The following is a 54,201-nucleotide window of genomic DNA, read 5'->3' as shown; positions in this document are numbered from 1 at the left end:
TTCCTTGTCCTTATATCTTTTTAATATATTGTAAAAAGCAAGGGATAGTTTTTCCACATTGGATTCCTTTAAAAAATCTATTTCACTCATTGAAAATATTTCTGTTTTTAACTTGTAAAAGGATTTTGACTCGTATTCTTCTTGAGTTTTTAAAATTTCAGAAGCCTCCTTATACTTTTTATACTCCAAAAGGCTTTCTACTAGATCAAGTCTAGGGTCCTCTTCTACTTCTTCTTCATTATCTGTACTTTCTTTTTTGGGAAGGAGCATTTTTGATTTTATCTCCAAAAGGGTTGACGCCATTAAAATAAAATCTGAAGTAAGGTTTAGGTTTAACTTCTTCATATTTTCAATATATTTTAAAAATTCTTCTGTGATTGTGAAAATTGGTATGTCGTAAATATCTATTTCCTTTTCTTTTATTAAATCTAAAAGAAGATCCATTGGACCTTCATAAGTTTTTAAAACAATATTGTATTCCATAGATTAATTCCCAGATAAATAATTCCCTTTAAAATACTTTCGATGATCGGCGCAATAAATTTGTCCACTACTCCTGAAAAAATCATTATAACTAGCACAAAATAAAAGTATTTTTCATTTTTATAAAATTTATATTCCAAATCTTCTGGTAAAAGTGTGGCCAATACCTTTGATCCGTCAAGAGGTGGCAATGGCACTAAATTAAATACGCCAAGCATAATATTGTACCAAAAAATTGATGTGAAAAGAGGAACTAAAAAAGAAGATCTATAGTTTAAATAAACTAAAATAATCCCAGAAATAAATCCAAGAATAAAATTAGTGAAAACTCCTGCAAGTGAAACTAAAAGAGATGCAACTTTCCTATTTCCCTTAAATCTATAGGGGTTAATTGGCACAGCCTTTGCCCATCCAAATCTAAAAACAAGCATAGAAATTAAACCAATAGGGTCTATATGGTGAAGTGGATTTAAGCTAAGTCTTCCATCGTCCTTTGCAGTTGTATCTCCACACAGATATGCAACATATCCATGTGCTATTTCGTGTGGAATTATGGCAATCATAAGTGCAATAATATTTATTAAAATTGATGCTATATCAAAATTTCTCATCTCAATCAATCTCTTCTATTATTAATTTATAATCTTCTCTTTTGTCAGAAAAAGCGTAGGCACCTTTAATCTTTTCTATTGCTCCTACTACTTCGCTTTCCCTTTCTGTATAGATTGTAGCTATTTTTTCGCCCTTTTCTACATAGTCGCCAACTTTTTTATGAAGGTAAATTCCTGCACTCAAATCGAGTACATCTCCCTTTTTATGCCTTCCCGCTCCAAGGTCTCTTGACACAATTCCAATTTCAATTGCTTCAATTGATTTTACATATCCCGATTCATCGCTATAAATGTCCTTTATTATTGATGACTTTTTAAATTTATCTACATCGTCAATGTATGTTGGATCTCCACCTTGAAGTTCAACCATTTCCTTGAATTTTTCTATTGCAGATCCATCCTTGATTTTTCCTTCAAGAATTTTTATTGCTTCGTCCTCAGTTTTTACAATTCCTTCTATTATCATTAGCTTTGAACCAATTTTTAGAGAAATTTCTTTTAAATGTTTTGATCCACGGCCCTTTAAGACATTTATAGCTTCTATTACCTCTAGGCTATTTCCAATTGCATCGCCGAGAGGTTCGTTCATACTAGTGATAATTGCCTTTGTATTTCTACCAAATTTTTTCCCAAGGCTCACCATTAGTTTTGACAACTCAACTGCCGATGGCACATCTTTCATAAAAGCGCCGTTTCCAACTTTTACATCAAGGACTAAGGCATCTGTTCCTAATGCAATTTTTTTTGAAAGGATTGATGATGCAATTAAACTTACATTATCAACTGTTGCCGTCGCATCTCTTAATGCATATAAAAGTTTATCAGCAGGTACAATATTTTCTGTTTGACCAATTACTGCAATATTTGATTTTTTTAAAATTTCAACAAAGTTTTTTCCACTAATATTTATATTAAATCCAGGGATGGATTCAAGCTTATCAAGAGTTCCACCAGTATGGCCTAGACCTCTGCCACTCATTTTTGCAAAAACAAGACCAACTGAAGCAATTAATGGCCCAAGCACAAGGGTAACAGTATCTCCCACGCCACCTGTGGAATGTTTGTCTACTTTTAATCCAGGCACCTCAGATAGATCAACTCTATCTCCTGAATCTATCATTGCCTTTGTTAAATAATAGGTTTCATCTAAATTTAGTTTGTTAAAATAAACTGCCATCAAAAAAGCGGAAACTTGATAATCTGGGATTTCACCTTTGACATAATTTTCTATAAAATAATTTATTTCATATTCAGTTAAAATTTTATTTTCTTTTTTCTTTTGAATAATGTCTAAAAAATTCATCAAATCTCCTCAATTATTTCTTTTAAAAGCTCTTTAAATTTGCCTGCAACTTCTTTTCCAACTTCTACAACTTCTGCATGGTCAAGTGGTGTATCTAAAATTCCCGTACTCATATTTGTAATTGTTGAAATTCCTAAAATTTTAAGTCCTCTATGCCTTGCAATAATTGCTTCAGGAACAGTACTCATTCCAACAGCATCCGCTCCAAGTGTCCTTGCCATTTTTACTTCAGCAGCTGTCTCATAAGTTGGCCCTGTAAAATACATATAAACGCCTTTTCTTATATTAATGCCAAGTTTCTTTGCAGAATTTTCAGCTATATTGACAAGTTCCGGAGTGTATAAATCAGTCATGTCAGGAAATCTCGGTCCAATAGCATCGTCATTAGGTCCAATTAATGGATTTTTGCCCATTAAATTTATGTGATCTGTAATAATCATAAGGTCTGCTGGTTTAAAATCCATATTAACTCCACCCGCAGCATTAGTGAGGATCAATGTCTTAATCCCTAAATCTGCAAGAACCTTTATTGGATATACTACATCGGAAATTTCGTAGCCTTCGTAAAAATGAATCCTTCCCTTCATTACGCAGACATTTTTTGATTTTATTTTTCCAAAAATTAATTTTCCGTCATGCCCTTTAACTGTAGAAACTGGAAAACCTGGAATATCCTTATAAGGTATTTCAATTTTATTCTCGATTGAATCTGCAAAATCTCCAAGACCTGAACCTAGTACAATTCCAATTTCAGGCTCTAGGCTTATTCTTTCTTTTATATATTTAATAGAATTATCCATTTTTCCTCCTAAAATTATTGTAATACAAAATTCCTGCAACAGTTTTTGAATCTATTATCTCGCCTAAGTTTATTAATTTTAAGGCTTCTTTAAATTTTACTTTTTCTACTGTCAAATGTTCAAACTCGTCGAGATCTTGATCTCCTGCAATAAGTCCTTCTGCGTAAAAAATAAATAATTTTTCATTTGTAAATCCTGGAGATGAATAAATTTCAAGCAAATAATCAGATTTTTTTGCATCATAACCAGTTTCTTCTTTTAACTCTCGAAGAGCTGCCTTTTGTGGTTCTTCTCCAAAATCCACCATTCCTGCTGGAAGTTCGTAAATTTCTTTATCAATGGCCTTTCGATATTGTCTTATTAAAATAATTTCGTCATCCTCAGTAATTGCAACTATGCCAACAGCAGGTTGTCTCTCCACAATTTCTCTTTTAGTATACTTTTGACCTTCCATCTCAACTGTATCCACTCTAAGTTGTAAGACCTTACCGTCAAAAATCTTCGTGGATTTCATAGTTCTCTCTTCATTGTTTGAATTTGCCATTTAATCACCAATCATTTCCTTTGCAGTTTCTATTGCAACTTCACTTATATTCATACCACCAATTAATCTTGCAACTTCTTGTACTCTTTCCTCATAATCTAATTTATCAATTGTTGAAATTGTACTGTTGTTTACCACATCTTTTTTAATTGCAAAATGTGTATCTGCTAGTGCAACAATTTGTGGCAAGTGAGAAATTACTATGACCTGTCTTTTTTTTGCAACTTCCTTTATTTTATTGCCAACAATTTGTGCAGTCTTTCCACTTATTCCCGTATCAATTTCGTCAAAAACAAGAGTAGGAATGTTATCTTTTTCAGCGATGATGCTCTTAAAGCCAAGCATAATTCTGCTCATTTCACCGCCAGATGCAACCTTTGCTAGAGGCATTAAATCTTGACCCAAGTTTGGTGCAATTAAAAATTCTATTTTGTCAATTCCATCACTTGACAAGTCTTTTTCTTTCAAATCAATTTTGAATTTTGCATCTTTTATATTTAATTTATTAATTTCTTCTTCCACTTTTTTCTCTAAAACTTTGGCAGTCTTCTTTCTATTGTCGCTAATTTTTTTTGCAACTTTTAAAGCTTCACCTTCAAGGTTTTTTATTTTGCTTAAAAGTTTTTGCAAATTGTCTTCAAAGTTCTGCAAAAAAACAAGTCTTTCATTTATTTCTTCATAAAAAGAATTAATCTTTTTAACATTATTCCCATACTTTAATTTTAAATTATTTACTAAATCAATTCTTTCTCTTAAGTACTGGAGTTTTTCCTCGTCCACTTCTCTAGAATTAATATATCTGTCGAGCTCCTTTGCGATATCAGACAACCTATATCTAATGTCTTCAAGTTCTTCTTCAGTTGCCTTTAAATCCTTGTTGAATTTTGTAACATCGACTATATTTACAATTATTTTATCTAAAATATCTTCAGCAGATACATTTTCATAACCGTCATTAATAAGTGCCTTTGCTTCTGATAGTTTTATTAAAGTGTCAGTCATATTGTTTAAAACATTGAAGTCGTCGTAGAGTTCTTGGTCGTCATAATCTGTTAAAGCCGCATCTTCAATTTCTTTGATTTGATACTCTAATAGATCCATTTCTCTATCCTTGTTTTTTTCTAAACTTGACTTTTCTTGATATTCACTTCTCAAATCATTTATTTCTTGAACAATTTGCCTTATCTTTAAAAGCAAATCTCTTTGCTCTTTGCCAGAAAAATCGTCAATTAATCTTAACTGATTTTTATTGTCCATAAGTGAAATAGACTCATGTTGTGCAAAAATATCAATTAAATGAGTTGAAATTTTTGATAAAATTTGAGAAGTTACCGTCCTATTATTCACTCTAGTAATAGAAGGACCCTTATCTCTAATTTCCTTTGAAATTACAATTAAATCCCCTGAATCAATTCCATATTCAGATAAAAGTTTTTTTGTCTCGTCATCATAAGAAGAAAAAACAGCTTCTATAAAAGCTCTGTCTTTTCCCTTTTTTATAATATCCTTATTCGCTCTTTGACCAAGGACAAGTCCCAGAGAATCTATGATAATTGATTTACCTGAACCAGTTTCTCCAGTTAATACGTTTAAACCAGTTTCAAACTCAATTTTCATATTTTCAATTATTGCAAAATTTTCGATATTTAACTCTAAAAGCATTTTTCACCTAATCATTTAAATTTTTATAAGCATTATTTACAATTTCACTTGCATCAAAATTTTCATTATTTTTATCAGAATTTGATAGATATATTAAAAATTCAATATTGCCGCTTGTACCCTTTATTGGAGAATTTGTCAAAGCTAAAATATTTAAGTTCAATTTTTTTGCAAGTTCAATTATTTTTTCAATAACTTCGATATGTACCCTTTTATCCTTTACAATTCCGCCCTTGCCAACCTTTCCCTTTCCTGCTTCAAATTGTGGCTTTATTAATGCGACAATTTCGCCCTTTTCTCCGCAAATTTCCTTTGCAATGGGTAACACAAGTTCAAGGGAAATAAAGGAAACGTCTATGGAAATAAAATCTACTTCTTCAGAAATTAATTCTGTGTCAAAATATCTAATATTAGTTCGTTCAAGAGATACAACTCTATCGTCCATTCTAAGTTTATAATCAAGTTGATTGTAACCAACGTCAATGGCATAAACTTTTTTTGCACCATGCTTTAACATACAATGTGTAAAACCACCAGTTGATGCACCAATATCAACACACACAGAATTTTTTAGGTCTATTTCATAATCGTCAATCATCTTCTCTAGCTTATAACCTCCTCTTGAGACGAAGGTATCTTCTAAGCCCTTAATATATATTTTTACATCATCTTTTAATTGTGTTCCTGGCTTTTCCACTCTTTCAGTGCCAATAAAAACCTTGCCTTCCATTATTAATCTCTTGGCTTTTTCTCGTGAATCGATTAAACCCTTTTCAACTAATAATACATCTGCACGCGTTTTTGCCATTATCTGCTCCTGTTTATTAACTTCGCAACAAAACTTTTTAGCAAGTTGTCTTTAAGTTCAAGGTCTTCTAAGGCATCATAAGAAATCTTCGTTAATTCAATAATTTCACTCTTTAGTTCCTCTTTACTCTTGAAGTAAAGCATATTTATTTCACCACTATCTGGATCCTTGTCTTCATCAAGAAGGTCATCTTCAAATTGATATGCAATACCAATGGATTCGCCAAACTTAGAAAGCTTTGTGATATTATCTGCTTCTACACCTGCGATTATGCCTCCAACTACAATAGAAGCCCTTATAAGAGCAGCTGTCTTTAGCTTGTACATATTTTCACAAATTTCTTCTGTATAATCTGAAACATTAAAATCTATATCAATAGTTTGTCCGCCAATCATTCCATTTACGCCAGTTGCATTGTAAATATATTTCATTGCCCTTATTGCAAGTTTTAGATCTTTGCTATCTTCAATATTTTCAATATGTCTTAAAAGAGTTTCCATGGACATATTTAAAAGTCCATCTCCCGCTAAAATTGCAATTCCTTCAGTGTAAACTTTGTGATTCGTTGGCTTTTCTCTTCTAAAATCATCATTATCCATTGCTGGAAGATCGTCATGAATTAGAGAATAAGTATGTATCATTTCAATTGCAGCAGCAAAAGGAAGAATTTTATCTAAACTATCATCTGAAAATTCGCAAAAAGTCAAAAGAGTTAACATCGGTCTAATTCTCTTTCCGCCAGAAAATAGTGAATATTTCATGGAATCAATGACTTTATGTTGTGAGCTTTCGTCGTATTCAAGCAAAGAACTCAAATAATTATTAAATTTTTCAAGTAAACTATCTATATCTGTCATCTTTATTGTCCTCAATATATTTAGAATTTTCTTCTGCAATAGTTTTAATCTTTCCTTCGTAGGCCTTTAATGTATTGTTCAAATACTTATATAGTTCAATGCCTTCTTCGTATTTTTTTATGGAATCTTCGAGACTAATGTCCTCAGACTCAAGTTCCTTTATAATTTTTTCAAGTTCCCTAAAAGAACTTTCATAATCCCTTTGCATTTAATCCCTCATTTTCACTTTTTGAACCTTTGATTTCACACTACCGTCCTTAAATTTTAGAGAAATAATTTCTCCAATCTTAACATTTTTAGCAGAATTTAGCTCTAAACCATCTTCTGTCAAAATCTCAACTTTATTAATCTTCTCATAGACTGAATTTAGTCTTATATTCAAAAAATTTAGCCTTTCTTTTTCTTTTTTTAATCTCTCTTCTAAATCGTAATCTAAAATAAATTTTCCATAATCATTAAATTTGTCAATTTTATCCTTTATTTGTGATTTAAAATAATAATTTAAAAGTTTTTTGTTAAAGTTTAAATTTTCTCTATCTTTACCGAGCTTAGAATTTAATTTTACAGAAATATTTTTAAGTTTATAAGAGTAATTTTCTATTTTCTTTGACTTGTTGAGCTTGAAGTTTTGCAAATAAAATCTTTTATTTTGAAGACCGTAGTAATAATTTTGTAAAATCTTTTTTATAGAATTGTTTAGTAAAGTTTCTCTATACAAAAGATTTCGAGTCATGAAATTTATCTTGTGAACTTGATTTTCTAGAGAAATATTTTTGTATAAATTAATAAGTTTTATATGACTGTAACTAATTCTTCTCTCCATTAAATTATTTAAATCAGATAGTTTTTTAGATAGTTGCGATAAAATTTCATCTTCACTAATTGTCGCAAGTTCAGCTGCATTCGTAGGCGTAGCTGCCCTAAGATCCGATACAAAATCACATATAGTGTAGTCAATTTCGTGTCCTACCGCAGAAATAACTGGAATTTTTGACGCAAAAATTTCTCTCGCAAGACTTTCGTCATTAAAAGCAAATAAGTCTTCAAAACTTCCTCCACCACGAGCAATTATTATAGTGTCTACTTTATTAACTTCATTAAAATATTTTACACCACGAATTAAATTACAACTAGCTACATCACCTTGAACAAGACTTGGAAAAACATAAATATCACAGGTTTTATTCCTTTTTCTAAAAAGATTTACAACATCTTTTATAGCTGCACCACTTGTAGAAGTAATTATCCCAATAGAAGACGGATACTTCTTGATTTTTTTCTTGTGAGAAGCATCAAAAAGTCCCTCATCCTTTAATTTTTCCTTTAGTTTCAAATATTTTTGATAGAGATTTCCCTCTCCATCTAACTCGATTTCAGTTGCATACAAAAAAATCCTGCCACTTCTCTCGTAATAAGTAACAGTCCCCTTTGCCATTACCTTAACACCGTCGAAGAATTCAATGTTTACATCATCTTGACTTGTCATTGCATCAATTCGTGCAAACTTATCTTTTAAAGAAAAGTAAATATTCCCATTGTTATGAATGTTTAAATTAGTAACCTCGCCAGTAATTGTAATATCTCTTAGAATATAATCCATTGAAATCAGCTTTTTGATGTAATTATTCAGTTCGCTTACATTAAAAGCAACTTTTGCCAAATTAAAAACTCCTGTAAATAGTTCCCAAAATTCCATTAATAAATTTAGGTGAATCGTCAGAACTATATAGCCTTGCAATTTCAACAGCTTCATTAATAGAAACCTCTGGTGGAATGTCCTCTTTATATAAAAATTCATAAACAGCAATCCTTAAAATTTGCCTATCCACCTTTGCAAGCCTAGCCATAGTCCAACCCTTTAAATTCTTTTCAATTGTTTCATCAACAATATCAAGTTTTTCTAAAATATCTGGTATAACTCTATTGATGTAGTCAGATTCATCACCTAAGAAGTGATTGTTTTCCATAAATAAATTTAAATTTTCTAGAGAAAAATCATTATTTATATCCATGGAAAACAATGCCTGCATTGCACCTATTCTCGCTTTTTTTCTGCTCATTTTACATTCGTCTTTTCAGAATTTTTAACAGCGATGCCTGATATATGAACATTTACCTCAACAACATCAAAGTCAGTCATGTTTTCAATGGCTTCCTTAACTTGCGCTTGCACCCTTTCAGAAACCTCAACAATTTTTATTCCGTACTCAATAGTAATATATACATCTACAATAGTTTCTCTTTCACCAATATTAACCTTGACTCCTCTATTGAAGTTTTTTGTATTTAAAATGTCCGTAACTTGAGACTTAAAATTAGATCCAACTTTTACAACACCATCAACACTTTCAGCTGCAACAGACGCAACTGTAGCAATGACATCTTCAGAAATTTTAACTTTGCCTTCAGCCTCATTACCATTAACAAGATATTTATTATCCACTATTACACCTCCAAATTAACTAAAATAATTATACCAAATACTTTTTATATTATCAATTTATTGCACTTTCCCACAATTTTTTAAATTTGTAAAATTTTCCCCTTTATAAAATAAAAGATGGTTCAAAAAATTTTTACAATAAAAAGCCTGTGGGCTAATATTTTACATCTACTAAATATAGTCCACAGGCTGGTGCTGTTGGTCCAGCTGCCTTTCTTTTTTTCATTTTCAAGGCTTCCTTCATATATTCAATTTCTCTTTGACCTCTTCCAATTTCAAGAGCTGTACCAGTAACTATGCGTATCATATTTTTTAGAAAGCTCTTAGCGACAAAATCTAAATACAAAAAATCTCCCTCTTCAATTACGTCAATTTTATCAATAGTCCTTATCGAGTCCTTGACCACTGCACCCTTTCCCATAAAAGAATTGAAATCATGTTCTCCTATAAGATAAGATAGAGCCTTTCTCATTCTATCTGGATCAACTTTATAGGGGTACTCATAGGCTTTATTTAAAAGTAGAGCATTTCTGTATCTAGATAAATGTACAACATAGCGATATTTTTTTAACCTCGCATCGTATCTTGCATGAAAATCTTCAGGGACATATTTTGCATCAACAACAGAAACATCTTCTGGTAAATTAAAATTTATAACCTTTGGAAGATTTCCAATGTCAATTGTCGTGTCTGAATAAAAATTTGCATACTGTCCAAGAGCATGAACTCCTCTGTCAGTTCTTCCTGCATAAAAAATTTTTACTTCTTTATTTAAAGTTTTTGCAAGACCCTTATTTAGTTCTCCCTCCACAGTTCTCTCATCTGGTTGCAATTGAAAACCGTGAAAATTTGTGCCGTCATAAGTTATTTTTATTAAAATATTCATAATTTAGAAACCAAAATTATTACTGCATAAAAAATTATATTGCCGACAAAAATAATTACGTCTTTCTTGACAATTTTTGATGCGTTCATTTTCGTCCTGCCATTTCCACCTTTGTAACATCTTGCTTCCATTGCTGTGGCAAGCTCTTCCGCTCTTCTAAAGGAATTTATAAAAAGAGGAACAAGTAATGGAACTAAATTTTTTGCACGCTTTACAATATTTCCCGATTCAAAATCTGCACCTCTCGCCATTTGTGCCTTCATAATCTTGTCAGTTTCTTCAATTAGTGTCGGTATAAATCTAAGGGCAATTGTCATCATCATTGCTATTTCGTGACTTGGCACTCCAATTCTTCTAAAGGGTCTTAATAGCGACTCGATCCCATCTGTCAATTCAATTGGAGAGGTAGTATAAGTAAGCAAACTTGTACCAAGAACTAATAAAACAAGTCTTATGCCCATAAATACCGCAAGGTCAATCCCCGCTTGGGAAATTTTTAAAAATCCTAAAGTGTACTTTGCTTCACCTGGTGTGAAAAATAAATTTATTATAAATGTTACAAGAATAATCCATCTCAATGGCTTAAGCCCACGAAAAACTAATCCCATTGGTAATTTTGCCACATAAATAATTAATAATAAATAAATTACCACAGGTATATACATATAAATTGAACCAATAAAAAATAATGAGGCGATGAATAACATCATTGTAAGAATTTTTAATTTTGGATCAAATTTGTGAACCAGTGTTTCCCCAGGAAAGTATTGTCCAATTGTAATATCTTTAAACATGAGAAACACCTCTCAAATATTTTATTAGCGACTCTTTAGCTTCTTCAACTGTTATTGAGTCCTCATTAATGTCCAGTCCCCTTTTTTTCAACGCCCTCATAAGAGATGTAATTTGTGGAATTCCGAGTCCAACGGAAATAAGTTTGTCTTCATTTCTAAAAATTTCTCTTGGATTGGAATCTAAAAATACTTTTCCCTTATCCATTACAATAATTCTTTCGGCAATTTTTGCCACATCTTCCATAGAGTGAGAAACTAGAATAACTGTAATTTTTCTTTTTTCGTGAATACTTTTTATTTCTCCTAAAATTTCATCACGACCTCTTGGATCAAGTCCTGCAGTTGGTTCGTCAAGTATTAAAACCTTTGGTTCCATGGCAAGTACACCAGCTATTGCGACTCTTCTCTTGAGCCCTCCAGAAAGTTCAAAGGGCGATTTATCTTTATAAGTTTCATATTGAAGACCCACAGAATCCATGGAGGACTTAACTCTTTTTAGAACTTCATCTTCATCTAAATCTAAATTTTTTGGACCAAAGGCAATATCTCTCTCTATGGTTTCTTCAAAAAGTTGATACTCTGGATATTGAAACACTAAACCTATTTTTTTTCTAAGTTCAGTTAAATTAGAGCTAGACTTGTCAACCTTAGTTCCGTCTACAATTATTTCTCCACTGCTTGGCTTCAAAAGACCATTTAAATGTTGAATAAAAGTTGACTTTCCAGATCCAGTATGACCAATTAACCCAATGAACTCATTCTCCTCGATATTTAAATTTAAATTATCTATTGCTATCTTCTCAAAGGGAAGACCCTCACTATAAATATGTGTTAAGTTTTTAATTTCTATAAGTGACATATTTCCTTCACCATTTCTTCGATATTTAAAACCTCTGTTGAAATTTCAATACCTTCTTTTTTTAATTCATATGCAAGTTCCGTTACTTGTGGAACATCCAGACCCAATTTTTTTATTTCCTCGACATGTGAAAAAACTTCTCTAGGATTTCCTCTCAGCACAATATTCCCATCTTCCATTACTATAACTCTATCGCTAATTGCAGCTTCTTCCATATAGTGAGTTATTAAGATGATAGTTTTGTTTTCTTCCTTATTTAATTTAACAAGTGTATCGACTACTTCTCGCCTTCCACTTGGATCAAGCATGGCAGTTGGCTCGTCAAGTATTATATATTTTGGACTCATGGCAAGAATCCCTGCTATGGCAACTCTTTGTTTTTGCCCACCTGATAAAAGATGAGGTGCATTTTTTTTGTAATCACTCATGCCGACATCAAGTAGAGCCTTGTCCACCCTTTTTCTAATTTCTACTGGATCAACTCCAAGATTTTCAGGACCAAAAGCAACTTCATCTTCAACAATTGTCGCAACTAATTGATTGTCAGGATTTTGAAAAACCATGCCCGCATTTCTTCTAATATTCCAAATTTCTTCCTCATTTTTAGTGTTCATCCCATCTACAATTACATCACCTTCGCCTGGAATTAAAAGTCCATTTATAAGCTTGGCAAGAGTTGACTTGCCTGAACCATTATGCCCAAGCAGTGCCACAAACTCGCCCTCATTTATTTCTAAATTAATATTTTTTAAAATTTGCTTTGCATTTTCGTCTTCATAATCGTATTTAAAAGACAGATTTTTTATGCTAATCATTACATCACCTTTACATTAACCCATTATACTTTATAAGTTAACAAAAATCCACATTATTTAACTGAAATATGCTGACTGTTCCCTATGTAAAATCTAAGGGGAAGATCCGCATCCTCTTCCGCATAATCTATCCCAATTCTTTTTGAAGTAATTATATTTTTTACTTTTTCACCATCTTCTATATAAAGATAATCAGGAGATAGAATTTTCCCATTTAAACTTCTATCAATATTAAGAGCTAAAGAAAGTTTTCCCGGTCCATTGCTTATATTTTTTCTTTGATAATTTGAAAGTTCTTTATAACTTTTTCCAAATCTATTAATGGCAAATCCGTCAAAATTTCCTAGAGGTTCAACTGCACGAATTAGCACTGCTTCTGGTTCTCCTTCACTCTTTGTCACAATGTTTAAAAGATTGTACATCCCATAAATTAAATATACATAAATGTGGCCTCCATCCTTATATAGGATTTTATTTCTCTCAGTAATTTTCCCACCATAGCTATGACAAGCTTTGTCATTAAGACCTAAATAAGCTTCAGTCTCCACAATTTTTGCATAGAAAAAATTACCAGAAATATTTCTGATAATTTTCTTTCCTAATAAATTTTTTGCAACTTCAACTGTATCTCTTCTGAAAAAGTCAGTTTCTAGTATTTTTCCATGCATCATATTTTTCTAATTCCTTATCAAGCTTCTTTAGGATAAAAGTTAGAACGCTTAAATCATCAAAAAATCCAAAGAATAAAATAAAATCTGGAATAATATCTGCAGGATTTAATAAATATAAAAAACCTGCCACAATTAAAATAATATCTTTCTTCTTTACATCTTTATAGCTTCCATTAGAATAGTCAATTGCTAGACCAAGGGCAAGTTTAAGCTCTCTTGAAATTTTTTTAAATAAGTCCAATTTATTTGTCTTTGATAGGGACTCCCCAACAACTTTATTTAATCTATCTTTATTCTTTAATATTTGGTTGGCATAAGGCATTAACCTTCTTAAAGTTCTATAATAATTCAACTTTTCTTCCCCCTAAGTCAAAATTCACTTTCCCTTTACCCAAAAAATAAATTAATCATTCATCCAAGATGAATCCTGTGGATTCTCTCTAAATAATTTTAACTTTTTAATTTCACTTTCCTTAATATAGTCCATTTCGTGAGCAACTTCTATAAGTTCATCAAAATTTGTGAGAGAATCATGACTAAAACCTGAATCTTTGAAATTTTCAACAGCCTTTTTCATATTATATGTGAAAATACTTACTATTCCTAAGACATTATAACCCGCATCTTCTAGCGCCTTTGCAGCCTCAATTGATGAGCCACCAGTTGAAAATAAATCTTCAATTACAACAACTTTTGCACCTTTGATTTTAGCACCCTCAATTTTATTTTGCTTGCCATGATCCTTGTTTGAAGATCTTACAAATCCCATTGGTAGATCCATCTTATCAGCGATAATAGCAGCATGAGGAATGCCTGCAGTTGCAGTTCCCATAATATATTCTACATCAGGATATTTTTCTTTAATTAAATCTACAAGTCCATCTTCAACAACTTTTCTGTCTTCTGGATAAGAAAGTATAAGTCTATTATCGCAATAAATAGGTGACTTTATTCCAGATGCCCAAGTATATGGTCTTTCTGGTGAAAGTGTTACAGCCTTTAATTTTAATAAAATTTTTGCGATTCCTTTCATTGTTCTCCCCCTAAAAAATCTCTTCTTATTTCTTTATATTCTTTTAATGGATCTTCAGCCTTTGTAATAGGTCTTCCAACGACAATATAATCAGAGCCAAGTTCTCGTGCCTTGCTTGGAGTTACAACTCTCTTTTGGTCGTCAGTCCCTTTTACCTTTCTAATTCCAGGAGTAACAGTAATAAAATTTGCTCCTAGATTTTCTTTGATCTTAGGAACTTCAAGTGCAGAACATACTATTCCAGAAAGTTTAGCTTCCTTTGCAAGTTTTGCATAATCGAGAACAACATCTTCAAGCGATTTTTCTCTGTCAATTTTAAGTTCATTGTGCATAACCTCTTCCACAGTAGAAGTTAGCATAGTAACACCAAGAGTAATTAGCTCTGGCTTTTTACTATTAACAACTTCACTTGCTTCAGTTAACATTTTTTTGCCACCAGCAATATGAAAATTAATCATATCAACATCAAGTAAAATAAGAGAATTTGTCGCACCCTTGCAAGTATTAGGAATATCATGTATTTTTAAATCCAAAAATATTTTATGTCCCAGTCTTTTTATTTCTTTAATAATACTTGGCCCTTCCCTATAAAAAAGTTCCATTCCAACCTTTACATAAACTTTTTCATTCTTAAAATTTTTCAAAAAATCAAGAGTTACTTTACTACTTGGAAAATCAAGAGCAATAATTACATCCTTTGCCATTTTAACCTCAGCTTTCTCCTGTTGCCTTTTTTTGCAAGTAGGCATTAATAAAAATATCTAAATCTCCATCCATTACCCTTTCAACATCGCCAACATCTACATTGGTTCTGTGATCTTTTACCATTGTATAGGGTTGGAATACATAGGATCTAATTTGTGAACCCCATGCAATTTGTGAATAATTGCCTTGAAGATCTTCGATTTTTTCTTTTTTTTCTTCTTCAGCAAGAGCAATAAGTTTTGCTTTTAGCATATTCATTGCCTTTTCTCTATTTTGAATTTGACTTCGTTCATTTTGACATTGAACAACAATTCCAGTAGGAATATGTGTAATTCTAACAGCAGAATCAGTAGTATTAACATGTTGTCCACCGGCTCCCGAAGATCTATATGTGTCGATCTTTAACTCTTCTTCCTTTATCTCAACTTCAGTGTCATCATCAAGTTCCGGAAAGACATCCACAGATGAAAAAGAAGTATGCCTTCTCTTATTAGAATCAAAGGGAGAAATTCTCACAAGTCTATGCACGCCCTTTTCACCCTTCAAATATCCATAGGCATTGTCGCCAGAAATTCTAAGAGTAACAGACTTAATTCCAGCTTCGTCTTCCTTTAAAATATCGAGAGTTTCAATTTTAAATCCCTTGTTTTCAGCATATCTAGTATACATTCTAAGAAGCATGCTTGCCCAGTCTTGTGCCTCTGTACCACCTGCACCTGCATGTATAGAAAGAATAGCATTGTGAGAATCATACTCTCCATTTAATAGAGTATTGAGTTTAAAATCAGCAGTCTTCTTTTCAATCTCATCCACCATATCTTGAAAATCTGTATAAGAAGAATAATCATCTTCAATTTCCATAAGGTCAATAAGGTCTTGTGCGTCGACAATTAATTCACTTAACTCATCATATTGATCTATCTTCTTTTGATATAAATTTGTTTCGTTTATAATTTTTTGGGCACTTTCATTGTCATCCCAAAAACCTGGTTCCATTTGTTTTTTATTAAGTTCTACAACCTTTTCTTTAAGAGAATCAATTTCAAGAGATTTTCCCAAAGATTTGGTAGTCTCTTTGGAATTTTCCAGACGCTCCTTATCTAAATAGATATTTTGCTCCATAAAAATCCTCCTTTATTTTGCTTATTTTAGTATAACACAGATGTCTAAATCTCACTATTATTTTTCTATTAAGCGAAAATATTATTTTTTATTTTATATAATTATAAAAATTTGCATAAAAAAAACTACTTAACAATAGTTGAGTAAATTGTTAAGTAGACTTTGGTGCAGAAAGAGGGATTTGAACCCTCACGCGATTTCTCGCACATGCCCCTCAAACATGCCTGTCTGCCTATTCCAGCACTCCTGCAAAACAAAAAAGCTTGTAATTTAAATTACAAGTTTTTGATGGCGTATCCTAGAGGATTCGAACCCCCGACCTTCTGGTCCGTAGCCAGACGCTCTATCCAGCTGAGCTAAATGTGCATTTTTCAATGGTTAGAGGGTGTTTCCCCTCATTTCCAAAAAACTATTAAATTTTCCTTTGAAGTCCGTTGTCCCAATTTTTGTATCATTTTCGGGATTACTTTTATATAGTATATAAATTTCGTTATAATTTGTCAACTCTTTTTACAGTTTTTTGTTTATTTTTACAATATTTTTTAAAGGTACGCTATATTCAAATCTTGTAATTCTTTTACGATATGGTATTGTTATGCCTATTTCTCTTGCTTGGTCTTTGTGTATCTTTTTTTCTTTATAGTATATTTTTCTCATTTCTTCTATTGGTATGAAATATGTTTCTGGTAATACTATTTTTGTTTTAAGTTCTCTCCCTCTGTAATTCAATACAAAACCTGCAACTATATTGTTGCATTTTTGTTGTGCGTCATACAATCTGTCTATTTGATGTTGCTTTATTATTTTTTCATCTGTGGATATTTGATTTTGTTTTGTTGATTTTAATTCTAATAAAAATAAATATGGCGACTGAAATAGTATCAAGTCGCACATATTTTTTGTTGTTTGGTTAAAATTAGAACTATCTTTTATTCTATAACAAAACACATCTTCTGGTATTGAGTTTCTAAAATCTTCTTCAAATTTTTTCCCTTCATTTTTTTTGGTCATCTTTTGCGTTATCACCCCATATGTTTACAAGTCGATAATATATTCTAGCTACATTTTCTCTTTTAACTATACTTTTATTGCTACGATTGTGTATCCAATCTTCAAATACTATTAAAACGTCTGTGAGGTCGTCATATGGTAATTTTATTGTTACCATCTTTTCTTGACTGTTTTGTCCCGTCATTTTTATACCTCTTGTTCGTAAGTTGAAATAACGTTTAGTATCCCTTGTATAATATCTTCTGTAATTTGTGTAACTAATTCGTCTTTGTATACTTCGTCTGTAATTTGGTTGATTATCTTAAATTCTGGTAATATCACTTGCCTTTGCCTCCTATTAATTTTCTTCTACTTTTTTATAACTCCAATACAAAAAGCTACATGCATATTCGTATAACTCTTTTTTTACTTCCTCTTCCGTTAGATTATCATCAAGTTCTAACACGTCTTCTGTAAAATCTAAATGTGCTGTTACTTTATATTTCTTTTTTCCCTCTCGCTCTTCATTTGGTGTCATGGCATATTCAAGTATTAATTTATCTATTTGACTATTAAGTTCTTGAGACACTGTGCTGCATACATAGGGCATGTTTTTTGCCACGCTTCCTATGCGTTCTTCATCTGGATTGTGAACATCATAAAAAAAATCGCTCTCAATAGCCTTATAACCTCTCTGTTTTACTGCTTCTATAAACTCTTTTGTTTTCATTTTCATATACTCCTTATTCTCTAAAGTTTTTTATATATCTGTCATAACTCATCATGCCTGTTATTATCAACTGATTGTCTTTTTTTGTTCCACATAGGATATATCTTTTTCCTTTGTCTATTTTATATTTTAGCTTCTGCCAACTTGTAGCAAAGCATAAGGCTCTTATTTCTCCAAAGGGTGTGTCTAAGTCTAGTATTGCCATTTCTTGTCCTTTTGATTTTCCTTTTTTTATTTTCTTTTTATCGATTTTATTTACTATACAAGGTAAATCTATATACTCAAAGGTTTCTGTAAAGAAATTAACAAATTTGTCTACTTTCTGGAATAGTTCTCCAGTCAAGGTATATCCTAATATTTGGTATTCCCATATTGCATAATCTCCAATAAGAATATTTTCTTTCCAATCTTGCCACACTTCTTTTTTGTTTTCTTGGTTTAGTATTTTTAGTACTTTTTCTTTTTTGAGATTATTTTCTTTTATTTGATTATCCTTTAATTGTTTGGCTTCTGTGCCAAAAAGAGGAACTTCACTTAATGTTATTTTCCTTTCTGATAATAATTGTGCGATATGTTTTTTATTTATAGTTTTTAATTTCTTTTTCTTTTCTTGTCCTAATTCAAATCTCTTGGCAAGTAATTTTATCAATAAGTCTTTTCTCTCTCCGAGATGATCCATTGCTCCACTTTTTATTAATGGTACTAATGTTTGTTTTGAGGTTGAAATTTCTAACACTTCATCAAAGGTTGTAAATTTATGTTGGACTAATTCTTCTAATTCTTTTTTGTTGCATCCTTTTATTAAATCCAATCCATAGATTATTTCTTTGTCTTTGGATACTTTAAAGTCAAAATTGCCAATTCTTAAATCAGGATTCTTTAATTTTATGCCCATTGCTTCACATTCTTTTATGTATTCGTTTAAGGCTTCCATATCCGTTGAACCCTCTTTACGTTGATTAGTTAAAAGTGAACACATAAATTCTGTTGTGAAGTGAGCTTTAAGGTATGCGGTGATATATGTTAGCATTGTGTAAGATACTCCATGAGCTAAAGCAAAGGAATAGCTTGCACTGTCTTTTATCATGTCATAAACTGTGTCTATTGCTTTTTCGGTAAACCCATTATTCTTTGCTCTCTTTTTGAAGTCTTGCATCACTTGTTCAAATTCTTCTACTTTTTTCTTTGATGAGATTTTTCTTGCATGATCTGCTTCTCCGTCAGAGAAGTTTGCCATTATTTTTAACATTCTCATCATTTGCTCTTGATAGATTAGTTCTCCCTTTGTTGTGCTTAAAACTTCATCTACTCTTGGTTCTATGGACTCTATTTCTAGTTCGCCTTTTTTCTTCTTAATATATCTTTCTAAGGCTTTTAATGTGGCTGGTCTATAAAGTGATACTAAGTTGGTCAATTCGTCAAAGGTGTTTGGTTTTAGTTCTTTACACGCTTCTGTTATTCCTTTTGATCCCAATTGGAATACTCCTTTTGTATGACCTTTTATTAACATATCAAAGGTTTTTTCATCGTCAAAGTTCATCGTTTCTGGTTTTAATTCTATGTCTTTGCCAGTTTTTTCTTTTATAATTTTGTAGGTGTCATATATCACATCAAGTGTTGATAGTCCTAAAAAGTCCATTTTGACTAGTCCTACTTCTTCACAATTTCCCATGTCTAGTTGTGTTATTTCTTCTTCTCTTCTTGATATACTCATGCCGCAAAAATCACTCATCGTTTTATCTTTTGGTGTTATAACTACTCCTCCAGCATGAGTTGATATATTTCTTTCTAAACCCTCTAATCGCATTGAGTAATCAAATAACTTTGGATATAATTCTCTATATTGTTGTAAGTCTTTATTTGTTTCTAAGGATTCTTTTATGGAAAGTCCATCTGTTACTCCCTTTTTTATTTCTTCGACAGTTTTATATGGTATGTTTAATACTTTCCCTATGGATTGTATTGCCGATTTAGATTGTAATGTTCCAAAGGTAGCTATTTGAGCTACTTTATCGTGTCCGTACATATCTTTAATTAAATCTACTAATTTATCTTTGTCTTGTGTTGCTACATCTGTATCTATCTTTACTACCTTATATTTCTACAAGGAATAGACTATATCTTCACCATGTTTTATCGGGTATGGTGTTTCGCACTTCGAGTGGAACAATACCCACCCTACGCCCCTACGAGCTAGTCGTTACACCTTTTAAATATATGTGTTTAAAATATTCGCAATTGTTCTTTTGTTTTTTCTAGTGAAAAAGACTACATATTTGTTTTTAAATTTTATATTTTTAGTTACATTCGTTCTCAATATAAACACTTCTATTTAACTTGGCACGGGATTGTCATAGATTGCTCTTTAGAGTTTCCCCGTTAGCATGAATACTACTTTCCTGCCTATAATAAATAGCATTCACACACCCACTTTGTTATGTGGTTCACGAAAATTAACACTGACTTTTATCCCTTTTTATAGTCAGCTCGACTAATATCTTAATCTGGTAGACCCTTTTTTTCTATTGTGAGAAATCTTTCAAACAATAGATTATATTTTATTGGATCAACGTGTGTTAGTTCTAATACGTAGCATATTAACGATCCTGCTCCAGAACCTCTGGCTGTTGGAGATATGATTATTCCTTTTTTTCTTGCTGTGTGGATAATGTTATATTCTAACAAGAAATAATCTATAAATCCTTTAGCTTTTAAGACTTCAAACTCTGTTTTAATTCTATTCCAATAGAGTTCTTTTTTTTCTTTATCAAATTTGTCAAATCCTCTTTTTTTGCATCCCTTTATAATCAATTCCAGTATTTGGCTTTCTTTTGTTCTACCATTTGGTATTTCTGCGGAGGGAATATAGGATTTACCCATTTCCAACTTTACAGTGCAATCGTTTGCAACATCCTTTGTAACGTTCAAGATTGCCTCTATTTGACGTTTTTCTTCTTTTGGTATAGTTTTGTATTCACCAAAATAGTTTCCATTTAACATTTCATCATAGGATTTTAGCCAACAGTTTTCATAGGCTTCATTATCTCTATCTTGTGATATTTGAATGAATACATTGTGTAAATCAAAATCTTCTTTGTTGGTAAAGTGGCAATCCGAAGTTGCCACCATTTTTGTTTTTGTATGTTGTGCTAAACAATATATTTGATAATTTACATAATGTTGTGTTCTTGTTTGCTCGTTATCAGGTGTATTGGTCGGTTGTAATTCTAAATAAAAATCTTCAAAAGTGTCTTTATACTCTTGAATTTTATCCGTTATACTATCCACGAAATAGTTGTTTAATATCATTTGAGGCACTTGTCCACCCACACACGCTGATGTAGCAACTATGCCCTCACCAAGATTGAGCTCTCTAATGGTCTTTAAGTCAACTCTAGGTTTGTAATAGAAACCTTTAGTGTGTCCTAATGAAGATATCTTTAGTAAGTTTTTATATCCTGTGTTATTTTTCGCTAAAAGAATAACGTGATAAAAGCCTTGTTCTTTTTCTTTTATAGTCATATCTTTGGCGATATAACCCTCCATACCCAAAATAGGCTTAATGCCGTTAGCTATACACTCTTTATAGAAGTCTACGTGATTTGAGCAATAGCCATGATCTGTGATAGCTAATGCTTTTAGTCCTAATGTTTTTGCTCTTTCTACTAAAGATTTAGGAGTATTGGTGCTATCCAATAATGAACCTCGTGAAGTGTGAACATGGAGAGGTGTGTAATAGGCTTCCATGTTTTACTCCTCTTCGGCGTCATTAGCATCAATGTAAAAATACACAAATGATCCTATGGTCATTTCTATTGACCACATTATAAGTCTAAATATAACAATATCGCCAAAGAGTAAGTCTGATAGTAAAAAAGCAAAACCCGACAAAGTTGCTAAAATAGATAATGCTTTTATTAAGCAAATAAAAATTAATCTGTTGTTGTTTTCCATATATTCTCCTCCTTTTTTATATTTAATCTTGTAATTTAAACTCTAATACTTTATAGAACCCATTTTCTGTATGCCCATAATACTTATTTGCATCAGGATCTTTTTCTAGGTAGTAACGTGTTTCTCCCTTACTTGTTTCGTCTTTTTTATTAAATTTTAATGTTTTCCCATATGGAGCAACACCATCATCATAATCATCACTTGCTATAGTTATTGTTATATTCTTGATATAATCTATTGCTTCCTTTTCGCTTTTAAATAAAATATCTAAAGCACAATTGTATCCATCTTCCCATGGTTCGCCATTGTCATATTCAATTCCATAAAGTTTTTTCATTTTTCACCCGTACTTCCTATACCGCCACGATTTGCGTTCTTTAAATTATCTACAACTTGAAATTCAATTTGTGGTTGATTCTCCATAATTCTAAACTGGCATATCCTTGTTCCTTTTGGTATAGTTACCTTTCTTGTTGCTAACACTAGAAATTTCCAACAATCTGAATCTCCACGAAATAGGTTGTCTATTATAGCGATGCTATTGGCTTGTAAAATACCATATTTCATAAATGTGGAGCTTCTTGGCACAATCCACGCTTCGTATCCTTTAGGCAATTCCATTGCAATTCCTAAATCAATCATTTTAAATTGCCCTTCTCGCAATGTTACCATGTCCGTTGTTTTTAAATCTATCCAATCTCCCACTTTGATTGAGTTGAAATCTTTGTAAAGTTCTTTGTCTGTAAATTTAATTTTTATTTGTTGTTTGTTCAAGTATTTCTCCGTATTCATCTTTTAGCCTTTCTTCTGCTAACCCTTTTTCCATTAATAATAAACTTCCATCTTCGAGATAAAAAATACATATCGTATCTTTTGCACCAGCTATCATGTGATTTGTTACATCACGTGGCAATATTCTAATTGAGCCATCACCTAACACTTGTTGCTCTTTCATTTTTTCTACTGGTGTTCTAATGTCATAAGTTCTAATAAGACTTCTAATTTGAGCTTGTTTATTATATCGTGGCAAACTCATTATCTGTTACCTCTTCTACAATGGTATCTGGCAAATATAGTAAATTTTTAAGAAATGTTACATTTCTATTATGATATTTGCCTAAATAATATTTGCTATATTCTTCTATTATCGTTCCCTCAAAAACTAACTCTTTATCTATCCTTTGACTTAAATATCTTTTTTGATATATTCGGTAAGTTTTTCCAATCTCTAATGCTTTAAATGCTTTTTTATTGCTTTCTAATGCTTTTCTATAACCTTGCATGTTAATTTTTTGTAAATCAACTTCTGGACAAAGGTCATCTAAAGGTACTGTAATATCTCTTGTCATCTCTTGGTATAAATCATCAATTTTTTCCTTCCAAGTTGTTCTCATAATTGATAACTGATGATTAACGAGTTGTTCTATATAAGATTTTTCCAACCCCAATATGTTCGCTAATTGATTTATATCTAATAAGTCAATTAACTGTTTAACCCTACTAATAGTTCTGTCTGTTACAACCATAAATAGTTGATTCTCACGATTATTAACAATATTCATTATGACATCAAATTCAACATTAGATACTTTTATTGAACTAACATTAGGATTTTTGATTAATTGAGTTGTTTTACCTGAAATGTTATAATACCTTTTCATATCTTCACGACTTAAAGCAATGCGATTGAAATATTTTCTAGCTATCTTTTTATTTTCACCATCTAATGTCACCATATGTCATTTGTTACTCCTTAATTTTTTCCAACTGATTTATTATATTTTTCGTAATTTTGTAATAACCGCTTTCTTTAAAATAATAATTTGTCATTTTTCTATCTCCTTTAATTTTCTTAAAATTTCTTTATACTGTTCAATAGCGTTAAATGATAGACCATTTGTATTCATCAAAAAGTCTTCCTCGTTTATAGTCTTTATACCTCGAATATAATAACAATCTATTAAAATTGATTCTGGCTCGTCTAGTTCGTGCCACCTGAATCGGTGCAAAAATCTATCTTTGCCCTGCTTTAAATACAAAATATGCCCTTAAAATTCCTGTGGCAGTTCTCCTATTTGCTTTCAATTTTTCACCACCTGGCTAAACTTATATTTAAGCGTTTTTCCATCTTTGTAGGTTATCTTGCAATCCTCTTGCCTGTCTCTGTGCATAGCCCTATGTCTTGCAATACCTAGAGAATTAAATTCTTTGTCGCAAGTATGACAATAACAATCTTTCAATCTCATCACCCCATCTACTTTGTTGATTCATAAGGATTTATTTCAACTTCTCCCCTATACTCATAGGCTGTTAAATATCCTGTATCAACTTTTCTTTTTTCTTTAAGGAATTTCTCCGCTTTTTCTTTACTGTCGAAGTAAATTTTATTTTCTGGGTATGTGTCAAAATACTTAATCACTAAGTGTTTTTTTCATTTTGCCACCTCGATAATTCCATTATCTTTTAATTCTTTAATAAGATTAATGGTAAATTCCATACATTCTATATCATTTTTTGATAACGATAAATCTTTTCTTGTTAAGTCTTCTTCGCTAAATATAAATCCACACATGCCACCATAAGAAGTGCAATGTAGTTTGAGTTCATTAGCTTCTGGGTTGAACCCTAACCAAGTGGTATTTGAAGTTCCATAAGTTATATCATCTTTATCCCCAAAATCCTTAACAAAGCATATATGATGTGGGTGCATATTCATGTTTATCCACAAAGGATATTTATCCAACAGCACTTCACCATCTTTAAATAATTCTGGTTTGAGAACCTTGTATTTGTTTTCTCTTGTTACTTTAATCATTTTTCATACTCTCCATTTTCTCTAAGCTATTTACAAAGTAGTTTATACTATCTCTTAGTTCATCTTTTGTCATTTGATAAACAGCTTCAACCTTATATCCCTTTGTAATATTCATGCTTAACACTTCCCACTTTGATGGTAGAATTACAAACAACAAAGCTGTAACCAACGATAGTTTTGCATATTTTCTCACGCATTTAAAATAATAAGTTGCCCTATCACCATATCCATATTCAGAAGCACCCATGATTAAATAAACACACATTGTTGCTATCAATACACCTAATATGCAACAAACAATAATTTGAACTCTGCCAGCTAAAAACGATAAATAAATAATTTTATCTAATGTCATTCTTCCACCTCTATTTCTTTCACATTTATTTCTCCAATACTTGCATCGCCTAAGTGATATATAGGGTCTATTACTTTTTCAACCATTTCTTTAACATCTGCTTCAGACCAATCGTCATCTGCTTCAAATTCAAAAGATATTTTAAATTTCTTCATTCTTCTTTGCTCCATTCCCTTATCGATCTCTCTTAGTTCTTCAAGAGTGAAATAATATTCCCTAAATTGTTCTGCAATTACATTTAGTCTATAAGTTATATTTTCAACTTTTTTTAATTAATTCATTCATTCCTCTACCTCTGTTTTGTCATATAAATCTTGAAAATCTTTTGCACTAATTTTGTATCTATCTCCAGTATTGCCATCTACAAAAACTATGCTCCCGTCTTTAAATATTTCTAATCCAAAGTTAAATTCTTTTAAAAGTTGCGTTAGTGTACAAATGATTAGTATTATCTGATTTTTTCTTTTTATGTTCATTCTTTCGCCTCAACTATTTATTATTTAAATTGTGATATGAGATTCTATCAAAACTTCAAAATTATCTCTGTATAACTCACACTTTATTTCTTTCTTTTTTTTACATTTACCGCTTCCATTTGTCTTTAGTCCTCCATTTCTACTAATCTATCTTGTTCAACTTCATTTAATATAAAATCAATAACACGATAATATCTATTTCTCAAAAACTCATTATCTTTATGCGTTTCTTCAATACTTCTCTTCAGTTTGTCTAAACTACCTTGAAAACAACCAGTAGTCCAAATATCTAAATCAACCCAATAACTTATTAGATTGTTTTCTCTACTTGTATCTACTTGAACGCTTATAATTTTTTGCCCTATTATATTTTGTGTATTACACCAATTGAGTTCTACATTCGTTAAATTTGCACGTCTTAAATCTGCATTTATTAAATTTGCACATCTTAAATCTGCACCTTCTAAATCTGCACCTTCTAAATCTGCATCTTTTAAAGTTGCACATCTTAAATTTGCACGGCTTAAATCTGCATTTTCTAAATTTGCATATTTTAAATCTGCATCCACTAAATTTGTACGTTCTAAATCTGCATCTCTTAAAATTGCACATCTTAAATTTGCACGGCTTAAATTTGCACGTCTTAAATCTGCTCTTTCTCCCTTTGCATCACCATTAAGCCATAGTTCATGCTTTCTTAATATTTCTCGTAGTTTTTCTTTATCCATTGCTATCTCCTTCTTTTACAAATACTCCGTTTATTGTTTTCCCTTTTCTATCTTTGATTTTTTTCGTAAGCCCTAGCTAGGCAATTAATAGGATCTAAATTTAATTGGTCACATAGTATGATAAGTATCACAAAAATATCTCCCATTTCACATTCCATTTTTCGTCTATATTTTGTAATATCCATGTCGACATAACTGTCTGGGTAGCTATGTTTGTTGCATTGATTTATATACAAAATCCACTCATCTCTAAATTCAAAAACTTCTTCAATAAATTTCATAAATTGCTTTTCTGCGTTTTCTTCGTGTAACAAGTTTTTATTCTTTGCCCAGTCAAGGACTTTATTTCTTAGTATCTCGAAGACTTTGTCCTCGTTAACTCTGCCAACGTCTAAATTATCAAGGACTAAATCAACATTATCTTTATAATCTTCTAAACTCCTTATATTTAAAGCAAATTCGTCAGCATCTTCATTTGCATTTTTGTAGGTTACACATCTAACCTCTGCATCAGGATTTACATAAATCAATTCCATTATTAAATCTTTAACTTTCATTTTTATTCCTCCTTAAAATGGGATATCGTCATCACTTTTAACATATTCCTTTGATATGTCACTACACATTTTATTTAAAGTCTTTTGTAATTTTTACTTTGCACATCGACCATTTGATGAATAGACATTAGCATTGCTATCAAAAATTTCGTAGTTTAGCTTTATTGCTTTAAGCTTGAAATTCCTTTTTAATCGCCTATATCCTCCACCATAATATTTTTTCAATTAAACCATTTTATTGTTGGCTCGCCCTTATATCCTTTTTGCCAAACGTACCAAGCATAAGCAATAGCTCTTGATTGATATTTATCGAAATCTCCATTTTTGCAAGTTATAAGTCTGCTACTACTTACGTGCAATGTTTTTAATGGATATTTTTTATACAATTCTTTTCTTGCCTTACTTTCTAAAAATGTTAGTTTGAGAAATTGTATAAGTTTACAATTGTCATTCAATAAATTTAACATATGCTCTGTCATGGCATTTGCTTGTTTATATGGTGGATTGGTAACAATGTCAAAATCTCCATCAATAATTAGTTCATCTTTGTAATAGAGCTTTCCATTTTTATTATGATAGTTGAATATATCCCTATTCCCAATTCCATAACCTCTGTCGATTAAATCAGATGATATGACTTTATGCCCTTTAGCTTTTAATTCTTCTGCTATATGACCACCACCTACACAAGGCTCTAATACAATTGGTTTTATATCTTCAATTTCCATTAACATTTGTACTGCTTGTGGTTCTGTTGCATAATAATCGTGGATTTCTCTTTCTTCTTTAGCGTGGTTCGATGCTCCTATCGTTATAAATACACTATTGTTTTTATTGTTGTTCAATTTCATCTTCCACCTCGCAAAAAGTTAATCTATCTTCTAAAACTCTTATTGTTGGTATTGATGTTATTTTATCTGTGTCTAATAGGTCATTAGATAAGTCAATTTTCATTTCAATATCTCTCGTTAAAGCTTCGGATATTTGAAAATTTTTGTTTCCACTTGCACTAATTAAAATATCCACTTTTGTATTAGCCAACAAACTATCAATGCAAGGATAAGATGAGTTTAAATTTATTACATTTAAGCTACAATCTATTAGAGCTTTGACTAAAGGGATGCCAACAGTGGGCGACTGATTTATTACTACAACAGTTTTATTTGCAATATTACTGTTGTAATAATCATAAATAGTTTCTAAAAGTGCTTCGGCTGTTATTGTGAGGCTTCCAGTTGCTACTCCCTCAATGTCTTTTTCTGGATAGTTTGCCCTTAATTGATACATAAAATAACAATAATGCTTATAATTCATAGGTCTTAATACAATTACTTTGTCTGCATCAAATTGTATTCCGTCTATTCCCACTTTTGCATCTTTGATCTTTACATCAGGCACAGCTTTCTTTATCCCCTTTAAATAAAGATCTCTACCTTTGTCAGATATAGAGCTATCGTAAATTACTAACAAACTTGTCAAATTATCATTCCTACTTTCTTTTTATTTGTTAAATTGTTTGGTATTTGTTATCCAATACTTTTCACCTAAATATTCTAAAATTGTAGTTCTGCACATTAACCACCTCTCTAACTCTTGATTGTTTAAAGAGCTTTCATCTGTTGCATAATCTCTAATTTCATCTGCTATTTGTGTTAAAACACTATCGCCGAGAACTTCTAGATTATCTTCAATAATGTTAATAACAACTGCTGGCATATAAGTTTCTCTGCCAAGTGCATATCGCAAAGCACATAAAGTTAGGCATCTAAAGTCAATTTCATTAATATTTAATGTTTTCTGTTCCATGTTTTCATAAAACCTTTCATTTTTATTTGCAAATAAGTCTTTCATTTTTTAATGCAAACGTTATCCCTAATATCGCACCACACGAACGAGGATGCCTCTAGGTTGCGTTTTTCTTTTTTAGGCGACTTATCCTATGCCTTATCTAGTTGCACCATAAAATAAAATTTTGTGTGTTTACCATAATCTACCTTTTTTATTATATCTGTTCCCCAAACCCTAAAATAAGGTATGTCAAACTTTTCTCTGTTTATCATTTCAGCATAACAATCATCTTCTGTTGAGAATATGCCTACGATTTTAGATTCGTCAATATTGTGTCCTTGTCTTAATTCTATCATTGCTTCTCCATTTCGTTTAATTCTTCTTTTTTATTTCGATATTCTTCCATATCGGTAATAATATTAAACACTTTATAGAGTCCTAATAATTCACCTTCAAACTTGCCAACAGTAAATGACTTTCTATCTAATTCTTTAAATTGTGGTGTGTTCATTTCTGTTGCTATATCGCTAATCAGTTCCAAGATTGTATTTTTCAGTAGTTTTATATCTATTTTCATTTTTCTCCTTTGGCTTCCAGCTACTTGCATTAGAGCAAATAATATTATAATCACACCAATAACATAATGGACTTGGTTTTGTTGTTGTTCTTAACTTTGCATTGTTCATATCCTTAAAAGTGTGAATAATATCTTTTACTGTGTTATTTGGATCTTTTGCCCATATTTCTTTAGGGCTTCTTTTATCCATTAACTTTTGTTGTTCTATTGTTATATTGCTTGCAAACAAAGACTCTTGATAGTCATTTAATTTTGTAAAATTATATATTCCTGCTTTTGGGTATTCTCCATATTTGTTTTTTATAGCTAAAAAATAGATTGGTATTTGTAAATTATTTCTTCTTTTATTTTTATCAAATTTCTTTTTTGATGTCTTGTGATCTACGACTACCAATTTCCCGTCATCATCTCTATAAATTAAGTCAATATAGCCTTTTATGTTAATTTCTATATTTTCACCACTAAACATAGTTGGTATTTTTAAATTAAATTCTTCTTCAATGCCGACAATTTCTTTGTCTTTTATCTTTTCATAGAACCCCTGATAATGAATTAATCGCTTCATATCTTCTATTGCATATTTGTATAGTTCGCCCTTTGTATCGCCGTAGGCATAATCAAAAGATAGAGTGTTGACAGTTTGAAGTAAATTTTCTTCTGATAAACTATGATTATCTTTTAAATCTCTAAAAGCATTCTCTAAACCCTTGTGAACAGCAGATCCATAGTCTAAATGTATGTTTTGTTGTTCAAATAATATCTTATCTATATACCTAAAAGACCATTTTTGAGGACATTGTTCAAAAGTTTCTATCTGTGAATATGATAAGTTGTTATATATTTTTGTCATCATGTTAATACCAATTCTCTCCCAGTGAAAGACACTTTATATAATTACTGTTTTTAACTTTCAATTTATCTTTTGCTTCTTCGAGTAAAAAATACACCATTCCGTCAGTTTGCAATTCTCGAGGAAGCTCTTTTTTTAAAGTATTGAAAATTGCTTTAACACATAAGTCTACTTGTTCAGAATTTATAACTTTTCCACTGTCAAAATAGATATTGAATGTTTCATTTGACATTTATTTCACCCGTTGTTTCTATTTTTTCTTTAGTTAATTTTAAATTTTTAGCTGTTCGAAGCTGTCCGCTTGCTTGTGTCAACAATTGGTTGATAGTTCGTTCTATTTCTAATGGATCTATGGAATAGTAATATCCTTTATTTCCCATGCAAATAGGTTCTCCACGTTCTCTCAACTTTTCTACTATTCTTCTTACTGTTCTTTCACTTCTCAAGTTAAAATATCTATCAATTTCTCTTACTTTAGCTGTTTCTCTGTTTTTAATAAATTCTAAAACAGAATCCTCGATGGGTATTTCCCCATTAGTTTGTTTGTCCAATGTGCAAAATCCTCCTTTTTTATTTCTGCTATTGAATCACTTTCATTTTTTGCTATTTTTTCTATTGGGAATTGTTCAACTGGTACATATTTGCTTAATTTTGTCACAACTTCTTTTTGCAAACTCTTGCCAGCTTTGTCATTATCTCCAGATACCAATATGGGAACATCTAGATGCAATAGCAATTGTGCCTGCCTATCGCTTAAATGTGCTCCCATAAGGGCAACTGCATTATCAAACCCCCAATCGTGTAATCGCCAAATAGATTTATAACCCTCAACTACAATTATAAAATTGTCGTATATATCGGCTCTACTTATGTTGTATAATGTAGCACTTTTTTTTAAGCCTTTTGAGAAAAAATATTTGCTCTCACCAGTTAATTCCAACCATCTAAAATCATGTATTGATCTACCAGCAATGCCTAATATCTTTCCATCTGGATTGTCTATTGGAATTATTATTCTATCTTTCATAATTCCTTTCTCACAAAACCTTAAATCAAAAAATTTTCTAGTATCATCATTAAAACCCTCATTTATCAAATATTCATGCGTTATTTCTTTGTATTCTTGTGTATTTAAAAAGATAAAATTTTCAACTATATGGGATTTTTCGCCTCCCTTAATGCGTTTATAATCTGAAATAAACTGTCTATTTGCTAAATGTTCAAAAGTCATGTCTGTACTGTCATCTGTGCTATCAATTTCTTGACCTAATATCTTTTCTAATCTTTTTTTTGCTTGTGAATAGGAAATGTGAAATACATTCATGATTATATCTATTGCACTGAAATTTCTGTTGCACTCACTAAAACAAGTAAAATATCCGTTGTGATAAGAAAATGCAGACGAATTATTGCCCTTATGAATTGGACAACAACTCCTATAGCTATCTCCCACTTTTCGTATGTGTTCTGCACCAACATATGCAAGAAATTTGTCTATTCCGTAGTTTTCTAAAAGTTCCTTAACATCTGTCATAGCACCAAATCTTCAAAATTTTCTTGGAATTTACTTGCATTAAAGGTTACATTGTGTCTGTTAAATTCTAAATAAACACCTTTCGTTTCATCTTCCATTGATGCTCCATTTCTGTTGTATTTAATGTAGATATAATCTTTTGTTTTGGGATAACCCCATTGCTTCATTCTATTTTTGTCATCTTCTGATAAGGGTAATAAAAATCCAATCACAGAAGCATATCTATTAATCTTATCTGAATCGGCAACCCTTACTTCATAAGGACTTGTTTGTGCTAATGTCAGTACGGGTATGTTTAATTCTCCAGCTAAATCCTTTAGAGCAATAGTCCAATTGCCTAATTCGTTATGCTCTCTATTTTTGCTTTCATTAACTTCTTTTACTTTTATATAGTCATATACAAGCATTTGTATGCCCTCTTGCCTAACAAGAGATATTACATCATTTCTAACTTTTTTAGTTGTCCACCTTGTGCTGTATTTGTGTATTAGTGGAGCTTTTTTAATTCTAACTTCGCTTTCTTTATATTTTTTAAACTGTATTGGGTCTGCTTCGTATTGAAAAGTTTCTAGTGCGTGTAATGGTATTCCAGAGTCAATAGAAATTAACCTCATTAAAAATGTTTTAGTTGGCATTTCTGTATCAAGATATAAAGTAGGTATTCCATGCACCACAGCCATATTGTGAGCTTCGTTAATGGCAAAGGCACTTTTACCTTGTTTAGGTCTGCCGCACAATACTACAAGTTCTCCCTTTCGATAGGTGTAAAATTTGTTTAATGGTTCTATTTTTGTTGGTATACCTATTTCGCCATTTTTAACATCTTGTTTCACTTTTTCCATCACATCATCGTAAACATCTCCAATGTATCTGTAATTATCAGCAATAGTATATTTTGAAATTGTTTTGTCTGTGCTATTTCTCAAAGAATCAATTACATCTTCTCTAGTTTTATTATCTCCATTTTCAATATAAGCCAGTTCTTTATCTAAGGCGTTATGCATATCTCTAAAAAAGGATAATTTAGTAACAATTTCAGCTTGTGTCAATATATCTTCTTTTTTGTAATCAGTTCCAAGCTCTGATAATGTCTGTAAATAGTCTAGTCCACCAGAGTTTTCTATATCTTTTTCAAATTCTATGTTTTCATTTTTTGCTATTGATAAAAGTGTAAAAGGATCAACTTTATCACCTTTAAAAGTTTCATATAGCTTTTTTAGTAAATAAAATAAAATTTTGTGAGTTGAGTTATAAAAGTGTTCTGGTTCAAGATTTTGTAGATCTATTATCCAATCTAAATTATTCATTACTCCAGATATAACAATTCTTTCTGCTATTATGTTGTTGTTTACTGTCGCCAATGACTTTCTCCTTTAATTCATTTATTATAATTTCAAATTTAAATGGGAATTCTGAATAGTGAAGTCCTAATTCGTCTTTAATAATATTTAAAAGTTCGATAAACTCATATTCATCATTTCGTTCTACCATATCATTAAAGTTAAATCTCTTTCCCCTAAGAATATATCTCCATTCAAAATAGATTTTTATAAAATACATATGATATTTCTTTTTAAAAGACTCCTCATCTAGCCATGAATTAATCTCATCTATACTTTTTCTGCATTTTCTGCTAACTTCTCTTCTTACATATCTACGAGCCGCTCGTCTAGTATTATATGCTGGTTTCTTTTCACTCACCAACGGGAAAATATTCATACTGCAAGTGATACCTTTATTTTTTCGTTAATATCTTGCATAAGTTCGTCACTTAAATGGTCTAATATACAAATAACTCTTCTTTTATCTATTGCTATGATTTGTTCTAATAGTGCAATGGAATCTCTTTTAAGTTGTATGCCAACTGTGTGAACTGGCAAGTTTACATTGTTTTTCTTGCCTGCTGTCAAGGGAGCTACAATAGTTGTTGTTCCACAATAATTTCCAACATCATTTTGAATTACCACTGCTGGTCTAATACCATCTTGTTCACAGCCAAACCTTTCGCCTAAATCGACCATAACGACATCTCCACGCATAACTCGTATTTCGTTTAATTTTTCATTTCTCATTGGGCTACCTCACTTTTCCCAATAAATTTATTTAAAAGATAATATTGTCCCTTTGGTGTTACTTTTGTTGTTGTGCTAATTCGCTTAACTCCGCATTTGTCGATAAAAGATTTTTCCTCAATAGTAAGTATCTTTTTGTCAATAGCCATTTGAGTTGGAATATTATTCCATTGCTGATTCTCTTTTATTCTCATAACTAGCTTATTTTCTCTAAGCCAAGCAAATAACCTATTTTGTCCTATATTTATTCCATTTTTGTGTAATAGCTTTGCCATTGAGTTGACGGATATAACGTCATTTGAGCAAGATATTTGTTCCGCAAATTTCACTTTTGGTTGTTGCTTTTTGATTTCTTCATTTTGAGCGGAAATAATGTCTTTTTGCTCTTTTAGTTCAATCGTTGCTTGTATTTTCCACTTTGCAAGAGCTATAAAAGCATTTTTACCAACACTATCTTCTTCACCATGGAGAAAATCTGCCATAGCTTGTATACTATGTGTTCCATCTTCATTAGTTTGAGTTGTAAATCCATATTTTCTAATTTCTTTAATTCTTTCTCTTATCCATGTTCTAAATTCATTCGCTTTAGGTTGTCTTGATAAAAATGTTATTTCATAAATGCCATCTTCATTGTAAAGAACGGAATGAGGTTGTAGATTGTGCGATGGCTTGTTTTCAACGTTTGATAAGTTTGCTACATTTTGTAGCAACTCGTTATTCCCGTTATTTATGCTATTCGTTATATGTTTAAAATTTGAAATTCTAACGGAATTTTTATCTAGTACCTTTCTGTTTCTTTGGTGGAGTAAAATTATGCCTTTAGGGGAACTATATTCCAATGCTTTTGTTATTTGACTCCTTGTCATATAAATATTATTGCTTACATCTTTATAAAAATCACATACAGTGCCTAAGAAATTACCTTGTTTTACAAGCTCTAAATTGCCAAGTAGGGTTTTATTTTCTTCATTTACTCCACTATCTGTAATTCCATATTCATTCTTTAAGAGTTGCAAGCCCTCTTCTGTCAATGCTTGTATTTCTCTATTTTGTTCATTAGTTACAGTTGTCTTAAATTCTTCTGGGAAATCTTTCCTTCTTGCTTTTGAACCAACTTGACTTGGAGCTATACCAAGAATGTTGGCTACTTGTTTATAAGTGTATTTATTCATATTGTATTCCTTTCTTTTAGTTTCATTGTTATAGTTAAATAGCTTGAACTTGTTTCATCTAAGTCTAAAATCTCTTCTAAATAATATCTCTCATAATTGTAATGCTTTAAGATAAATGCTACCCAATCCCTAAATCTATAAGGTAAAAAGTCAATACTATAATTATCAAAAGTTTTTGCAATTCTCTTACCTAAATGCTTGCCAGTTCTACCAACTTTTAAATCTCTCACTAGATTTTTACAAAACTGATAATTATAATCATAATTAAGTTCACATATTGAATAGTCAAACTCATCTTTTGTTACAATATACTTTCCTGATTCTGCTTTAAAGCCAACGCCAAATAGGTATAATGTATTTTCTAAGGATAAAAAATGAGTTACATCTCTTATCCTCAGAATTTTTTCATCATTTTTGTAAAATGTTATTGTTAATGGGCGAATAAAAAATTGTTCTTTATTAAAATATGACTTTTCATATTTAAAGAGCTTCGACAAGTGCCTTTACCTTGTTAAATTCTTCAATATCTTTAATCTCACTCATTAACTCAACACTTGTATTTTCCTTGATGATTTTTGTAATATCATCTAGCGTAGCTTTCTTTTCTTTTAATTTTTGTTTCCCAATTTGCGTTAATTCAGAAATCATTTTTTTGGTAACGATTTCCTTGATGTCAGAACTTCTCTGCTTTTTTTCTTCTTGGACTGGTGTATCTTCTTTTTCTGCTTCCTCTCTAGGAGAATCATATTCTAATAGAGCTTCTGCTTTTTCTTCAAATAACTTTTTGACCAATTGAGCTGTTTCTTTAGCACTATTGCCTGCATATATAAATTCTGGGAAGCCTGAAATTCTTGTTTTAGCTTCGTAATTTTCTCCACCATGAAATCTGACAACTCTTTTTGCTATTGTATCTCCATCGTTGTTTTTTTCATACTCTTTGTCAAAATAAAGAATAAAATCTACTTTTTTAATAACTTCATTAATAGCGGTTGAGCCTAATTGAAGTGTTATTTTGTCATAAGCCATATCTTTTCGTTCTATTCTTTGTACTTTGTCATGTGCTATAAAGTGGACTTTTAAACCGCAAGCTCTAACTTCTCCGATTCTCTTCTCAAATTCTCTTGTAATTGCCGCCCAGCCAGCACCATAATTACCATCTGCGGGACTATCCCAGCCATTCATTCGGCACACATATTCTTCGCATTTTGTCCTCATAATGTCGACTGTATCGACTATTACATTCTTAAATGGTGTAGTTTTGCCCTCTTTGTGAATTTTTTTAAGCTCTTTGACAAACTCTAAAAAGTCTTTCCAAGTGTACATATCTTGAACATATGCTTCAAGTGCATTTTGTCCTTGCTCCCAAGCTAGGAATAATGGTTCATCAAAGAAATAAGAACAAAACGATGTATTATGAGTTACAATATAATCTTTTGTGATAAAAAGCTTGTCTGGTGACGCTACTGATATACAAGTTGCTTCATCAACGTCTACTTTTGTAATAGATTCAACTTTTCTTCTATTAGACCAACTCTTTACGCCAGCTAATTCTCTTTTTTCTTTATTTGTAGAAAATCTAAATGGGTTAAATTCTTTATCCCAAATCACGACTGCATAACAATTGTCGCCTTTCATATACTTTATATGAGCGTTAATGCCTAAAGACCAAAGCACTTCTAGGACATCGCTTGCAAGTTGTTTAGACGTTGTTGCGTATTTGCAAGTTGGTCTATCTGTTCTAACTGTACCATCACCATCAAACAGTCCATTAATAAGTGCTAGTCTTTGTTTTTTGGTAGCTAATTTATAAATTTCTGGAATGAATTTTTCTTTGCTTTTTTTGTTAAGCAATCCCAACATTTCCAATCTATCTTTAATTTGATTATGCTGTCCATAGCCTTTATTGGTAGCTATTGAATGTTGCCATGAAACCCAATCTGTATTTCTTGTGTTATTGGATTTTCTCATGGACATTTTAATTTCATCAGATTCTACTAGACCGTGCACATAAGCACAAACTCTCGGCTCATTTTCGTATGATTTAGTCCACTGAATATTATTCCCAGACAAATATCCATCAGCAATAAGTGCTCCCAATAAATATGGGTGAATTGGCAAGTGCTTGTGTATGCCATCATAGTTCTCGATTGTAGGGAACGTTGATGTCTTCATGTAGTTTTGGTCTAAATCTTCTTTTAGTTCTTTTGTTGTTAAATCAAATGTTAGTGGTTTTCTTGGGTTTTTTGTGTCAGGATATTTTCTTCTATAGTGTGTCCAAATATGGTCTCCATCAGCATCAACCCAAGCACCATCTGAAAACTTTACTCTATAAAGCTGTCTTTTACCTTGTGGGAAAACACCTAATAAATCATAGGCTTGTCCGTCACTTCCAATAACCTTATCTTTGTTTGGAATGAGGTCTTCAATGGCTATCCAGCCCTCTGTTGTTAGGACTGGTGTGCCGTTTCTAAGAGCCTTTCCAACACCCGCACTGCCGTATATTGTAAAATTATATTGGTTTAAATCCACAATAGGCTTTCGCTTTTGTATATTTAATAAATCCATTTGTTCTCCTTATCCATTGATAATTTCTTTTAGGTTACTACTTGGCTTAAAAGATACCTTATTTCTTGCAGGAATGACGATTTTTTCTGTTGGATTTTGTGGATTTACTCCCATTCTTTCCTTTGTTGGTTTTGATTCAAAAGTCCCAAATCCGACAATTTTCACTTTATCTCCACTTGCTAGTGCATCTCCAATAGTAGTAAGCGTTGCTTCTAATGCTTCTTTTGCCTTTGCTGGCTTTAATTTTGTTGTTTCTGCGATATTTTTAATTAATTGTGCTTTATTCATTCTTTTTTTCTCCTTTTTTTAATATTCTGTGTTTTCCAATCTTTTTGTTAATATGTTTATATATTCTCTCATTATGCGAGCTTGTGTTTCTAAAACTATCTTTGTTGCTTTGTCTGTTTCTTGATCTGTATCTATATAGAATTGTAATTTTTGATACCTATCTAAAACCTCATTTAATTCTTTTATTAAACGTCTGCCACGATTATATTTTTCTGTTAATACTTTGTCCATGTAGCCTCCTCATTAAAATGGAATATCGTCATTGTCTATCTCGAAAAATGTTTCTTCTTCGTCAATTTCTGATTCTTCTGCAAGAATATATCCTTGAATGACATTGACTTTGTTTTTGAATTTTCTTGCAATACCTGCTGGAGCAATACCCTCAACACTAGCTCCATAGGACTTAATGTTATCTGTTTTTATTTCTGCAACTGCTCTATTTATATATTCGGCTGTTACTGAAATATTGTCGCCCTCGTTGACATCTTCAAAAAAATCTCCCATTTTTTCATCAACAGACATAGTGTACAAATCATTAACTTCTCTGTAGTCATCAAAAACCCTGATGGTAATTTCTTTACCGCCTAAATCTTCTTTATCCACTTTTTTAGTCAATATGCCTGCAATAGTTATAAAAACTCTCGGAGATCCTATTTCGTCAATATGTTCTGTGTAAAAGGCTGTATAATTTTGTGTTTTTCTTATATTCCCCTCTTTATCTTCATATTCGTTGTTTGAAACTATGCCACTTGCTTTAAGAAAATCACCTTTTCTTAATTTTGTCATCATACCTCTTACTCTCTGTGGCTCTTTTTTTGTGTTAAAGATGGTATATGTGAAATAATCTTCTCCAGCTTTTAAAGTCAGCTTTAAAAGTTCCTTTGTGCCATCGGCGTATTCTACTCTTTCTACCTTGTCAAGCGTTCCCGTTGCTAGGAATCTTGTTTCAAATTGTGGTTTAATATTAATCACTCCTTTTTCTTTTGTGTCCTTATAATAACACTAATTTTTATTTTATGCAAGCGTTTTCTTTTAAAAATTCATAAACTTTTTTTGCTATTGACAAAATACTGGTATGTTTAATTCTTTCGCCTTGTCAATCTCTATTTTTACACCTTTTGAGTTTTCCCAATTTTTTAAAATGTACATAAAATCACACGAACTTAATTCTGAAATCGTTTTTTCCATTGCGTCGTCCCATGGTGTTTTTACGTCAATCTCGCTTGGGTTATATACTTCCACCCCTATTTCTTCAAATAGTTGTTCTGCTTCTCTAAAATATTTTTTATAGGTGGTAATTCTTTCAGTAATTGCTCCAGATAAAAATACTTTTGGCAATTTTTTTGTTTTTTCATAATAGTTTAAAATGAAATTAAATAATTCACTTTCAATCCATTTGTGCATTGTTCACTTTCCTTTCTTTATTGTAAACTTAGTTACGAACTTTTATACATAGGGTGGTGCAAAAATATACATAAGTGTTACGAATTTTTATGCGTCAAGTTACGAACTTTCTTGCGTCAAGTTACGCAAAAATTTGCACCATATAATATAAAAGTATAATATAAAAGATATAATAAAAAGAATATAATAAAAAGATTATAAGAAAAAACTAATTCTGAATATATATTTTCCTCTGGTTTATATTCTCTATATATATTTTTATTAAATTACTTTCTTTGAGTTCTTTTAATAATTTTTGTATTGTTCTTTCTTTTTTATTGACTAATTCTCCCAAATATTTATTGCTAGCAAAACAATATCCCTCCTTTGTACTTAATCTTATTAACTCTCCATACAGCAATTTTGAACTAGAACTTAAATTCTTATTTTCTATTATTTGACTTGGTATATTTATATAATATTCCTTTTCCATTTTATTCTCCTATAATTTATAAGTTATTTTTCTATACTCATTTTTATTTTTAAGATAGTAAAATATACTTTAACACATATTATTTTTTTGTTTATGGTAAAATTTACTTTATTATTTTTATATACCATATCCAATGATTAAATCAGTTATAAACTACAACTCTTCTGCATCGCCAATTGTGAAATTATATGTTATAATAATATTGTAGTATTGCACAACAATATTACGTGAACATCTTCTTTTGGAGATGCAATATTAGATTAGGTATCTATTTTTATTAAACAAACACTCTTGTTTACTATGGATCTATATTGAGTGCTTATTTATTTATGACTTAATCTTTTATTGCTCTCCAGAGTGTGTTATTTTTTACATTCCACATTCAACAACTCGAACTCCTCTAAAATGTTATACACTTTTGAAAACATTTTCCCACTCAAATATCAATCTTAACAATCGAGGATACCTCTAGGTTACGTTTTTAATTTTTATTAGATAAATAATGTGCCTTAATATTAAAAACGTCATTGTGATATCTTTAAGCGTTTTAAAATTGATTTGTGTGTTTTTTAGTGTATTTATAGTACTTGCATTAGTACATTAAATATATTATGTCCATATATTGCGATCATTAACAATATTGTTAATAATAATATCGTTACTCCTGCTATTATAAGTGTTGATTTAAAAAATATTTTTAAATTTACAATAAATTCATTATTTGCTGTGTATAATTTCCATTTTCTTATTTTCATAACTAAACTCCTTCATATTCTACTTTTGAATCAATTTCATGATCCACAATTATTGTCCTATCATCTTCTAGCAATTTATTTATATCTTTTTGTATACATTCTTTAATTTCTTCTTCTGAATCTAATACAATTTCTTCAATGTTTGACCATATTACTTGTATTGTATATATCATAGAATCTTCTGTTTCCTCAACATCAACAATGCTAAATTCAGCTATTTCTAAATTATTAAACTGATATTGTTTTATTAAATTATCTTTAAAATTTCTAAAATAATTTGCTATATTTATTTTTTTTACTTCTTCAATCATTTTTTGCTCTAAATGATAATCTATCATTATTTTCATTGTTTCCTCTCTCTCTTCTCTCCAATCTGTCAACTTCCAGCTATCATAATTTACTAACACATTCATTTAAAAATGACCTCCACTTCATCTGTTTTGTTCATCATTATTTCATTTTGCAAAGCTTGATATATTTTGAGTCCTTTTATTGCTCCATAATCTTTAATATTGGCTATTTTAATTATGTTTAATATTTTTTTATCTTCTTCAATTTTGTAATTTAACGGATACATTTCAACTTTTCCACTTTTATAAAATATTATTTTAACTTTACAATTAAAATCCAGGAAATCTTGCACCATGTCATCATTTTTTATTGTATATTTCATCTTACGCCCTTATAACTTTACAATACTCATTTTAATATTGGATATTTCTTGCTTATCTTGTCTGTGAAACACTTCCGTTACTGTCTTGTTTAAATAGTTACGGGCATGGTCTATTAATGACCTATACCCCATAACTAATAGTGCTTGTTCTAGTTTCTCATTAGGAATATCCACATCAAAACTAACACGCAATTTCATTTCGTTCTCCTTTCTTTTAAAAATCTGTTCAAACATCATTTTACTTTGTCACGTTACCCTTGTCAATTATTTTTGAATTTTTGTTTTATTTTTTTATTTGTATTGGTAAAAGTAAAATTGTCTTAATATTATCAGTAAATATTATCGGGTGAATTTCATCTTCCATTTGTACATCTACTTTATCAGAGTAATTAAATAATTTTAAAACTTCTAACATATACTTCCCGTTGTATCCTATGGTAAACCTATTTTCTACTTTACTTTTACTATTATTTTCAATGTTTGCAAGTCCCGCTTGACAACTTAATTTATGATTATAATTTTCTATAGAACTTTCAATCAATGGTCGCTTTTCTGATAATTTATTACATTTTTCAAAATATTTAATGAATGTCTTAATCTCTTTGTTGTTGTAACTTGTTTTGTAATTTTCTTTTGCATTGTGAAATACATTTTCATAATTGAAATACTCTCCATCGATAAATGGCGTTAAAAATATCATATTATTTGTCGTTAAAAAATATTTTTCCCCAGTTCTTAATATACCTTTTTTGATGCATAATTTTAGCTTTGCTTTAATTTTCTTTAATCTTTTTACTGTTTTATCATCAATAATTAATTCAAAATCTTCTTTTTCATTGCATTTTATGCCAATATTTCGCACATATACTCTATATCCATCCATAGCAGCAACTGACAATTCATTGCTACAATGATCGTAACGTAAACATACTCCCATAAGCATTGGTGCGTTTGTGTCTTTACTTCTAAAGCTATCTGTTTCTTTTAATGCTTCTATGAGCTCTTTTACATCAATTTCTGCAATAGTTCTCTCTATTTTAGGTATATTTATTTTTACTCCAGTAGTTAAAATTGTGTTAATATCTCCACTTGAATCGCTAATTATCAGTTGTTGATTCTCTATATTAATGTTACTCATTTCATTTGGTAAACTTTTTATAATTTTTACCAAATTACCTGAACCGATAGCATACTCTCCAACTGGGATATCTATCTTTTGTGTTTTTTGTATTCTGTAAATTAAGTCATTCCCCAATAGGAATACAACTTCTTTTTCATTAACATTTATTACAGTTTCCAAACTATTTTTGTCTAACATTGCTACATCTATCATTTGTTTTAATTCATTATTATTAATTATCATTTTAAACTCCTCATATATATTTCCTATATGTTTTATGTTCTATTCTCATTTTAAAGTTATAATCTTCTCTTTTTTTGTTGATAGCTTCTATTTGTTCTTTATAAGCTTTATAGCTATCACATTCGCTATGACAGCCTACTTGTCTATATTGACATTTTTTGCAACAACTTGTTATCTGCACTTTAAACTCCAATTAATTAATTGTTTTTGTTCCTCTTGTTGTTTCTTTTTGTTCGATAATCGTAAAATCATTTAAAGTTGTATTAAGCGTAAATTTCAAAATGTCTATTTCATTGCCAGTAAAAAACACCTTGTTTCTTTTATTTTTGTATTCTCTGTTTGATCCTAATGAGCATTTTTTATAATCTTCACTAACATTTAAAAAAGCGTATCCTGCATTATTAGTTAAATATTTGTGTTATAAACAAAATCTTTTAATATGTCTTAAATTAAGATCTGTTATTGCGTATACATAGGCTGTATCAATTAACTGTTTACGTATTGATACGGGTAAACTATAAAAGTTTTCATATTCTGTGCTTAACACTCCTACTATTTTTTCACTAATTGAACAAACAAGCCTATCATTAAAAATACAAACACAATTTTCATCTATTGTTGATTCCAATCCCATTTTGTTAATTTCTTTTTTAAAATTCTTATATTCCATTTTTTACTCCTTTCATTTTTTAAACAATGTATTCTGCCTCTGGTATTAAATCACTCATTCTATCCAATGTATCCATATCAAAATAATCATAATCAAGGTATTTATCGCCAAACATTCCCGTACTGATTTTTTGTAATACAATACATTTGTGTAAATTTCCTTTTCTGTCCCTTATTTCTCTTATTTCATCTTTTATCTTCATCTCCTTTAATTTCTCACCATAAAACTTTAATGTATCTTTTTTAAAATAATCACTTCCTCGCCTTTCATATTCTCGCACTAATTTTTCTAATGTAATATTATGATTTTTCATTTAACATCTCCTTAATATGTTTTTTTGCATTAAAAAAAGCCATTGCTTTTGCAATGACCTTTACAACTTATATTTTTTATTATTTATCAATTCCACTTATTGCATAATTGTAAATAAAATTGATTAAATTTTCTTCTTCATCATATGAATAATATCTATTTAAGAGTGTATTAAATTCATTAATTTTATCTACTGATATAGATATTATTCCATTGCCTTTTTGAATCATCTCCTTATTTGCTATTAACATTGCTGTTCTTTTATTGCCATCCCAAAATAATTGAGCTTTCATAAGATAAAGCATGATTTTTATTGATCTCAATGTATTAGGCTCTATCTTTTTTAACTCTTTCAATTTCTTTGTTATTTCCTTTTCGTCTGGTATTGGTGGAATATAATTTGTTCCGCTTATACCTACCTTTCCAGTTCTTAACTTGCCCCACTCTAAAGCTTCATCTTTTGCAACCTCTTTATGAATGTTGCAAATATAGTCAAGCGTTAAATCTTCATCATAACTTGCAAATACTTCCTGCCAACCATGTTTTAAGTTCAGTATTGTGTTAATTTCTGAAATATCTGCATTTTTAACTTTTAGCTTATTAACTATATCATAAGTATCTGGAAAAGTGATATTAATACCCTCTAGGTTAGCACTTCTCCAGATAGAATCTACAATATTTCTTTTTGCAAGATATAGATTTTCTTTTTGTGTCATATTATATCTATCTTGCATTTTACACCCCCTTTAATTACTTAATTTTATTTTATATCATTTTCACTAATCTTTCAAAAAGTCTAATATTACTTTTACAGTTGTAGGAGAAATTATATTGCCGCTATCGATATTTAAAGTGTCTAGTATGTCCATTAATAATATTTGAACCCCCTCTCGTACATAAAAGAGTTCTTTTTGTTCGACATTATAAGATATTGATATAGCATCTTCAAGGTACTTTAATACATTACAATACAAATTACTATCTTCATATTGCCAGAGGCATAAATTTTGTTTTGATGCTTCTGTTGAATATGTTCTCGTTCCGTTATAAAAATTATACTCAAAATACTTTTGCGTAGCATAGTCCCAAACTATGCCTTCATACGTTTGAATATCGTCTAAAATTGTGTCTAACATGCTTTTCATTTCTTCTTCGCAGGTTTGTTCAAACCCAATGTTGCATTTTAACATTATATCCCACAATTCGACATTTATCTCATATGTTGTTATTTCTGATGTCCTGTTTCTTACCAATAATAAGGCTCTGTCCAATTGCTTTATATATTTTTCTTTTAAATTTATCATAATCAATTCTCCTTTTATTTTTTTATAATCTCTCTTGTAAATAATAAGTATCTTAATAAGCAAAACTAATATATTAAGTTCGCTCTCGTGGTATATAGTTTATATAACTCAAATGTAAAAATGTATTTATCTTTTATATTCTGCATATTTAAAAAAAGAGGCTTTAACCTCTTTTCATATTTTACAATTTAATAAATCATTATAATTAATCTCAATTAATTTTTTGTTACCAATTTTATTTATAAACCACACTCTTTATAAATGCTAGTATAATTATTTTCATCACAAATTACTAAATTATCAATGACATTTAAATTTAAAATTTCGCCTGCTTCTTTCATTCTTCTAGCCATTTTTATATCTTCATAAGAAGGATTTGCGTCTCCACTTGGGTGATTATGTGCAAGAATTATTGTATGTGCATTAATAAGCAATGCTCTTGAAAAAACTTCCCTTGGATCTGACAAAGTTCCATCAATAACTCCCTGACTTACTATAAAAGCACCTATAATTTTCTTTTTTACATCTAGGGCAAGCATGACAAACAATTCACTTGGTCTTGAATCTAGTTCAAACAACTTATTTAAAATCTTTGCTGCTGCTTGTGAAGTCTTTACAAATATATCTTTTATATATTCTTCTTCATCTTCTTTAACTAACCTAAGACTATATTTTTTTATATTCATAATCATTTCTCCTTTTTGTTCTTTATTTGTTTTCTCTCTTGTAAATAATAAGTATCTTAATAGGCAAAAACAAAACATAGTGTTTAGCGATAAAAAGCCTAATAAGATGAGTGCTTTTTATTTTCTTTTGCCAATTTAAAAAGAATTCTGTCAAACTTGCAGAATCCTTTGGCAAAAGTTAAAAAATTTAATAATAAAATTGTTCGACTTCTTTGATATCTAGAGTACCCTCTACATTGGATAAAATATCATAAATAAAATATACAATTTGTTTTTTAGTGGTGTTATGGTGTTCTTCACCATAATCAATTACTGAAGCTATTAGCTGGATATAAAAATTATCTACGCTAAAATTCTCTTTATAATATTCTAAAAAATCATCTTTTTGAAATCTCATTTATATCCCTCCATCTTCTCGTGATTTATTCTCCTTTTATAGCAATTATTTAATTTGATATTTGAAATAATCTCTCAAAATTTTATTTGAACTATTATTTATTATCTTTTCTTCAAATTCATCTAATGACGCTTTGAGCCATATTGCCCTCTCATCATCTTTATTGCCATTGATAAGGCAGGCTGGAATAAACTGCGAAGTTATCATATTCCCAACTATTCTATAACTAAAATATCCAATATATTTATAGTCCATAGTTAAACTTTTGAACATTTTGTCCACTTTCTCCAAATATTTTCCTAAATAATAACTTTGGCAATTGTCTTGAAGAATATCATTTAAAAACTGCACTCTTAACCCTTTTTCTTCTCCTGTTCCTGTTTTCTCTAGTTCGTTTAATTTGTTATAAACATAGTCAAATACATCTATGATTTGAATGCTGTCTAATTTTAACATTTCAATGATAACAATATCTGTTAGCTCCTCACTGGATAATGCAACATTTGAATTATCATCATATGGTAGTGAATAGCGACAATACTCGTAATAATGATCAATGTTACTGTAATATACAGTTTTTGCTATCTCTACATTTTCATCAAATAGCTTGTTTAATTTTTCAATTAAATTTGCATAGCTTCTTCCTCGAGAAATAGTCCCATCTGTACCTATCTTAATTCCATAGTTGTTAAATACATCAATGTTGGCTTTTACAATTCTTATTATCGTGTTATCTTGGCAAAATCTTGAAATTCTTCTATAATTTATTTTGTTGTTGTATTGTTTAAAAGGTTTAATTGACTCTTTTAAGACTTGTACAATTTGTTTATCTTCTATTTTTTTCATTTTATTTTCTCCTTTTTAAACATTTCACGCTTTTTTGAATATAAAAAAAGAAGTTATCTTTTTTTGATAACTTCTTTAAGTCTGTTTATTTTATTTTATTTTATCTTTGTTTTTTTGTTGTGATGTCAATTTCAGAGCCTTTATATAATCTAAAACTCTTTTTTGTGCTTCATCTGGTAGTATTTTAAAAATATCATAAGCTTTTACTATAGTTTTATTCACAATCCCAACTCCTTTATTGCTTCATCAAGACTAATAAACTCCCCTTGTTCTTCTATTTGTTGTAATTCTTTCGCTTCTTCATTTGTTACTGTGATCCACTCTGGATCATAACTTATTCTCATATCTTGTAAAAATGTTAGCACAAGCTTTTGTTCTTCTACTGTTAATTCTGCCATATCTTTTGTAAAAGTGTCCATATTTGCCTCCTATTTTTTATAAGCCTCTCCTCGTGGTAATATATTTATAATTTTAATACTATCTTTTTCTTTTGTGTATATTATTCTATATACACCTACTCTCAATCTATATTGAGGTAGTCCTTGAAGTTTTTTAACATCGCCATTAGGTAAACTCCTAATAGCTTCAAGTATTGTATTTTTATACCTATTATCTAATTTTTTTAGATTTTTTATTGCTTGTTTACTAATTTCGATACTATACATATTTTAATTATACCCCCTTATTTTAATTTAAACAAGCGTTATAATTACAAGTGGATATTTTATTCTATCCACTCATAATCAACAGAACCACAAAATTTATAGTCAAAATAGTCCGTCATAACATCTGATTTATCATAATTAAAGCTATTCATGTATGTTTCTATATCTTCGATCATATCTTGACCTTTTTTGTTGATATATACATGGTCTTTTAAATAACTGTTAAATATATCAACAGTTATATTGACGTCATCAAGTTTTCTAGAGATATGTTCTACTATAAAAGAACGCTTGTTATTAGGTAACTCCTCTCTTGATGTCGCTTTAAAACTATTATCTAACTTTAACATGATAAAGATTGTATCATATTCACTTCGTACAGAATTTTTAACTCCATAAGTATCTTTGATATAGCTTTTAACTTTTTTCGCTATATCTTTTATTTTTAAATTGGCGTCATAATTTGTGCCTATGATATTGTTATACATATATTTATACCTCCTGATTTTGTTATGTATAGTTAAGCGTTTAGCTTAACTATGAGAGTAAAAAAAAGACTACCTTTTATTCTTTAGGTAGCCCAAAAGCGTTCCCGAATCGAATATAGTTTTTTATTTTACCATTTACTATATCTTTATACAATTGGTCGTATGTTTTATTGCTATTGCTGGCGTATGCTTTTAGATCTATATAGCCATCAAGACTTACACCTATTTCATTATCTTCTAACTCTACACCTTGCCAATCTATGCCTCTAGATTGGCACTCTGATTTTACCCAATTTACGGGTATAGCTTTGTTTCTTCCAAATCTTTTATGCCCCCTAATTTTCCCGTTGTTTATCCAACGGGTAATCAAAGGCGTGGACTTCTCACTTATGCCGATAGCCTTGCAGACTTCAGCAGGTGTAAGATAGTCTACAACCTTATAAACCTTTTTATTATTTATCATATAATCAACCTCTTATAGTTGATTATACCATAAAATATGAATGTATTTATTTTTTTATAATACGCCACCTCTTTTTTTAATTTTTTAACCTTATATCAATACTCATTATATTAATATCAAGTATTAATATAAAATCAAATTAATTTGATTTTTTTTTGAGTGTTAAAATGGAAGTCTCAGTTCAGCTGCGGGTATCAATTACTGCCGAGATTATAACGACTTTCACGCCATCCATTACTTGAACGTGCTATTGTTCAAGCTAACCTACCTTTTCTTATATCCTCTATGCTATCACATTCCCATGTGAGGCTAATCCAAGCCAAAAATATAAGATTATAGTTTTCTACCCTTAATTATTAATTAGTTCAAGTTCTGGTTCATTAATAATTAAGTGAGGTTAAATTTTTTTAATTGTCAAGGTTCAAGGTGGATACTTCAAGTCGCTGTTTTACCACCAATGAATTCAATTAAATATTTTTTATTTGTATAAGTCAAATTGTATTGCTCTTAATATCTTTTAAAAACTGTACGGCAACTTAACAAGGTAATCCGTTTTTAACTAATTTTCTTAACAATCTTTAAAAGATATTGTTAAGCGTTATGCTTAACTTATACTTTAAAAAAATATTTTTTTGTTTTCTTGCTTATATTTTATCAACTGTTTTCTATTGTGTCAAGTCTTTTTTTTAGATTTGAACAACAAAGTTAAATATAAGCTTTTAACTTGCCTATATTGTACCATCGTAGTTTTTAAACTGTCAACAACTTTTTTTTATTTTTTTATAATGTCGTATAATATAGTTATTTACTAACTTTAACAGTTTTATTGTTGCATTGTTTTTATAATTTTACTATAATTATATTAGATAGAGTTTAAATTGTTTAGAGTTTTAAAAAATAGATTGTAATAACTTCACAAGTTTAATAGTTATAATTATTAAGCTTATAATAATGTTATTGCAATCTATTTTTTTATTAGTTATTATTGTTCTTTTATTTCCCTTTATATAGAAGTAATTACAATGAATAATTCTTTTTATGGTGTATTATACAATATCACAAGGCTATTATTTAATCTATCATTAAATGTATTATGTTCGTTAGTTTAATATCTACCATACAAATTTATATCATAGATATATTATTAATATTATAGTATTGTAATTGTTAGATTGTTTAATAATAAATACAGTGTAAATATTGTTACATAGAATGTAAATAATAATAGTTAGTATTAGTAAATAATAACGATAACAAATAATGATAATGAGGATATTTTTAAATATACCTGACTAAGAAAAATTATTTTTATTTAGATCTATTAGAATAAACTCCGACCATTTGACCAAGAGCGATAATAAACAATAATGATCATAATTAAAATGTTTATTTTATAAGTTTTTGTAAATAATAATGATAAATCGTGATAAATATAAACAATAATGATAATGAGTAATAGTAAATAATAAATATAAATAAATAATAATGGTTCGCAAAAACCTCTACAAGCCAGTAATTGCAACGGGTCTAGCGTTTCACAAAATATTGATTTTATGAAATGATTATTTTACCCAATAGAAGTATTATAAAAAGTACAATTTTTTAAAGATATTACAACTATGTATTTTACAAAGTTTGTAGCGTATTTTATTTAAGGGGGGTATTTACTAAAAAACACAATTGTTTGTGTTATGAAAATTGGTGGGGTTACTCAATTAAATAAATTTATTATTTAAATATAAATTTGTAATAAATTTTTTTTAAATCAATTTGTTCTTTAATAAATTTATTGTCTTTATTTTTCAATAATTCATTTCATTTAATAAATTCAGACTGTTGACAAAGTAGGTGTATTTGCACCTATTTTTTTAGTTCAACTCAATTAAATAAAACTAATAAATTTAACCTCATATTACTGAAATTGTGTTACATAAAGTTTTATTTGATACGTATGTTTATGGGTAACACAAATGCTATGAGGTATTTTTTTATGTTTGATGTGTTTTGTATTGAATTATCTATAATTGTGCTTTATTTTTTATTTATTAATACTATTGATCTATTATTTATTTAAAACTTAATTTAGGGGTATTTTAAACAACTTCTATGTGGTATATATTGTATATAATCATAATAGAATATAGTATATTTGAGGTTTTTCTATGGAATATGTTTATATAAGGGGGATAATTTTTACAGTGAATGAGATATATAAGTGAATGAGATATATAAGTGAATAAGATGTGTATGTTCAAAAGACGTGTATAGTAAATGAGATGTTTGTAATAAACAAACTATGCGTAATGATTAAAATATTGACACTAAAACAAGATAACTGTAATGATTGGAATATGTATAGCAAACAAGGCATTTAAAGGATTGAGATATTGGCACATAGAATATAATGTTTAAAATAGTACAAGATGTCTGGAGTAAATAAGATGCTGGCTATATAATTAGAGTATATTTTGTAAAAAAATTTATGATACTAATATTAATTATATTATAAAATTTTGTGCTAATATGATTTAGATTGATACAATTATCTGATATAATAATGCTAAATTTGATAATTATTTCCCATTGATGATATTGTGATTCTTTAAAAAACATTTTTATGTATTTTTAAAGGGTTTTATTTGTGGGAGTTTTAAAGGTTTGAACTTCAAGAAGATTAAAGATTAAAAATAGATGTGATTACTGAAATCAATTCTAAGAGCCTACAATACCCCTACGTTGCGTTTTTATTTTTAATACATATATTTGGTCTAGGAATTTAGAATTGTTTTTATCTTTTTTTTGATTTTTATTTATTATTTAAGGTTATTTGATGAATTTTTGAGGAGGATATTTTTTATGAAGAATTTTAAAAAGGCTTCTATGGCTGTTCTGTTGTCTTGTGTTATTGTTGGCAATGTTGTAGATGCTCAAAGTAAAGATGATATTAAAATTGAAATTAACGGAAAAGAAGTTGTTTCTGATGTTGCTCCTTTTATTGATAATGATAGGACTTTAGTTCCTATTAGGGTTATATCAGAAAACTTGGGATATCATGTTGATTGGAATAATCAAAATAGAAAGGTTGTTGTTAAAAACAGTGATAAATCTATTGAGTTAATTATTGGAGATAAGAATGTCAATGTTAATGGCAATAAGAGTGTTATTGATGTTGCTCCAGTGATTAAAGATGAAAGGACTTTTGTTCCTTTGAGATTCATTGCTGAAAACTTTGATAATAATGTTAATTGGGATAATAACACCAGGACTGTTAAAATTGACAAGAAAGAATCTAAAAAAGTTGCTAGTATTGTGAATACTAAAGATACTAACAACAATAAAAAGAAAATTCCAACTTTAAATAATACATTTACACCAATTACTTCTAAACCAATAGTTGAAACAAAAATCATTAGAGAACCTCAAATAATATATGTATATAGAGATAAGGAAACAACTCCAAGTAAAAATACAACACAAAAAAAACGAAACAAAGCCAATCATCAAGCCTACTCTTAATAAAGAAAAAAATAACGAAAATTTTATGGAAGATAGCCAAATAAAATTTTATATGAATAATGCTAAACGCTCACTTCAAGAGATTGATGTCGATTTGGAACAACTGTCTATCTTGAAATTTAATACGGAACAAACACGACAAGATTTTATTCAATTGCAAAAAAAGCAACAATCTGCCAAATACGGGGACACGATAGAAGAAAAAATCGACAAACTAGATACAGATGCTCGTATAGATAAATTAAAAGATAAAGTAGAATATGACGACAACCTATTACAATTCACGCAAAAACAACGTGACGAATTACACAAGGCATACGAAAAGCTTAAAAATAGTTCGACAAGAGAAGATTTTAATGCACATTCCAGACAATATAATAAAATTAGAGATAGTTATATAAGTGGGAAATATGATATGCGAAATAATGATTTTTTACGCCGTATCATAAAAGGGAGAAATCTAGTGAGGAGAAAAATAGAAATATGGTGTGTAGATAGCACTGATGAATACAAGCCTCAGATAGAATCTCACAAACGTATTCTTATACAATACGATGCAGATATTGTGCGTGACCTCAATGCATATACTAACCTCACTATAGCTCCTGATGTGCAAAAACTATTAGAGGAATACGACAAAGAGTTAAAGCAAGATATAGCAAATAATTACAATTTTAATAAATAATACACAACAAATACTAACCTATTAAATTATATAGCATTAAAAAAATAACACCTTGTGATTAAGGTGTTATTTTTTACGATTTTTTGTTATGACTTGTTTTGAATGACAATCTCCACAGATTCCGCTTTTATTGGCTTTATTTATTTCTTTGCCACATAGGGAGCATTTTTTATTGTCCAGATTATTCCATTTGATTATCTTTTTCAGTAGTTCTTCATGGAATATGTCTGTGTTGTTCACTGGGGCGATCCAATTAGATAGGGTTGAATGTGATCCTCTAAACCATATTTCCATTACAGTTCTTTTATCTAACAGTGCTTTCAATATATGATTTTGTTCTAGTTTTTGTTTTTTAGTTTCTCCACATAGGATATAATCATAACTTTGATGTCTTAATGGTGTGAACACACTTATAGTTATTATTATATTATAACATTCCTTTGCTTCGTCAAATTCTGGATACACTACTATGCTTGCGTTCTTTGGCATTAGTTGCTCGTTTTTTACTCTATATATCCCCTCTTCGATTACTAGAAAGGATAATACTCTCCTACCATAAGGATTGCGAGATTCTGCTATGTGATTTCCATTTTTAAATAATTCTCTTCCAATGGACTGCATTTCTTCATCTTCTGAAAATTTGTATTGTGTTATCATTGTGTTTACCTTTTTTTCTTTTGGAGATGCTCTTGTTTATTGTTCTTCTAATTTTAAAGTGCCATTGGAATTTTTTAAATAGGCTACTGTCATGATGAGATAATTTGCCATATCTAACATTGTGTCTATTATAGGTTCGTCATCACAATCAAGTTCTTTATTTTTATATAATGTTGTCATTCTGTTAAATTTATCTGTAAGCCTTACTATTGATGCGACTAGCCCGTAATCTTCTATGGTGTCTGTAAAGCTATTCCCGTATCTTTCATTTTTAACAAAAAAAGTGTTTGCTAATTCTTCTAATGTGTTTTCGTAATTTTCTAAAAATTGTTCTTCTCTTTCTTCTCTTCCCATTTGCTCTCCTTATACTATTTTTAATAATGGATAATTTTGTTGTGATTTTTCCGTTAGCTGGCTGAAAAAGTCCTCTGCTGGATTGTCGTTAAAAATTCTAAAGGAATGGTCGTATCTTCTAGTTGTGTCTATATTGGCGTGTCCTACTCTTTTGGAAACATCATATATGTCTAGTCCCATTTCTAATGACTTGGTGATATATGTGTGTCTTAAATCGTGTATTCTTAATGTGCTTGGCAAACCAACTGCTTTATAGGCATCGTCAAAGATATAATTTAATTGTCTACCTGATATTGCTACATTTGATTTTGGATCTGCTACAAAAATATATTGTCCTCTTAAATCGTAACTCCAATCACTTCTGACGATAAAGGAGTGCAGAATGTGTTTTATTCCTTGTGGTATCTCTGCTACATTGAACTTATCCCCCTTACCTACAAAGGATACTGCGAATTTTTCGCCATAGTCGTAAAAATCTCCAATTTTAATGTTACGCACTTCGCTCTTTCTCATTCCCGTTGTTATGAATATTAGAAACATAATGTAGTTCCTCTCCCCTATCCAAGATCTATCATTGGCAAAATAGGTATTTATTTCTTTTAGCTTTTCATCTGATATTCTTACTCCTTTTGCTACTTTACTTG

Annotated in this window: 84 protein-coding genes and 2 tRNA genes (2 of these 86 running past the window's edge); 2 read left to right on the top strand and 84 right to left on the bottom strand. The window is 30.0% G+C overall.

Features of this window, described 5'->3' with window-relative positions:
• From HKO22_RS03330 to HKO22_RS02945, 81 genes are all read right to left on the bottom strand, one after another.
• A protein-coding gene (locus tag HKO22_RS03330) for a segregation and condensation protein A (RefSeq protein WP_169968537.1) crosses the window boundary here: on the bottom strand, positions 1-483 show its 5' portion. 252 nt of this gene lie to the left of the window's left edge; the window shows 483 of its 735 coding nt (coding positions 1-483); its start codon is at positions 481-483; its stop codon lies off the left edge, out of view.
• Positions 462-1,094 (bottom strand): site-2 protease family protein, encoded by a 633-nt coding sequence (locus HKO22_RS03325; RefSeq protein WP_075660285.1) that lies wholly within the window; start codon positions 1,092-1,094, stop codon positions 462-464. Before HKO22_RS03325 ends, HKO22_RS03330 begins: the two co-directional genes overlap by 22 nt.
• A gap of 1 nt (position 1,095) precedes the next feature.
• Positions 1,096-2,397: a thymidine phosphorylase gene (locus tag HKO22_RS03320; RefSeq protein ID WP_075660284.1), complete on the bottom strand. Its 1,302-nt coding sequence runs from the start codon at positions 2,395-2,397 to the stop codon at positions 1,096-1,098.
• Complete coding sequence (locus HKO22_RS03315) at positions 2,397-3,197, bottom strand: purine-nucleoside phosphorylase (protein ID WP_075660283.1); 801 nt, start codon at positions 3,195-3,197, stop codon at positions 2,397-2,399. The genes HKO22_RS03320 and HKO22_RS03315 overlap by 1 nt, the downstream gene beginning before the upstream one ends.
• On the bottom strand, positions 3,190-3,741 hold the full coding sequence (locus HKO22_RS03310) for an NUDIX hydrolase (RefSeq protein ID WP_169968535.1): 552 nt from the start codon (positions 3,739-3,741) through the stop codon (positions 3,190-3,192). Before HKO22_RS03310 ends, HKO22_RS03315 begins: the two co-directional genes overlap by 8 nt.
• On the bottom strand, positions 3,742-5,403 hold the full coding sequence (gene recN, locus HKO22_RS03305) for a DNA repair protein RecN (RefSeq protein ID WP_169968534.1): 1,662 nt from the start codon (positions 5,401-5,403) through the stop codon (positions 3,742-3,744).
• A 7-nt stretch (positions 5,404-5,410) separates the two neighbouring features.
• Entirely contained in the window at positions 5,411-6,211 is an 801-nt protein-coding gene (locus HKO22_RS03300) for a TlyA family RNA methyltransferase (protein ID WP_169968532.1), read from the bottom strand.
• Positions 6,211-7,068 carry a polyprenyl synthetase family protein gene (locus HKO22_RS03295; protein ID WP_169968530.1) on the bottom strand — a complete coding sequence of 286 codons (858 nt, stop codon included), beginning with the start codon at positions 7,066-7,068 and terminating at the stop codon, positions 6,211-6,213. The genes HKO22_RS03300 and HKO22_RS03295 overlap by 1 nt, the downstream gene beginning before the upstream one ends.
• Positions 7,052-7,276, bottom strand: coding sequence for an exodeoxyribonuclease VII small subunit (xseB, locus tag HKO22_RS03290; protein WP_075660278.1), 225 nt, complete (start codon positions 7,274-7,276; stop codon positions 7,052-7,054). Before xseB ends, HKO22_RS03295 begins: the two co-directional genes overlap by 17 nt.
• Positions 7,277-8,728, bottom strand: a complete 1,452-nt coding sequence (gene xseA, locus HKO22_RS03285) for an exodeoxyribonuclease VII large subunit (protein WP_169968528.1) — start codon at positions 8,726-8,728, stop codon at positions 7,277-7,279. It abuts the gene before it with no gap.
• A gap of 1 nt (position 8,729) precedes the next feature.
• Complete coding sequence (gene nusB / locus HKO22_RS03280) at positions 8,730-9,128, bottom strand: transcription antitermination factor NusB (protein WP_075660276.1); 399 nt, start codon at positions 9,126-9,128, stop codon at positions 8,730-8,732.
• Positions 9,125-9,511, bottom strand: a complete 387-nt coding sequence (locus tag HKO22_RS03275; protein WP_075660275.1) for an Asp23/Gls24 family envelope stress response protein — start codon at positions 9,509-9,511, stop codon at positions 9,125-9,127. The genes nusB and HKO22_RS03275 overlap by 4 nt, the downstream gene beginning before the upstream one ends.
• Before the next feature lie 154 nt (positions 9,512-9,665).
• Positions 9,666-10,397, bottom strand: coding sequence for a tRNA pseudouridine(38-40) synthase TruA (gene truA / locus HKO22_RS03270; RefSeq protein WP_169968526.1), 732 nt, complete (start codon positions 10,395-10,397; stop codon positions 9,666-9,668).
• On the bottom strand, positions 10,394-11,191 hold the full coding sequence (locus HKO22_RS03265) for an energy-coupling factor transporter transmembrane component T family protein (RefSeq protein ID WP_075660273.1): 798 nt from the start codon (positions 11,189-11,191) through the stop codon (positions 10,394-10,396). The genes truA and HKO22_RS03265 overlap by 4 nt, the downstream gene beginning before the upstream one ends.
• Positions 11,184-12,050 carry an energy-coupling factor transporter ATPase gene (locus tag HKO22_RS03260; protein ID WP_169968524.1) on the bottom strand — a complete coding sequence of 289 codons (867 nt, stop codon included), beginning with the start codon at positions 12,048-12,050 and terminating at the stop codon, positions 11,184-11,186. Before HKO22_RS03260 ends, HKO22_RS03265 begins: the two co-directional genes overlap by 8 nt.
• Positions 12,038-12,865: an energy-coupling factor transporter ATPase gene (locus tag HKO22_RS03255; RefSeq protein WP_075660271.1), complete on the bottom strand. Its 828-nt coding sequence runs from the start codon at positions 12,863-12,865 to the stop codon at positions 12,038-12,040. Before HKO22_RS03255 ends, HKO22_RS03260 begins: the two co-directional genes overlap by 13 nt.
• A gap of 53 nt (positions 12,866-12,918) precedes the next feature.
• Positions 12,919-13,533, bottom strand: a complete 615-nt coding sequence (locus HKO22_RS03250; protein WP_083635583.1) for a DNA-3-methyladenine glycosylase — start codon at positions 13,531-13,533, stop codon at positions 12,919-12,921.
• Positions 13,508-13,888 (bottom strand): YkvA family protein, encoded by a 381-nt coding sequence (locus HKO22_RS03245; protein ID WP_169968522.1) that lies wholly within the window; start codon positions 13,886-13,888, stop codon positions 13,508-13,510. Before HKO22_RS03245 ends, HKO22_RS03250 begins: the two co-directional genes overlap by 26 nt.
• Positions 13,889-13,939: 51 nt before the next feature.
• Entirely contained in the window at positions 13,940-14,569 is a 630-nt protein-coding gene (gene pyrE / locus HKO22_RS03240; protein ID WP_075660269.1) for an orotate phosphoribosyltransferase, read from the bottom strand.
• Positions 14,566-15,273, bottom strand: a complete 708-nt coding sequence (gene pyrF / locus HKO22_RS03235; RefSeq protein WP_075660268.1) for an orotidine-5'-phosphate decarboxylase — start codon at positions 15,271-15,273, stop codon at positions 14,566-14,568. The genes pyrE and pyrF overlap by 4 nt, the downstream gene beginning before the upstream one ends.
• 7 nt (positions 15,274-15,280) lie before the next feature.
• Positions 15,281-16,396 carry a peptide chain release factor 2 gene (gene prfB, locus HKO22_RS03230; protein ID WP_169968520.1) on the bottom strand — a complete coding sequence of 372 codons (1,116 nt, stop codon included), beginning with the start codon at positions 16,394-16,396 and terminating at the stop codon, positions 15,281-15,283.
• 163 nt (positions 16,397-16,559) lie between these two features.
• Positions 16,560-16,646: transfer RNA gene (locus tag HKO22_RS03225), tRNA-Leu, on the bottom strand.
• 39 nt (positions 16,647-16,685) lie between these two features.
• Positions 16,686-16,756 (bottom strand) — tRNA-Arg (locus HKO22_RS03220).
• Positions 16,757-16,906: 150 nt separating this feature from the next.
• On the bottom strand, positions 16,907-17,407 hold the full coding sequence (locus HKO22_RS03215) for a hypothetical protein (RefSeq protein ID WP_169968518.1): 501 nt from the start codon (positions 17,405-17,407) through the stop codon (positions 16,907-16,909).
• Positions 17,391-17,591: a hypothetical protein gene (locus tag HKO22_RS03210; protein WP_169968516.1), complete on the bottom strand. Its 201-nt coding sequence runs from the start codon at positions 17,589-17,591 to the stop codon at positions 17,391-17,393. The genes HKO22_RS03215 and HKO22_RS03210 overlap by 17 nt, the downstream gene beginning before the upstream one ends.
• A gap of 2 nt (positions 17,592-17,593) precedes the next feature.
• Positions 17,594-17,728, bottom strand: coding sequence for a hypothetical protein (locus HKO22_RS10980; protein WP_268935704.1), 135 nt, complete (start codon positions 17,726-17,728; stop codon positions 17,594-17,596).
• Between the two features lie 16 nt (positions 17,729-17,744).
• On the bottom strand, positions 17,745-18,116 hold the full coding sequence (locus tag HKO22_RS03205) for a hypothetical protein (RefSeq protein ID WP_169968514.1): 372 nt from the start codon (positions 18,114-18,116) through the stop codon (positions 17,745-17,747).
• A gap of 13 nt (positions 18,117-18,129) precedes the next feature.
• Entirely contained in the window at positions 18,130-20,199 is a 2,070-nt protein-coding gene (locus HKO22_RS11060) for a helix-hairpin-helix domain-containing protein (protein ID WP_328818675.1), read from the bottom strand.
• Positions 20,200-20,615: 416 nt separating this feature from the next.
• Complete coding sequence (locus HKO22_RS03195; RefSeq protein WP_169968509.1) at positions 20,616-21,863, bottom strand: PHP domain-containing protein; 1,248 nt, start codon at positions 21,861-21,863, stop codon at positions 20,616-20,618.
• A gap of 3 nt (positions 21,864-21,866) precedes the next feature.
• Complete coding sequence (locus tag HKO22_RS03190; protein ID WP_169968507.1) at positions 21,867-22,070, bottom strand: hypothetical protein; 204 nt, start codon at positions 22,068-22,070, stop codon at positions 21,867-21,869.
• A 22-nt stretch (positions 22,071-22,092) separates the two neighbouring features.
• The gene (locus HKO22_RS03185; protein WP_169968505.1) at positions 22,093-22,407 is read right to left on the bottom strand and encodes a hypothetical protein; all 315 of its coding nucleotides are present in this window, start codon (positions 22,405-22,407) and stop codon (positions 22,093-22,095) included.
• The gene (locus HKO22_RS03180; protein ID WP_235932807.1) at positions 22,404-22,844 is read right to left on the bottom strand and encodes a dUTP diphosphatase; all 441 of its coding nucleotides are present in this window, start codon (positions 22,842-22,844) and stop codon (positions 22,404-22,406) included. Before HKO22_RS03180 ends, HKO22_RS03185 begins: the two co-directional genes overlap by 4 nt.
• Positions 22,819-23,106: a hypothetical protein gene (locus tag HKO22_RS03175; protein ID WP_169968502.1), complete on the bottom strand. Its 288-nt coding sequence runs from the start codon at positions 23,104-23,106 to the stop codon at positions 22,819-22,821. The genes HKO22_RS03180 and HKO22_RS03175 overlap by 26 nt, the downstream gene beginning before the upstream one ends.
• Entirely contained in the window at positions 23,087-23,806 is a 720-nt protein-coding gene (locus HKO22_RS03170) for a hypothetical protein (RefSeq protein WP_169968500.1), read from the bottom strand. Before HKO22_RS03170 ends, HKO22_RS03175 begins: the two co-directional genes overlap by 20 nt.
• Positions 23,807-23,896: 90 nt before the next feature.
• Positions 23,897-24,109 carry a hypothetical protein gene (locus HKO22_RS03165; RefSeq protein WP_169968497.1) on the bottom strand — a complete coding sequence of 71 codons (213 nt, stop codon included), beginning with the start codon at positions 24,107-24,109 and terminating at the stop codon, positions 23,897-23,899.
• A 42-nt stretch (positions 24,110-24,151) separates the two neighbouring features.
• Positions 24,152-24,310 (bottom strand): hypothetical protein, encoded by a 159-nt coding sequence (locus HKO22_RS03160; protein ID WP_169968495.1) that lies wholly within the window; start codon positions 24,308-24,310, stop codon positions 24,152-24,154.
• Between the two features lie 14 nt (positions 24,311-24,324).
• The gene (locus tag HKO22_RS03155) at positions 24,325-24,489 is read right to left on the bottom strand and encodes a hypothetical protein (protein ID WP_169968493.1); all 165 of its coding nucleotides are present in this window, start codon (positions 24,487-24,489) and stop codon (positions 24,325-24,327) included.
• Positions 24,490-24,501: 12 nt separating this feature from the next.
• On the bottom strand, positions 24,502-24,885 hold the full coding sequence (locus HKO22_RS03150) for a hypothetical protein (protein ID WP_169968491.1): 384 nt from the start codon (positions 24,883-24,885) through the stop codon (positions 24,502-24,504).
• Positions 24,878-25,240, bottom strand: a complete 363-nt coding sequence (locus HKO22_RS03145) for a hypothetical protein (RefSeq protein ID WP_169968489.1) — start codon at positions 25,238-25,240, stop codon at positions 24,878-24,880. The genes HKO22_RS03150 and HKO22_RS03145 overlap by 8 nt, the downstream gene beginning before the upstream one ends.
• A complete protein-coding gene (locus HKO22_RS03140; protein WP_169968487.1) occupies positions 25,237-25,395 on the bottom strand; it encodes a hypothetical protein in 159 nt (52 codons plus the stop codon). Before HKO22_RS03140 ends, HKO22_RS03145 begins: the two co-directional genes overlap by 4 nt.
• Before the next feature lie 126 nt (positions 25,396-25,521).
• On the bottom strand, positions 25,522-25,716 hold the full coding sequence (locus tag HKO22_RS03135) for a hypothetical protein (RefSeq protein WP_169968485.1): 195 nt from the start codon (positions 25,714-25,716) through the stop codon (positions 25,522-25,524).
• Between the two features lie 125 nt (positions 25,717-25,841).
• Positions 25,842-26,444 (bottom strand): pentapeptide repeat-containing protein, encoded by a 603-nt coding sequence (locus tag HKO22_RS11205; RefSeq protein WP_169968483.1) that lies wholly within the window; start codon positions 26,442-26,444, stop codon positions 25,842-25,844.
• Between the two features lie 47 nt (positions 26,445-26,491).
• Positions 26,492-27,001: a nucleoside triphosphate pyrophosphohydrolase family protein gene (locus HKO22_RS10800; RefSeq protein WP_235932806.1), complete on the bottom strand. Its 510-nt coding sequence runs from the start codon at positions 26,999-27,001 to the stop codon at positions 26,492-26,494.
• Between the two features lie 93 nt (positions 27,002-27,094).
• Positions 27,095-27,226 (bottom strand): hypothetical protein, encoded by a 132-nt coding sequence (locus HKO22_RS10965; RefSeq protein WP_268935703.1) that lies wholly within the window; start codon positions 27,224-27,226, stop codon positions 27,095-27,097.
• Positions 27,223-27,852, bottom strand: a complete 630-nt coding sequence (locus tag HKO22_RS03120; protein ID WP_169968481.1) for a class I SAM-dependent methyltransferase — start codon at positions 27,850-27,852, stop codon at positions 27,223-27,225. The genes HKO22_RS10965 and HKO22_RS03120 overlap by 4 nt, the downstream gene beginning before the upstream one ends.
• Positions 27,833-28,480 carry a Rossmann-fold NAD(P)-binding domain-containing protein gene (locus HKO22_RS03115; protein WP_169968480.1) on the bottom strand — a complete coding sequence of 216 codons (648 nt, stop codon included), beginning with the start codon at positions 28,478-28,480 and terminating at the stop codon, positions 27,833-27,835. Before HKO22_RS03115 ends, HKO22_RS03120 begins: the two co-directional genes overlap by 20 nt.
• A 21-nt stretch (positions 28,481-28,501) precedes the next feature.
• Positions 28,502-28,852, bottom strand: coding sequence for a hypothetical protein (locus HKO22_RS03110; protein WP_169968479.1), 351 nt, complete (start codon positions 28,850-28,852; stop codon positions 28,502-28,504).
• Positions 28,853-28,938: 86 nt separating this feature from the next.
• Positions 28,939-29,145 carry a hypothetical protein gene (locus HKO22_RS03105; RefSeq protein ID WP_169968478.1) on the bottom strand — a complete coding sequence of 69 codons (207 nt, stop codon included), beginning with the start codon at positions 29,143-29,145 and terminating at the stop codon, positions 28,939-28,941.
• Positions 29,142-29,366 carry a hypothetical protein gene (locus tag HKO22_RS03100; RefSeq protein ID WP_169968477.1) on the bottom strand — a complete coding sequence of 75 codons (225 nt, stop codon included), beginning with the start codon at positions 29,364-29,366 and terminating at the stop codon, positions 29,142-29,144. Before HKO22_RS03100 ends, HKO22_RS03105 begins: the two co-directional genes overlap by 4 nt.
• Positions 29,317-30,219: a RecB family exonuclease gene (locus HKO22_RS03095; protein WP_169968475.1), complete on the bottom strand. Its 903-nt coding sequence runs from the start codon at positions 30,217-30,219 to the stop codon at positions 29,317-29,319. Before HKO22_RS03095 ends, HKO22_RS03100 begins: the two co-directional genes overlap by 50 nt.
• A gap of 1 nt (position 30,220) precedes the next feature.
• The gene (locus tag HKO22_RS03090) at positions 30,221-30,448 is read right to left on the bottom strand and encodes a hypothetical protein (RefSeq protein WP_169968473.1); all 228 of its coding nucleotides are present in this window, start codon (positions 30,446-30,448) and stop codon (positions 30,221-30,223) included.
• The gene (locus HKO22_RS03085) at positions 30,438-30,767 is read right to left on the bottom strand and encodes an HTH domain-containing protein (protein WP_169968471.1); all 330 of its coding nucleotides are present in this window, start codon (positions 30,765-30,767) and stop codon (positions 30,438-30,440) included. The genes HKO22_RS03090 and HKO22_RS03085 overlap by 11 nt, the downstream gene beginning before the upstream one ends.
• A complete protein-coding gene (locus HKO22_RS03080; protein WP_169968470.1) occupies positions 30,719-31,750 on the bottom strand; it encodes a CHC2 zinc finger domain-containing protein in 1,032 nt (343 codons plus the stop codon). The genes HKO22_RS03085 and HKO22_RS03080 overlap by 49 nt, the downstream gene beginning before the upstream one ends.
• Complete coding sequence (locus HKO22_RS03075) at positions 31,747-33,111, bottom strand: DnaB-like helicase C-terminal domain-containing protein (RefSeq protein WP_169968468.1); 1,365 nt, start codon at positions 33,109-33,111, stop codon at positions 31,747-31,749. The genes HKO22_RS03080 and HKO22_RS03075 overlap by 4 nt, the downstream gene beginning before the upstream one ends.
• The gene (locus HKO22_RS03070) at positions 33,050-33,469 is read right to left on the bottom strand and encodes a hypothetical protein (RefSeq protein WP_169968466.1); all 420 of its coding nucleotides are present in this window, start codon (positions 33,467-33,469) and stop codon (positions 33,050-33,052) included. Before HKO22_RS03070 ends, HKO22_RS03075 begins: the two co-directional genes overlap by 62 nt.
• Positions 33,466-33,822 (bottom strand): type II toxin-antitoxin system PemK/MazF family toxin, encoded by a 357-nt coding sequence (locus HKO22_RS03065; protein ID WP_235932805.1) that lies wholly within the window; start codon positions 33,820-33,822, stop codon positions 33,466-33,468. The genes HKO22_RS03070 and HKO22_RS03065 overlap by 4 nt, the downstream gene beginning before the upstream one ends.
• Positions 33,819-34,994, bottom strand: coding sequence for a phage antirepressor KilAC domain-containing protein (locus tag HKO22_RS03060; RefSeq protein ID WP_169968464.1), 1,176 nt, complete (start codon positions 34,992-34,994; stop codon positions 33,819-33,821). Before HKO22_RS03060 ends, HKO22_RS03065 begins: the two co-directional genes overlap by 4 nt.
• Positions 34,991-35,491: a hypothetical protein gene (locus HKO22_RS03055; protein ID WP_169968462.1), complete on the bottom strand. Its 501-nt coding sequence runs from the start codon at positions 35,489-35,491 to the stop codon at positions 34,991-34,993. The genes HKO22_RS03060 and HKO22_RS03055 overlap by 4 nt, the downstream gene beginning before the upstream one ends.
• Positions 35,475-37,559, bottom strand: coding sequence for an AAA family ATPase (locus HKO22_RS03050; RefSeq protein ID WP_169968460.1), 2,085 nt, complete (start codon positions 37,557-37,559; stop codon positions 35,475-35,477). The genes HKO22_RS03055 and HKO22_RS03050 overlap by 17 nt, the downstream gene beginning before the upstream one ends.
• A 9-nt stretch (positions 37,560-37,568) precedes the next feature.
• Positions 37,569-37,847 (bottom strand): HU family DNA-binding protein, encoded by a 279-nt coding sequence (locus HKO22_RS03045; RefSeq protein ID WP_169968458.1) that lies wholly within the window; start codon positions 37,845-37,847, stop codon positions 37,569-37,571.
• A gap of 18 nt (positions 37,848-37,865) precedes the next feature.
• Positions 37,866-38,078 carry a crAss001_48 related protein gene (locus HKO22_RS03040; RefSeq protein ID WP_169968457.1) on the bottom strand — a complete coding sequence of 71 codons (213 nt, stop codon included), beginning with the start codon at positions 38,076-38,078 and terminating at the stop codon, positions 37,866-37,868.
• A 12-nt stretch (positions 38,079-38,090) separates the two neighbouring features.
• Positions 38,091-38,819, bottom strand: a complete 729-nt coding sequence (locus HKO22_RS03035) for a hypothetical protein (RefSeq protein WP_169968455.1) — start codon at positions 38,817-38,819, stop codon at positions 38,091-38,093.
• Between the two features lie 84 nt (positions 38,820-38,903).
• Complete coding sequence (locus tag HKO22_RS03030) at positions 38,904-39,251, bottom strand: DUF4406 domain-containing protein (protein WP_169968453.1); 348 nt, start codon at positions 39,249-39,251, stop codon at positions 38,904-38,906.
• Positions 39,252-39,459: 208 nt separating this feature from the next.
• Complete coding sequence (locus HKO22_RS03025; RefSeq protein WP_169968451.1) at positions 39,460-39,723, bottom strand: helix-turn-helix domain-containing protein; 264 nt, start codon at positions 39,721-39,723, stop codon at positions 39,460-39,462.
• Between the two features lie 578 nt (positions 39,724-40,301).
• On the bottom strand, positions 40,302-40,478 hold the full coding sequence (locus HKO22_RS03020) for a hypothetical protein (protein WP_169968449.1): 177 nt from the start codon (positions 40,476-40,478) through the stop codon (positions 40,302-40,304).
• 2 nt (positions 40,479-40,480) lie between these two features.
• A complete protein-coding gene (locus HKO22_RS03015) occupies positions 40,481-40,891 on the bottom strand; it encodes a hypothetical protein (protein WP_169968447.1) in 411 nt (136 codons plus the stop codon).
• Positions 40,888-41,151, bottom strand: a complete 264-nt coding sequence (locus HKO22_RS03010; RefSeq protein ID WP_169968445.1) for a hypothetical protein — start codon at positions 41,149-41,151, stop codon at positions 40,888-40,890. The genes HKO22_RS03015 and HKO22_RS03010 overlap by 4 nt, the downstream gene beginning before the upstream one ends.
• 9 nt (positions 41,152-41,160) lie before the next feature.
• Positions 41,161-41,349, bottom strand: a complete 189-nt coding sequence (locus tag HKO22_RS03005) for a hypothetical protein (protein WP_169968444.1) — start codon at positions 41,347-41,349, stop codon at positions 41,161-41,163.
• An 85-nt stretch (positions 41,350-41,434) separates the two neighbouring features.
• Positions 41,435-42,514, bottom strand: a complete 1,080-nt coding sequence (locus HKO22_RS03000) for a DNA polymerase III subunit beta family protein (protein WP_169968442.1) — start codon at positions 42,512-42,514, stop codon at positions 41,435-41,437.
• A 418-nt stretch (positions 42,515-42,932) separates the two neighbouring features.
• A complete protein-coding gene (locus HKO22_RS02995) occupies positions 42,933-43,184 on the bottom strand; it encodes a hypothetical protein (protein ID WP_169968441.1) in 252 nt (83 codons plus the stop codon).
• A gap of 19 nt (positions 43,185-43,203) precedes the next feature.
• A complete protein-coding gene (locus HKO22_RS02990; protein ID WP_169968439.1) occupies positions 43,204-43,497 on the bottom strand; it encodes a hypothetical protein in 294 nt (97 codons plus the stop codon).
• A gap of 79 nt (positions 43,498-43,576) precedes the next feature.
• Complete coding sequence (locus HKO22_RS02985; RefSeq protein ID WP_169968438.1) at positions 43,577-44,230, bottom strand: Fic family protein; 654 nt, start codon at positions 44,228-44,230, stop codon at positions 43,577-43,579.
• Positions 44,231-44,275: 45 nt separating this feature from the next.
• Complete coding sequence (locus tag HKO22_RS02980) at positions 44,276-44,686, bottom strand: hypothetical protein (RefSeq protein ID WP_169968436.1); 411 nt, start codon at positions 44,684-44,686, stop codon at positions 44,276-44,278.
• A gap of 353 nt (positions 44,687-45,039) precedes the next feature.
• Entirely contained in the window at positions 45,040-45,486 is a 447-nt protein-coding gene (locus tag HKO22_RS02975; RefSeq protein ID WP_169968435.1) for a JAB domain-containing protein, read from the bottom strand.
• Positions 45,487-45,673: 187 nt separating this feature from the next.
• On the bottom strand, positions 45,674-45,883 hold the full coding sequence (locus HKO22_RS02970) for a hypothetical protein (protein WP_169968433.1): 210 nt from the start codon (positions 45,881-45,883) through the stop codon (positions 45,674-45,676).
• A 45-nt stretch (positions 45,884-45,928) separates the two neighbouring features.
• Complete coding sequence (locus HKO22_RS02965; RefSeq protein ID WP_169968431.1) at positions 45,929-46,729, bottom strand: hypothetical protein; 801 nt, start codon at positions 46,727-46,729, stop codon at positions 45,929-45,931.
• A 90-nt stretch (positions 46,730-46,819) separates the two neighbouring features.
• Positions 46,820-46,951, bottom strand: a complete 132-nt coding sequence (locus tag HKO22_RS10960; RefSeq protein ID WP_268935702.1) for a hypothetical protein — start codon at positions 46,949-46,951, stop codon at positions 46,820-46,822.
• A complete protein-coding gene (locus tag HKO22_RS02960) occupies positions 46,948-47,148 on the bottom strand; it encodes a hypothetical protein (RefSeq protein WP_169968430.1) in 201 nt (66 codons plus the stop codon). The genes HKO22_RS10960 and HKO22_RS02960 overlap by 4 nt, the downstream gene beginning before the upstream one ends.
• A 9-nt stretch (positions 47,149-47,157) precedes the next feature.
• Complete coding sequence (locus HKO22_RS02955; RefSeq protein ID WP_169968428.1) at positions 47,158-47,394, bottom strand: type II toxin-antitoxin system RelE family toxin; 237 nt, start codon at positions 47,392-47,394, stop codon at positions 47,158-47,160.
• Between the two features lie 59 nt (positions 47,395-47,453).
• Positions 47,454-47,882, bottom strand: a complete 429-nt coding sequence (locus tag HKO22_RS02950) for a hypothetical protein (RefSeq protein ID WP_169968427.1) — start codon at positions 47,880-47,882, stop codon at positions 47,454-47,456.
• Between the two features lie 76 nt (positions 47,883-47,958).
• Complete coding sequence (locus HKO22_RS02945) at positions 47,959-48,345, bottom strand: helix-turn-helix domain-containing protein (protein WP_169968425.1); 387 nt, start codon at positions 48,343-48,345, stop codon at positions 47,959-47,961.
• Between the two features lie 2,856 nt (positions 48,346-51,201).
• On the opposite strand from HKO22_RS02945, the gene HKO22_RS02940 reads away from it, so the two are divergent.
• The gene (locus HKO22_RS02940; RefSeq protein ID WP_169968424.1) at positions 51,202-51,861 is read left to right on the top strand and encodes a copper amine oxidase N-terminal domain-containing protein; all 660 of its coding nucleotides are present in this window, start codon (positions 51,202-51,204) and stop codon (positions 51,859-51,861) included.
• Positions 51,776-52,546 carry a hypothetical protein gene (locus HKO22_RS02935; RefSeq protein ID WP_169968422.1) on the top strand — a complete coding sequence of 257 codons (771 nt, stop codon included), beginning with the start codon at positions 51,776-51,778 and terminating at the stop codon, positions 52,544-52,546. The genes HKO22_RS02940 and HKO22_RS02935 overlap by 86 nt, the downstream gene beginning before the upstream one ends.
• A gap of 66 nt (positions 52,547-52,612) precedes the next feature.
• Here the strand turns inward: HKO22_RS02935 and HKO22_RS02930 are convergent, their stop codons facing one another.
• The 3 genes in view from HKO22_RS02930 to HKO22_RS02920 are tightly spaced (at most 36 nt apart) and all read right to left on the bottom strand, a layout consistent with a single transcriptional unit that may run on beyond the window.
• On the bottom strand, positions 52,613-53,203 hold the full coding sequence (locus HKO22_RS02930; protein WP_169968421.1) for a hypothetical protein: 591 nt from the start codon (positions 53,201-53,203) through the stop codon (positions 52,613-52,615).
• A gap of 36 nt (positions 53,204-53,239) precedes the next feature.
• Complete coding sequence (locus HKO22_RS02925) at positions 53,240-53,557, bottom strand: nucleotide modification associated domain-containing protein (protein ID WP_169968419.1); 318 nt, start codon at positions 53,555-53,557, stop codon at positions 53,240-53,242.
• A 9-nt stretch (positions 53,558-53,566) separates the two neighbouring features.
• Positions 53,567-54,201 carry the 3' portion of a tyrosine-type recombinase/integrase gene (locus tag HKO22_RS02920; protein WP_169968418.1) on the bottom strand. The gene runs 358 nt beyond the window's last position, so 635 of the gene's 993 nt are visible here — the last part of the coding sequence; its start codon lies off the right edge, out of view; its stop codon occupies positions 53,567-53,569.

The sequence above is a fragment of the Peptoniphilus faecalis genome, assembly GCF_012976305.1.
Lineage (GTDB): Bacteria > Bacillota > Clostridia > Tissierellales > Peptoniphilaceae > Peptoniphilus_A > Peptoniphilus_A faecalis.
The sequence above is the reverse complement of the archived record's forward strand: the minus strand, read 5'-3'. Positions and strand labels throughout refer to the sequence as shown.

Bases quoted from the DNA above. Each gene is read 5' to 3' on its own strand.
- HKO22_RS11205 (WP_169968483.1), bottom strand. From the start codon at position 26,444: ATGGATAAAGAAAAACTACGAGAAATATTAAGAAAGCATGAACTATGG.
- HKO22_RS03295 (WP_169968530.1), bottom strand. From the start codon at position 7,068: ATGACAGATATAGATAGTTTACTTGAAAAATTTAATAATTATTTGAGT.
- HKO22_RS03040 (WP_169968457.1), bottom strand. From the start codon at position 38,078: ATGGACAAAGTATTAACAGAAAAATATAATCGTGGCAGACGTTTAATA.
- HKO22_RS02975 (WP_169968435.1), bottom strand. From the start codon at position 45,486: ATGAATATAAAAAAATATAGTCTTAGGTTAGTTAAAGAAGATGAAGAA.
- HKO22_RS02950 (WP_169968427.1), bottom strand. From the start codon at position 47,882: ATGTATAACAATATCATAGGCACAAATTATGACGCCAATTTAAAAATA.
- pyrF (WP_075660268.1), bottom strand. From the start codon at position 15,273: ATGGCAAAGGATGTAATTATTGCTCTTGATTTTCCAAGTAGTAAAGTA.
- HKO22_RS03120 (WP_169968481.1), bottom strand. From the start codon at position 27,852: ATGAAATTGAACAACAATAAAAACAATAGTGTATTTATAACGATAGGA.
- HKO22_RS03300 (WP_169968532.1), bottom strand. From the start codon at position 6,211: ATGGCAAAAACGCGTGCAGATGTATTATTAGTTGAAAAGGGTTTAATC.
- HKO22_RS03050 (WP_169968460.1), bottom strand. From the start codon at position 37,559: ATGGATTTATTAAATATACAAAAGCGAAAGCCTATTGTGGATTTAAAC.
- HKO22_RS02985 (WP_169968438.1), bottom strand. From the start codon at position 44,230: ATGCAAGATAGATATAATATGACACAAAAAGAAAATCTATATCTTGCA.
- HKO22_RS03325 (WP_075660285.1), bottom strand. From the start codon at position 1,094: ATGAGAAATTTTGATATAGCATCAATTTTAATAAATATTATTGCACTT.
- prfB (WP_169968520.1), bottom strand. From the start codon at position 16,396: ATGGAGCAAAATATCTATTTAGATAAGGAGCGTCTGGAAAATTCCAAA.
- HKO22_RS03000 (WP_169968442.1), bottom strand. From the start codon at position 42,514: ATGATAATTAATAATAATGAATTAAAACAAATGATAGATGTAGCAATG.
- HKO22_RS03150 (WP_169968491.1), bottom strand. From the start codon at position 24,885: ATGATTAAAGTAACAAGAGAAAACAAATACAAGGTTCTCAAACCAGAA.
- HKO22_RS03205 (WP_169968514.1), bottom strand. From the start codon at position 18,116: ATGAAAACAAAAGAGTTTATAGAAGCAGTAAAACAGAGAGGTTATAAG.
- HKO22_RS03015 (WP_169968447.1), bottom strand. From the start codon at position 40,891: ATGAATGTGTTAGTAAATTATGATAGCTGGAAGTTGACAGATTGGAGA.
- HKO22_RS03135 (WP_169968485.1), bottom strand. From the start codon at position 25,716: ATGAACATAAAAAGAAAAAATCAGATAATACTAATCATTTGTACACTA.
- HKO22_RS03260 (WP_169968524.1), bottom strand. From the start codon at position 12,050: ATGTCACTTATAGAAATTAAAAACTTAACACATATTTATAGTGAGGGT.
- HKO22_RS03090 (WP_169968473.1), bottom strand. From the start codon at position 30,448: ATGTCAAATGAAACATTCAATATCTATTTTGACAGTGGAAAAGTTATA.
- HKO22_RS03255 (WP_075660271.1), bottom strand. From the start codon at position 12,865: ATGATTAGCATAAAAAATCTGTCTTTTAAATACGATTATGAAGACGAA.
- HKO22_RS03100 (WP_169968477.1), bottom strand. From the start codon at position 29,366: ATGAAAATAGATATAAAACTACTGAAAAATACAATCTTGGAACTGATT.
- HKO22_RS10800 (WP_235932806.1), bottom strand. From the start codon at position 27,001: ATGAAAGTTAAAGATTTAATAATGGAATTGATTTATGTAAATCCTGAT.
- HKO22_RS03185 (WP_169968505.1), bottom strand. From the start codon at position 22,407: ATGAAAAAACTTTATGGAATTGAATATGACAATGGCGAACCATGGGAA.
- HKO22_RS03315 (WP_075660283.1), bottom strand. From the start codon at position 3,197: ATGGATAATTCTATTAAATATATAAAAGAAAGAATAAGCCTAGAGCCT.
- HKO22_RS02970 (WP_169968433.1), bottom strand. From the start codon at position 45,883: ATGAGATTTCAAAAAGATGATTTTTTAGAATATTATAAAGAGAATTTT.
- HKO22_RS03005 (WP_169968444.1), bottom strand. From the start codon at position 41,349: ATGAAATTGCGTGTTAGTTTTGATGTGGATATTCCTAATGAGAAACTA.
- HKO22_RS03020 (WP_169968449.1), bottom strand. From the start codon at position 40,478: ATGAAAATAAGAAAATGGAAATTATACACAGCAAATAATGAATTTATT.
- HKO22_RS03030 (WP_169968453.1), bottom strand. From the start codon at position 39,251: ATGCACAAATGGATTGAAAGTGAATTATTTAATTTCATTTTAAACTAT.
- HKO22_RS02935 (WP_169968422.1), top strand. From the start codon at position 51,776: ATGTATATAGAGATAAGGAAACAACTCCAAGTAAAAATACAACACAAA.
- HKO22_RS02925 (WP_169968419.1), bottom strand. From the start codon at position 53,557: ATGGGAAGAGAAGAAAGAGAAGAACAATTTTTAGAAAATTACGAAAAC.
- HKO22_RS03010 (WP_169968445.1), bottom strand. From the start codon at position 41,151: ATGAAATATACAATAAAAAATGATGACATGGTGCAAGATTTCCTGGAT.
- HKO22_RS02995 (WP_169968441.1), bottom strand. From the start codon at position 43,184: ATGGAATATAAGAATTTTAAAAAAGAAATTAACAAAATGGGATTGGAA.
- HKO22_RS02940 (WP_169968424.1), top strand. From the start codon at position 51,202: ATGAAGAATTTTAAAAAGGCTTCTATGGCTGTTCTGTTGTCTTGTGTT.
- HKO22_RS03080 (WP_169968470.1), bottom strand. From the start codon at position 31,750: ATGACAGATGTTAAGGAACTTTTAGAAAACTACGGAATAGACAAATTT.
- xseB (WP_075660278.1), bottom strand. From the start codon at position 7,276: ATGCAAAGGGATTATGAAAGTTCTTTTAGGGAACTTGAAAAAATTATA.
- HKO22_RS03190 (WP_169968507.1), bottom strand. From the start codon at position 22,070: ATGGAAAACAACAACAGATTAATTTTTATTTGCTTAATAAAAGCATTA.
- HKO22_RS03105 (WP_169968478.1), bottom strand. From the start codon at position 29,145: ATGATAGAATTAAGACAAGGACACAATATTGACGAATCTAAAATCGTA.
- HKO22_RS03095 (WP_169968475.1), bottom strand. From the start codon at position 30,219: ATGATGACAAAAATATATAACAACTTATCATATTCACAGATAGAAACT.
- HKO22_RS03195 (WP_169968509.1), bottom strand. From the start codon at position 21,863: ATGGAAGCCTATTACACACCTCTCCATGTTCACACTTCACGAGGTTCA.
- HKO22_RS03045 (WP_169968458.1), bottom strand. From the start codon at position 37,847: ATGAATAAAGCACAATTAATTAAAAATATCGCAGAAACAACAAAATTA.
- HKO22_RS02965 (WP_169968431.1), bottom strand. From the start codon at position 46,729: ATGAAAAAAATAGAAGATAAACAAATTGTACAAGTCTTAAAAGAGTCA.
- HKO22_RS03310 (WP_169968535.1), bottom strand. From the start codon at position 3,741: ATGGCAAATTCAAACAATGAAGAGAGAACTATGAAATCCACGAAGATT.
- recN (WP_169968534.1), bottom strand. From the start codon at position 5,403: ATGCTTTTAGAGTTAAATATCGAAAATTTTGCAATAATTGAAAATATG.
- HKO22_RS03215 (WP_169968518.1), bottom strand. From the start codon at position 17,407: ATGACCAAAAAAAATGAAGGGAAAAAATTTGAAGAAGATTTTAGAAAC.
- HKO22_RS03070 (WP_169968466.1), bottom strand. From the start codon at position 33,469: ATGAATATTTTCCCGTTGGTGAGTGAAAAGAAACCAGCATATAATACT.
- HKO22_RS02945 (WP_169968425.1), bottom strand. From the start codon at position 48,345: ATGATAAATAATAAAAAGGTTTATAAGGTTGTAGACTATCTTACACCT.
- HKO22_RS03250 (WP_083635583.1), bottom strand. From the start codon at position 13,533: ATGCATGGAAAAATACTAGAAACTGACTTTTTCAGAAGAGATACAGTT.
- HKO22_RS02990 (WP_169968439.1), bottom strand. From the start codon at position 43,497: ATGAAAAATCATAATATTACATTAGAAAAATTAGTGCGAGAATATGAA.
- HKO22_RS03065 (WP_235932805.1), bottom strand. From the start codon at position 33,822: ATGAGAAATGAAAAATTAAACGAAATACGAGTTATGCGTGGAGATGTC.
- HKO22_RS03265 (WP_075660273.1), bottom strand. From the start codon at position 11,191: ATGTTTAAAGATATTACAATTGGACAATACTTTCCTGGGGAAACACTG.
- pyrE (WP_075660269.1), bottom strand. From the start codon at position 14,569: ATGAAAGGAATCGCAAAAATTTTATTAAAATTAAAGGCTGTAACACTT.
- truA (WP_169968526.1), bottom strand. From the start codon at position 10,397: ATGAATATTTTAATAAAAATAACTTATGACGGCACAAATTTTCACGGT.
- HKO22_RS03110 (WP_169968479.1), bottom strand. From the start codon at position 28,852: ATGAAAGACTTATTTGCAAATAAAAATGAAAGGTTTTATGAAAACATG.
- HKO22_RS03060 (WP_169968464.1), bottom strand. From the start codon at position 34,994: ATGAATAAATACACTTATAAACAAGTAGCCAACATTCTTGGTATAGCT.
- HKO22_RS03175 (WP_169968502.1), bottom strand. From the start codon at position 23,106: ATGAGTTTGCCACGATATAATAAACAAGCTCAAATTAGAAGTCTTATT.
- HKO22_RS03170 (WP_169968500.1), bottom strand. From the start codon at position 23,806: ATGGTGACATTAGATGGTGAAAATAAAAAGATAGCTAGAAAATATTTC.
- HKO22_RS03320 (WP_075660284.1), bottom strand. From the start codon at position 2,397: ATGAATTTTTTAGACATTATTCAAAAGAAAAAAGAAAATAAAATTTTA.
- HKO22_RS03140 (WP_169968487.1), bottom strand. From the start codon at position 25,395: ATGAAGAAATTTAAAATATCTTTTGAATTTGAAGCAGATGACGATTGG.
- HKO22_RS03025 (WP_169968451.1), bottom strand. From the start codon at position 39,723: ATGGAAAAGGAATATTATATAAATATACCAAGTCAAATAATAGAAAAT.
- HKO22_RS03145 (WP_169968489.1), bottom strand. From the start codon at position 25,240: ATGACATTAGATAAAATTATTTATTTATCGTTTTTAGCTGGCAGAGTT.
- HKO22_RS02980 (WP_169968436.1), bottom strand. From the start codon at position 44,686: ATGTTAAAATGCAACATTGGGTTTGAACAAACCTGCGAAGAAGAAATG.
- HKO22_RS02960 (WP_169968430.1), bottom strand. From the start codon at position 47,148: ATGGACACTTTTACAAAAGATATGGCAGAATTAACAGTAGAAGAACAA.
- HKO22_RS03210 (WP_169968516.1), bottom strand. From the start codon at position 17,591: ATGACGGGACAAAACAGTCAAGAAAAGATGGTAACAATAAAATTACCA.
- HKO22_RS02930 (WP_169968421.1), bottom strand. From the start codon at position 53,203: ATGATAACACAATACAAATTTTCAGAAGATGAAGAAATGCAGTCCATT.
- HKO22_RS02955 (WP_169968428.1), bottom strand. From the start codon at position 47,394: ATGTATAGTATCGAAATTAGTAAACAAGCAATAAAAAATCTAAAAAAA.
- nusB (WP_075660276.1), bottom strand. From the start codon at position 9,128: ATGAGCAGAAAAAAAGCGAGAATAGGTGCAATGCAGGCATTGTTTTCC.